General features: G+C 65.6%; 48 protein-coding genes and 1 riboswitch (1 of these 49 running past the window's edge). Of the genes, 16 read left to right on the top strand and 32 right to left on the bottom strand.

Going from position 1 to position 57,671, the window contains the following annotated elements; all coding sequences use genetic code 11:
- Positions 1-142: 142 nt before the first annotated feature.
- On the bottom strand, positions 143-481 hold the full coding sequence (glnK, locus tag AC1Q5W_RS10680) for a P-II family nitrogen regulator (protein WP_492644666.1): 339 nt from the start codon (positions 479-481) through the stop codon (positions 143-145).
- A 251-nt stretch (positions 482-732) separates the two neighbouring features.
- Between glnK and AC1Q5W_RS10685 the strand changes: the two genes are divergently transcribed.
- On the top strand, positions 733-2,280 hold the full coding sequence (locus AC1Q5W_RS10685; protein ID WP_492644665.1) for a YifB family Mg chelatase-like AAA ATPase: 1,548 nt from the start codon (positions 733-735) through the stop codon (positions 2,278-2,280).
- A 51-nt stretch (positions 2,281-2,331) separates the two neighbouring features.
- Here the strand turns inward: AC1Q5W_RS10685 and AC1Q5W_RS10690 are convergent, their stop codons facing one another.
- From AC1Q5W_RS10690 to AC1Q5W_RS10750, 13 genes are all read right to left on the bottom strand, one after another.
- On the bottom strand, positions 2,332-3,483 hold the full coding sequence (locus tag AC1Q5W_RS10690) for a hypothetical protein (RefSeq protein ID WP_492644664.1): 1,152 nt from the start codon (positions 3,481-3,483) through the stop codon (positions 2,332-2,334).
- Positions 3,480-4,385, bottom strand: coding sequence for an ExeA family protein (locus tag AC1Q5W_RS10695; protein ID WP_492644663.1), 906 nt, complete (start codon positions 4,383-4,385; stop codon positions 3,480-3,482). Before AC1Q5W_RS10695 ends, AC1Q5W_RS10690 begins: the two co-directional genes overlap by 4 nt.
- Positions 4,385-6,190: a secretin GspD/PilQ domain-containing protein gene (locus AC1Q5W_RS10700; protein WP_492644662.1), complete on the bottom strand. Its 1,806-nt coding sequence runs from the start codon at positions 6,188-6,190 to the stop codon at positions 4,385-4,387. Before AC1Q5W_RS10700 ends, AC1Q5W_RS10695 begins: the two co-directional genes overlap by 1 nt.
- A gap of 11 nt (positions 6,191-6,201) precedes the next feature.
- Positions 6,202-6,672 carry a hypothetical protein gene (locus AC1Q5W_RS10705; protein WP_492644661.1) on the bottom strand — a complete coding sequence of 157 codons (471 nt, stop codon included), beginning with the start codon at positions 6,670-6,672 and terminating at the stop codon, positions 6,202-6,204.
- Entirely contained in the window at positions 6,669-7,310 is a 642-nt protein-coding gene (locus tag AC1Q5W_RS10710; protein WP_492644660.1) for a type II secretion system protein M, read from the bottom strand. Before AC1Q5W_RS10710 ends, AC1Q5W_RS10705 begins: the two co-directional genes overlap by 4 nt.
- Complete coding sequence (locus AC1Q5W_RS10715; RefSeq protein ID WP_492644659.1) at positions 7,307-7,993, bottom strand: PilN domain-containing protein; 687 nt, start codon at positions 7,991-7,993, stop codon at positions 7,307-7,309. The genes AC1Q5W_RS10710 and AC1Q5W_RS10715 overlap by 4 nt, the downstream gene beginning before the upstream one ends.
- A 6-nt stretch (positions 7,994-7,999) precedes the next feature.
- Entirely contained in the window at positions 8,000-9,085 is a 1,086-nt protein-coding gene (locus AC1Q5W_RS10720) for a hypothetical protein (RefSeq protein ID WP_492644658.1), read from the bottom strand.
- Between the two features lie 2 nt (positions 9,086-9,087).
- Positions 9,088-9,255 carry a hypothetical protein gene (locus AC1Q5W_RS10725; RefSeq protein ID WP_492644657.1) on the bottom strand — a complete coding sequence of 56 codons (168 nt, stop codon included), beginning with the start codon at positions 9,253-9,255 and terminating at the stop codon, positions 9,088-9,090.
- 62 nt (positions 9,256-9,317) lie between these two features.
- Positions 9,318-12,704 carry a hypothetical protein gene (locus AC1Q5W_RS10730; protein WP_492704164.1) on the bottom strand — a complete coding sequence of 1,129 codons (3,387 nt, stop codon included), beginning with the start codon at positions 12,702-12,704 and terminating at the stop codon, positions 9,318-9,320.
- A 75-nt stretch (positions 12,705-12,779) separates the two neighbouring features.
- Positions 12,780-13,289 carry an agglutinin biogenesis protein MshP gene (locus tag AC1Q5W_RS10735; protein WP_492644655.1) on the bottom strand — a complete coding sequence of 170 codons (510 nt, stop codon included), beginning with the start codon at positions 13,287-13,289 and terminating at the stop codon, positions 12,780-12,782.
- Positions 13,286-14,176 (bottom strand): type II secretion system protein, encoded by an 891-nt coding sequence (locus tag AC1Q5W_RS10740; protein WP_492644654.1) that lies wholly within the window; start codon positions 14,174-14,176, stop codon positions 13,286-13,288. The genes AC1Q5W_RS10735 and AC1Q5W_RS10740 overlap by 4 nt, the downstream gene beginning before the upstream one ends.
- 7 nt (positions 14,177-14,183) lie before the next feature.
- Positions 14,184-14,798 (bottom strand): type IV pilus modification PilV family protein, encoded by a 615-nt coding sequence (locus tag AC1Q5W_RS10745; protein ID WP_492644653.1) that lies wholly within the window; start codon positions 14,796-14,798, stop codon positions 14,184-14,186.
- Entirely contained in the window at positions 14,788-15,312 is a 525-nt protein-coding gene (locus AC1Q5W_RS10750; protein WP_492644652.1) for a GspH/FimT family pseudopilin, read from the bottom strand. Before AC1Q5W_RS10750 ends, AC1Q5W_RS10745 begins: the two co-directional genes overlap by 11 nt.
- Positions 15,313-15,643: 331 nt before the next feature.
- Between AC1Q5W_RS10750 and AC1Q5W_RS10755 the strand changes: the two genes are divergently transcribed.
- On the top strand, positions 15,644-17,731 hold the full coding sequence (locus tag AC1Q5W_RS10755; RefSeq protein WP_492644651.1) for an O-antigen ligase family protein: 2,088 nt from the start codon (positions 15,644-15,646) through the stop codon (positions 17,729-17,731).
- Between the two features lie 48 nt (positions 17,732-17,779).
- Here AC1Q5W_RS10755 and AC1Q5W_RS10760 read toward each other — a convergent pair whose 3' ends face one another.
- From AC1Q5W_RS10760 to AC1Q5W_RS10790, 7 genes are all read right to left on the bottom strand, one after another.
- Positions 17,780-18,151: a pilin gene (locus AC1Q5W_RS10760; RefSeq protein WP_492644650.1), complete on the bottom strand. Its 372-nt coding sequence runs from the start codon at positions 18,149-18,151 to the stop codon at positions 17,780-17,782.
- Positions 18,152-18,340: 189 nt separating this feature from the next.
- Positions 18,341-18,856 carry a hypothetical protein gene (locus AC1Q5W_RS10765; RefSeq protein WP_492644649.1) on the bottom strand — a complete coding sequence of 172 codons (516 nt, stop codon included), beginning with the start codon at positions 18,854-18,856 and terminating at the stop codon, positions 18,341-18,343.
- 2 nt (positions 18,857-18,858) lie between these two features.
- Positions 18,859-20,097, bottom strand: a complete 1,239-nt coding sequence (locus AC1Q5W_RS10770) for a type II secretion system F family protein (protein WP_492644648.1) — start codon at positions 20,095-20,097, stop codon at positions 18,859-18,861.
- Positions 20,098-20,103: 6 nt separating this feature from the next.
- A complete protein-coding gene (locus AC1Q5W_RS10775) occupies positions 20,104-21,867 on the bottom strand; it encodes a GspE/PulE family protein (RefSeq protein ID WP_492644647.1) in 1,764 nt (587 codons plus the stop codon).
- A gap of 119 nt (positions 21,868-21,986) precedes the next feature.
- The gene (locus AC1Q5W_RS10780) at positions 21,987-22,703 is read right to left on the bottom strand and encodes an outer membrane lipoprotein (protein WP_492644646.1); all 717 of its coding nucleotides are present in this window, start codon (positions 22,701-22,703) and stop codon (positions 21,987-21,989) included.
- A gap of 105 nt (positions 22,704-22,808) precedes the next feature.
- Positions 22,809-25,544 (bottom strand): methionine synthase, encoded by a 2,736-nt coding sequence (metH, locus tag AC1Q5W_RS10785; protein ID WP_492644645.1) that lies wholly within the window; start codon positions 25,542-25,544, stop codon positions 22,809-22,811.
- 23 nt (positions 25,545-25,567) lie between these two features.
- Complete coding sequence (locus AC1Q5W_RS10790; protein WP_492644644.1) at positions 25,568-26,614, bottom strand: homocysteine S-methyltransferase family protein; 1,047 nt, start codon at positions 26,612-26,614, stop codon at positions 25,568-25,570.
- Positions 26,615-26,639: 25 nt separating this feature from the next.
- Positions 26,640-26,729: riboswitch (S-adenosyl-L-homocysteine riboswitch) on the bottom strand.
- Positions 26,730-26,878: 149 nt separating this feature from the next.
- Between AC1Q5W_RS10790 and recQ the strand changes: the two genes are divergently transcribed.
- A complete protein-coding gene (recQ, locus tag AC1Q5W_RS10795; protein ID WP_492644643.1) occupies positions 26,879-28,753 on the top strand; it encodes a DNA helicase RecQ in 1,875 nt (624 codons plus the stop codon).
- A 12-nt stretch (positions 28,754-28,765) separates the two neighbouring features.
- Here recQ and AC1Q5W_RS10800 read toward each other — a convergent pair whose 3' ends face one another.
- From AC1Q5W_RS10800 to AC1Q5W_RS10820, 5 genes are all read right to left on the bottom strand, one after another.
- Positions 28,766-29,059 (bottom strand): hypothetical protein, encoded by a 294-nt coding sequence (locus AC1Q5W_RS10800; RefSeq protein WP_492644642.1) that lies wholly within the window; start codon positions 29,057-29,059, stop codon positions 28,766-28,768.
- A 222-nt stretch (positions 29,060-29,281) separates the two neighbouring features.
- Complete coding sequence (locus tag AC1Q5W_RS10805) at positions 29,282-29,944, bottom strand: anaerobic ribonucleoside-triphosphate reductase activating protein (RefSeq protein WP_492704191.1); 663 nt, start codon at positions 29,942-29,944, stop codon at positions 29,282-29,284.
- A 52-nt stretch (positions 29,945-29,996) separates the two neighbouring features.
- A complete protein-coding gene (gene nrdD / locus AC1Q5W_RS10810; protein ID WP_492644640.1) occupies positions 29,997-30,191 on the bottom strand; it encodes an anaerobic ribonucleoside-triphosphate reductase in 195 nt (64 codons plus the stop codon).
- Between the two features lie 35 nt (positions 30,192-30,226).
- On the bottom strand, positions 30,227-32,245 hold the full coding sequence (locus AC1Q5W_RS10815; RefSeq protein ID WP_492644639.1) for a ribonucleoside triphosphate reductase: 2,019 nt from the start codon (positions 32,243-32,245) through the stop codon (positions 30,227-30,229).
- A 148-nt stretch (positions 32,246-32,393) separates the two neighbouring features.
- On the bottom strand, positions 32,394-34,724 hold the full coding sequence (locus AC1Q5W_RS10820) for an ATP-binding protein (protein WP_492644638.1): 2,331 nt from the start codon (positions 34,722-34,724) through the stop codon (positions 32,394-32,396).
- On the opposite strand from AC1Q5W_RS10820, the gene AC1Q5W_RS10825 reads away from it, so the two are divergent.
- The 3 genes from AC1Q5W_RS10825 to AC1Q5W_RS10835 all read left to right on the top strand — a co-directional run bounded on the left by AC1Q5W_RS10825 (position 34,629) and on the right by AC1Q5W_RS10835 (position 38,547).
- Positions 34,629-36,029, top strand: a complete 1,401-nt coding sequence (locus AC1Q5W_RS10825) for a threonine ammonia-lyase (protein ID WP_492644637.1) — start codon at positions 34,629-34,631, stop codon at positions 36,027-36,029. The genes AC1Q5W_RS10820 and AC1Q5W_RS10825 overlap by 96 nt on opposite strands.
- A 72-nt stretch (positions 36,030-36,101) precedes the next feature.
- Entirely contained in the window at positions 36,102-36,236 is a 135-nt protein-coding gene (locus AC1Q5W_RS10830) for a hypothetical protein (protein ID WP_492644636.1), read from the top strand.
- Between the two features lie 418 nt (positions 36,237-36,654).
- Complete coding sequence (locus AC1Q5W_RS10835) at positions 36,655-38,547, top strand: phosphoenolpyruvate carboxykinase (GTP) (protein WP_492644635.1); 1,893 nt, start codon at positions 36,655-36,657, stop codon at positions 38,545-38,547.
- Between the two features lie 98 nt (positions 38,548-38,645).
- Here AC1Q5W_RS10835 and AC1Q5W_RS10840 read toward each other — a convergent pair whose 3' ends face one another.
- Positions 38,646-39,062 (bottom strand): hypothetical protein, encoded by a 417-nt coding sequence (locus tag AC1Q5W_RS10840; RefSeq protein WP_492644634.1) that lies wholly within the window; start codon positions 39,060-39,062, stop codon positions 38,646-38,648.
- A 126-nt stretch (positions 39,063-39,188) separates the two neighbouring features.
- On the opposite strand from AC1Q5W_RS10840, the gene AC1Q5W_RS10845 reads away from it, so the two are divergent.
- Genes AC1Q5W_RS10845 through AC1Q5W_RS10855 form a run of 3 tightly spaced genes read left to right on the top strand, consistent with a single transcriptional unit; the run spans position 39,189 to position 41,482 of the window.
- Positions 39,189-40,145, top strand: a complete 957-nt coding sequence (locus tag AC1Q5W_RS10845) for a LysR family transcriptional regulator (protein ID WP_492644633.1) — start codon at positions 39,189-39,191, stop codon at positions 40,143-40,145.
- Positions 40,142-40,999 carry a metallophosphoesterase gene (locus AC1Q5W_RS10850; RefSeq protein ID WP_492644632.1) on the top strand — a complete coding sequence of 286 codons (858 nt, stop codon included), beginning with the start codon at positions 40,142-40,144 and terminating at the stop codon, positions 40,997-40,999. The genes AC1Q5W_RS10845 and AC1Q5W_RS10850 overlap by 4 nt, the downstream gene beginning before the upstream one ends.
- A 60-nt stretch (positions 41,000-41,059) precedes the next feature.
- A complete protein-coding gene (locus AC1Q5W_RS10855) occupies positions 41,060-41,482 on the top strand; it encodes a universal stress protein (protein ID WP_492644631.1) in 423 nt (140 codons plus the stop codon).
- 31 nt (positions 41,483-41,513) lie between these two features.
- Here AC1Q5W_RS10855 and AC1Q5W_RS10860 read toward each other — a convergent pair whose 3' ends face one another.
- Entirely contained in the window at positions 41,514-42,440 is a 927-nt protein-coding gene (locus AC1Q5W_RS10860) for a LysR family transcriptional regulator ArgP (RefSeq protein WP_492644630.1), read from the bottom strand.
- A gap of 85 nt (positions 42,441-42,525) precedes the next feature.
- Here AC1Q5W_RS10860 and AC1Q5W_RS10865 point away from each other — a divergent pair, with 85 nt between their 5' ends.
- Both AC1Q5W_RS10865 and AC1Q5W_RS10870 read left to right on the top strand, forming a co-directional pair.
- Positions 42,526-43,851, top strand: coding sequence for a D-amino acid dehydrogenase (locus AC1Q5W_RS10865; RefSeq protein ID WP_492644629.1), 1,326 nt, complete (start codon positions 42,526-42,528; stop codon positions 43,849-43,851).
- A 130-nt stretch (positions 43,852-43,981) separates the two neighbouring features.
- Complete coding sequence (locus AC1Q5W_RS10870) at positions 43,982-45,289, top strand: hypothetical protein (protein WP_492644628.1); 1,308 nt, start codon at positions 43,982-43,984, stop codon at positions 45,287-45,289.
- Here AC1Q5W_RS10870 and AC1Q5W_RS10875 read toward each other — a convergent pair.
- Positions 45,210-46,139, bottom strand: a complete 930-nt coding sequence (locus AC1Q5W_RS10875; protein WP_492644627.1) for a LysR family transcriptional regulator — start codon at positions 46,137-46,139, stop codon at positions 45,210-45,212. The genes AC1Q5W_RS10870 and AC1Q5W_RS10875 overlap by 80 nt on opposite strands.
- Positions 46,140-46,256: 117 nt before the next feature.
- Here AC1Q5W_RS10875 and aptA point away from each other — a divergent pair, with 117 nt between their 5' ends.
- Together aptA and AC1Q5W_RS10885 are read left to right on the top strand one after the other, a co-directional pair.
- Complete coding sequence (aptA, locus tag AC1Q5W_RS10880; RefSeq protein WP_492644626.1) at positions 46,257-47,636, top strand: omega-aminotransferase AptA; 1,380 nt, start codon at positions 46,257-46,259, stop codon at positions 47,634-47,636.
- Between the two features lie 34 nt (positions 47,637-47,670).
- Positions 47,671-49,176, top strand: coding sequence for a CoA-acylating methylmalonate-semialdehyde dehydrogenase (locus tag AC1Q5W_RS10885; protein WP_492644625.1), 1,506 nt, complete (start codon positions 47,671-47,673; stop codon positions 49,174-49,176).
- A 59-nt stretch (positions 49,177-49,235) separates the two neighbouring features.
- On the opposite strand, the gene AC1Q5W_RS10890 is transcribed toward AC1Q5W_RS10885, so the two are convergent.
- Entirely contained in the window at positions 49,236-50,471 is a 1,236-nt protein-coding gene (locus tag AC1Q5W_RS10890; protein ID WP_492644624.1) for an MFS transporter, read from the bottom strand.
- A gap of 80 nt (positions 50,472-50,551) precedes the next feature.
- Between AC1Q5W_RS10890 and AC1Q5W_RS10895 the strand changes: the two genes are divergently transcribed.
- The gene (locus AC1Q5W_RS10895) at positions 50,552-52,516 is read left to right on the top strand and encodes an ATP-binding cassette domain-containing protein (protein WP_492644623.1); all 1,965 of its coding nucleotides are present in this window, start codon (positions 50,552-50,554) and stop codon (positions 52,514-52,516) included.
- An 11-nt stretch (positions 52,517-52,527) separates the two neighbouring features.
- On the opposite strand, the gene AC1Q5W_RS10900 is transcribed toward AC1Q5W_RS10895, so the two are convergent.
- Both AC1Q5W_RS10900 and AC1Q5W_RS10905 read right to left on the bottom strand, forming a co-directional pair.
- A complete protein-coding gene (locus AC1Q5W_RS10900) occupies positions 52,528-53,778 on the bottom strand; it encodes a CaiB/BaiF CoA transferase family protein (protein WP_492644622.1) in 1,251 nt (416 codons plus the stop codon).
- Positions 53,779-54,028: 250 nt separating this feature from the next.
- Positions 54,029-55,225 carry an acyl-CoA dehydrogenase gene (locus AC1Q5W_RS10905; protein ID WP_492644621.1) on the bottom strand — a complete coding sequence of 399 codons (1,197 nt, stop codon included), beginning with the start codon at positions 55,223-55,225 and terminating at the stop codon, positions 54,029-54,031.
- Between the two features lie 290 nt (positions 55,226-55,515).
- On the opposite strand from AC1Q5W_RS10905, the gene AC1Q5W_RS10910 reads away from it, so the two are divergent.
- Both AC1Q5W_RS10910 and AC1Q5W_RS10915 read left to right on the top strand, forming a co-directional pair.
- The gene (locus tag AC1Q5W_RS10910) at positions 55,516-56,430 is read left to right on the top strand and encodes a LysR substrate-binding domain-containing protein (RefSeq protein WP_492644620.1); all 915 of its coding nucleotides are present in this window, start codon (positions 55,516-55,518) and stop codon (positions 56,428-56,430) included.
- A gap of 117 nt (positions 56,431-56,547) precedes the next feature.
- On the top strand, positions 56,548-57,671 hold the 5' portion of the coding sequence (locus tag AC1Q5W_RS10915; protein WP_492644619.1) for an NAD(P)-dependent oxidoreductase. 238 nt of this gene lie beyond the right edge of the window; 1,124 of the gene's 1,362 nt are visible here — the first part of the coding sequence; its start codon is at positions 56,548-56,550; the stop codon falls past the right edge of the window.

Genomic DNA, 57,671 nt, shown 5'->3' on the forward strand with positions numbered 1-57,671 from the left:
GGCTTCGGCCGCCGCAGCCGCGGCCACGGGGGCCTCGGCGGGCGCGGCCGTTTGCGCCAGTGCCAGGGATCCGGCACTCAGAAGGCCCCAACCCAGGGCGAGGGATACAAGCAGTTTTTTCATGTTGATGCTCTCTTTCGGGTTACAGCGCTTCATTGCCGGTCTCGCCGGTGCGGATGCGCACGACCTGCTCCAGGTCGTAGACAAAAATCTTGCCGTCGCCGATCTTTCCGGTGCGGGCGGCGCCTTCGATGGCTTCGATGACACGGTCCACCAGGCTGTCGTCGACGGCGGCCTCGATCTTGACTTTGGGCAGAAAGTCCACCACGTATTCGGCACCGCGGTAGAGCTCCGTATGGCCCTTTTGCCGCCCGAAGCCCTTGACCTCGGTGACGGTGATGCCCTGCACGCCCATGCCCGACAGGGCTTCTCGCACCTCGTCGAGCTTGAACGGTTTGATGATGGCCGTTACGAGTTTCATGTGTTCACCTCAGCTTGAAAAGAATGGGTTGCAGGCACCGGATCTGGCGGCTCTGCTTCTCCAGGATGTCGGGAGATGCTTCGGTTAAGCACGCTCCGTGCCAACCTGACCACGCCGGGTGCGCCTGCCGCTATGGACCAATGACCGCGGCCTGCGTTAAGATAACTGTACAAAAATACAGTTAGCACCGCTGTGGTGCTTGCGCGTGCCGCGCCGCGGGCGCTGGCGCACTGTTTTGGGAGGACGTTGCCATGGGTTTATCTTTGGTGCAGAGCCGGGCTCTGCTGGGGCTGGAAGCGGCCCAGGTCACCGTCGAGGTGCATCTGGCCAACGGCCTGCCCAGTTTCACCCTGGTGGGGCTGGCGGACGTGGAGGTCAAGGAAGCCCGGGAGCGGGTCCGCTGCGCCATCCAGAACGCGGGTCTGACCTTTCCGCACAACCAGCGCATTACAGTGAACTTGGCGCCGGCCGATCTGCCGAAAGACTCAGGCCGGTTGGACCTGCCCATTGCGCTGGGCATCCTGGCCGCCAGCGGCCAGATCGACAGCGCCCAGCTGGCGGGCTACGAATTTGCCGGCGAGCTGTCGCTGTCGGGCGAACTGCGCCCGGTGCGGGGCGCACTGGCCACGGCGCTGGCCCTGCACACGGGCGGGGTGCTCACCCGCTTGGTGCTGCCCCCCGGCAGCGCCGAAGAGGCGGCCCTGGTCCCCGGTGCGCAGGTCTACCGCGCCCGGCACCTGCTGGACGTGGTGCGCCAGTTCGTCCCCGCCGGCGCAGCCCAGCCAGCCGGGGACGCGCCCCCGGAGGACGACGGCTGGACCCGCGTGGCCGGCCTGGCACCCACGCGCGGGGCGCACTCACCCGATCTGGCCGACGTCAAGGGACAGGCGGGCGCCAAGCGCGCCCTCGAGATCGCTGCGGCTGGCGGGCACAGTCTGCTGATGGTCGGGCCCCCAGGTTCCGGCAAGTCGATGCTGGCCCATCGTTTCGCCGGGCTGCTACCGCCGCTGTCGACCGATGAGGCGCTGCAAAGTGCCGCCATCCGTTCCCTGAGCGGGCGCTTTTCCATGGAGAGCTGGGGGCAGCGCCCCACCTGCAGTCCGCACCATTCCGCCAGTGCCGTGGCACTGGTGGGCGGAGGCTCGCCGCCGCGCCCCGGCGAAATTTCGCTGGCCCACCACGGGGTCCTGTTCCTGGACGAAATGCCCGAATTTCCCCGCGCCGCCCTGGAAGCCCTGCGGGAACCGCTGGAGACCGGTTGCATCACCATTTCCCGCGCAGCGCGGCGCGCCGAGTTCCCGGCGCGCTTCCAGCTCATCGGCGCCATGAACCCCTGCCCCTGCGGCTACCTGGGCTCGGCTACCCACGCCTGCCGCTGCACGCCCGACCAGATCCACCGCTACCAGTCCAAGCTCAGCGGACCGTTGATGGACCGCATCGACCTGCATGTGGAGGTGCCCGCCTTGCCCAGCACCGATTTGCTGCACGCCCCGGCAGGCGAAGCCACCGAGAACATCCGCCTGCGCTGCACCGCCGCCCGCCAACGGGCGCTGGAACGCCAAGGACACGCCAACCAGGCCTTGCAGGGCCAGGCGCTGGACCACCACCTGCTGCTCGACCACGACGCCACCCAGTTCCTGAACGTGGCCGCGACCCGGTTGGGCTGGTCGGCCCGCAGCACCCACCGGGCCCTGAAAGTGGCGCGCACCATCGCCGACCTGGCGGGCTCCTCCCATACCCAGGTCAGCCATGTGGCCGAGGCCATGCAATACCGCCGAACCCTGCACCGGCCGCTCTGATTGCTACAAAATGCATAGCTATTTGCGCAGCAGATACGGGCTCCAACGGCCTTATTGCTCCTTAACCGGGACGCCCATCTGGCGCAGGTAGGCCAGCACATCGCGGCTGATGGGGCCGACAGCACGCGCCCGCTCGGCCATGTCGGCCGCGCTGTTCGTCTGGCCCAGTGCGGCCAGGGACACGGCCGCGCCCAGCATCCAGCGCTGCTCGTTGGGGCGGGACTGCAAGGCCATCATGTAAGCGTGCACGCTATCCTGGTGACGCCCCAGGCGTTGCGCGGCATTGGCGCGAATGGCCCATAAATCAGGCTGATTGCCCAACAGGGGTTCCAGCCGGGTGAGCCCCTCCCACACGGCGCCGAAACGGGCTTCCGCCATCTGCATGCGGGCCATTTCCCGCACCAACAGAAGCAGCAGCGGGGTGCCGCCCGCCGCACTGCCCGGATGGGCACCGGTTTTCGCCGCACGTTCCGCAGCCGCCACCGATTGCTGCATCAGGTCAATGGCGGCATCGCGCGATCCCGTGTTCCACAGGCTTTGCGCCTGGGCGATGGCATCACCGCCCGCCTGCTGCTGGCGCTGCGCCATGGGGACGCTCTCGGGTGCGGTCGCCGCGGGAGCCACGGCTGCCGGCACGGACTGGGCACTGCCGACGCCCTTGCGCGGTGTCAACGCCGATTCCATGCGCAAGGCGATGGGTGCGGCGGGCGTAGCCGGTACAACTTTGGCACGGGCCACGGCAGGCGGGGTGTCCACGGCCGTGGGGGCTAAGGCCGCCAGCGGTCTGGCGGCCGGCGGTGCTTGCACCGCGGGCGCTGGTGCCTGGGTTGGTGCCTGCGACACGGGTGCCACCGCGACCGGCACCACCTCCGGCGCGGCAACAGGTACCGATGCAGCCGGCACCGGAACCGGCGCCACCACGGCCGCCGGCGCAGGCGCAACAGCCACCGCCGGCGCACGGGTCGCAGGCGTGCCGGCGGTCTGCCACCACCACCCGGCAACGGCCAGTGCCGCCACGCTGCCCAGGCCCACCAGCCAGCCAACCCGGCGGGCGCCGGACGCAGCAGGCACGGCGGACGGGGCAACACTGGCCGTCCCCCGGCGCAACGCCGTTTGCGGCTGCGCCACGGGCACGGAGGAGGCCGCCCGGTTGGCCGCCTGCCGCTGGTCCAGATCGCGCAGCATCTTGTTGATCACACTCACAGCTTGCTCCCTGAATCTCGGTCCAACACCGCAGGGCGCGAACGCCCCGCAGGCCACCAGCGACGCCACCACGCAACGGAGGGCTGCACACCGGGCGTGTCCCTGGCTGCCAGCTGCACGTGCGCCAGGGTGACGCGGTGCACGTTCTCGCCAAAGGCCAGCATCAGGCATTTGTGCGCCAGCACATTGACCAGGCGCGGCACCCCGCCGCTGTAGCGGGCAATGGCACGGGCTGCGGCAGGCTCAAAGAGCTGGATATCGGTGTTACCGTCGATGGCCGCCGTGGCCAGGCGGTGCACCAGGTATAGCGGCACGCGGTCGCTGCGCATGGGGCCCAGGTACTCGCTGAAGGTAATGCGCTGCAGCAGCTGGCGGATTTCCGGGCGAGCCAGCTTGGCATCGAGCTCCGGCTGGCCCAGCAACACCAATTGCAGCAGCTTGCGTTTCTCCGTCTCCAGATTGGAGAGCAGGCGCAGGCTCTCCACCGTGCGCAGCGGAATGGCCTGCGCTTCGTCGATGCAGACCACCACGTTGCGGCCGGCCTCGGCGTGGCGCAACAGGCAGTCGCGCAGGGCGTTGTGCACGCTGTGGCGGCTGATGGGCGGCGTCAGCTTGATGTTGAGCTCCAGCGCCAGCGCCATCAGCAGGTCGTCGGGGCCCATATCGGGGTTAGGAATGTAGGCCGTCACACACTCGGCCTGCAGCGTATTGAGCAGCTGGCGACACAGCACCGTCTTGCCGCAGCCCACTTCGCCCACGATCTTCAAAAACCCTTCGCCGCTGCGCAGCGCCACCAGCAGGGTGTTGAGCGCCGCCTGGGCACTCTCGTGGGGGTAGAAGAACGCGGTGTCCGGCGTGATCGAGAACGGGGCCTCGCGCAGCGAAAAATACCCCCGGTACATTACTTCGCCAGACTGTCGGAGGCGGCCCGGTCCCCGCTGCCATCCATGCGGATCACGCGCGCCCGGGTGGCATCCATGTCGTCCAGTGCCGAACGCACGCGCCGGTTCTGTGCCTCCCAGTCGTCCGCCGTGCGGATGATGGTAGGCTTGATCAGCACGATCACTTCTTTCTTGCGCCCCATGACGGCCTTGTTGCCGAACAGCGACGACAGGACCGGAATGCTCGTCGTGCCCGGCAGGCCGGAGGCATTGCGGCTGGAGTCCATCTGCATCAGGCCGCCGATGGCGACGATGCGGCCGTCGGGAATGCGCACCATGGTGTCGGTTTCGTTGACGCTGCTGGACGCCAGGGGCAGGCGGAAGTTGCCCACGCTACCAAGGTCCACCTGCTTGGTTTTTTCCGTCACCGTGGTCACCGACGGATGCACGTGCAGCGTCACATTGACACCGTCGTCCACCTGGGGCGTCACGTCCAGCGAAATGCCCGAGAAGAACTGGGTAAGCGACACGGTAGGCAGAGTGGTCGTGCCCGCCACCGTGCTGGTGCCACTGGTCACGGTGCCGCCGGTCACGCTGGTCACGTAGAAATCGTCGGTCCCCACCTTGAGCACCGCCTTCTGGTTGTTCAGCGTGGCCACGCGCGGGCTCGACAGCGTCTGCACATCGCCCTGCGTTTCCAGGAAGCCCAGGACGGCTCCGAACTGCGTGGTGGCCAAGGCCAGGCCGAACAGGCCACCACCGGTGGCCACGGAGGGCACGGACACCACGCCCGGCAGCACCGTGTTGCCGCCCTGCAGCAGGGCATTGGTGTTGGCTACGCCGCTGCCCAGTACCCCGGCGGCCACGGTAGTGGTGCCATCGTTGTTGAAAGCGCCCCAGTTGACCCCGCTCTGGAAGCCATCACGCAACTCAACCTCGACCACCTTGGCCTCCAGCATGACCTGGCGTTCCACCGCAATTTGCGCCGCCTTCAGGAACTTGTCGACCTGCCGCAGCTCCTCCGGCATGGCGCGCACGGCCATGATGCCAGCCTGCGGGCTGGTGATGACGCTGCGCCCCGGCCCCTCACCCACCAAGCCACGCACGGCACCGGTCAGTTCAGCCCAGAAATCACTCTTGGACGACGTGGCGACCCGGCTGCTTTCCGGCTGCTGGGTGCTGCCACCCGCTGCCGGCGTCGTGCCGGTGGCGGCCGCGCCGCCGCTGGTGGTCTGCTGCCCGGCGCCCGAGGACACCCGCAACTCGCTGTTGCCGGTGCGCTGGGAAGTGGGGTAGTTGATGGTGAACACCCGGGTCTGCAGGGTGGGTGCGTAAATGGTGATACGCCGCCCTTCCATCTTGAAGTCATAGCCATAGACGTCACGAATGGACTCCAGCGCCTCGGTCACCGTCACGCCGCGCAGGGTGACCGACAGCGTGCCACTGACGTCGGGGTGCATCAGCATGCTGTAGCGTGTGTCGGCCACGATGGCCAGGAATACATCGCGGGCCTGTGCATTGTTGACCAGCAAGTCCAGCCGCGGCTCGGCAGGCACCGGCACGGCCGGCAGGGCCGGCTCGGCCAGCGCCTCGCTCACCCGTGCCGGCACCCCAGCAACAAGCTTGGCCTCCGGCGCCGCCAGATCGGCGCGCACGGTGGTGGTGACATCGGAGGTTTTCAAATGCCGTTCGGCCGCACACCCCGTCAGCAAACCAGTTGCCACCAGCAGGCACACGCTGGCGCTGATCGCGGGGGCACGGGCAGTGACGCGGCCCGCCGCATCGGTGCGCAACAGTTCAATCATGGGGACGGCTTTGGAGATCATGGGCATGGGCTTCACGGTTGGGCACTTTCGCACGGCGCGACGGCAGGCGCAATAGGGGATTTGGTGGAGGGCTGGCCAGCTTTCGCCTTGGGTGGCGTCTTGGCCTTCCGGGGCTCCCGCTTTCCGCACAGCGGCGCGCCCTTGGCTACGCTGCGCTGGATGCCGGCAAAGCGCGGTACTTTGCGCAACTCGCCCCCCTCGCGCAACCAGACTTCCGTTTCCGTGATGCGCTCGACGCGCAGCTGTCCGACCTTCTGTCCGGGAGCGTACAGCCGGGTCCCCACCACCAGGAACGGTTTGCCGTTGCGCACCACCACGGCCATACCCTCCCCGCCCAGCGGCGAGGCCGGTGCGGTGCCCCCCGCCGCGGCGCCGGCTTCGGGCGGCGCCAAGGTAGGATCGCGCGCCTCCTGGGCAGCCAGCGGCAGGCACAACAGCAGCGCAAAAACCGCGCCGCCCACTTGCATAGACGTCTTGTTCATTGCGCGGGCACTCCCACCACGTACACCTGCAGAGTCAACTCGGGCGGTTGCTGCTCGCTCTTGAGTTGCAGAGTGCCCCAGCGCAAGGCCGGAAGCGCGTTCTCCAGGGTTCGGACATAGCGGACCAACTCCGGGTAGGGGCCGGCCACCTTCAATTCGATCCCACGCCTGGACAGGCCGACGGGGGCGGCACCGCCTACCGGCGCGCCGGCTGCCTCGGGCTTCAGGGTGCCTGCACTCAGCAGGGTGAGCCCAGGCTGGCGGCGCAGGAACTGCACTAGCACCTGCTCCAGCGCCGGACCGCCCTCCGCCTGGGGGGCTACCTGCTGGATATCGTGGTTGACCGCATCCAGGCGCGTCCGGATGGCCGCCATTTCATCGCGCACGGTCTGACTGGCGTCCACCGGGTGCGCCGTGCCCTTGAGCTCCTCGCGCAGGCGGCTCAATTCGGCACCCTGGGCGGTAAATCGCTGCGTCACCTGCTGGTGGGCCAGCTGCGCGGGCGACAGCCACAGCGTGTCGGCCAACGCCAGGCAACAGACAATCGCCGAGACGAACAGGAAGACGCGCTCGCGCAGACTCAGGGCGTCGATGCGCACCGCCTGGCGCTGCCACCATTGCCGGACCATGGGCATCATGGCTGACTCCCCACTGCAACCGTTCCGCTGGCCAGCGCCGCGGGGGTCGCACTGACCAGATGAAACGACCACACCGGGCGCGATGGCGCCACCGGCGCCGAGGCTGGCGCCCCGGGTGTGCGCACGGGTGCCGCCGTGGCGCTCTCCACCTGCACCGTGGCCAACTTGAGGCCTGCCATCAAGGGACTACCCGCCAGCCCGGCCACCCAGTCGTTGAGCGCGGCGGGCTCCAGCGTGTAACCCGCCACCTCAAACCGGGCCCCCTCCAGGCGCACAGCGGTAATCCATACGGGAGACGGAATACTGCGCGCCACCCACTGCAGGCGGTCAGAGTGCCCCTCGCCCGGACGCAGCAGCCCCTGCTGCAAAGCCTCCAGCAGCTGTTCGCGTTGTGCGAGCACGCCGCGCTGATCCTTCAGCCGGGCCAGCAGCGCCGCGTCAGCTGGGCCGGCGCTGGCCCGGCTGCGCGCAATGGCGGCCTTCAGACTGTCGATTTCACCCGCCTGGGTGTCCATGGTCTGGCGAAAGCCCCCGCTGGCGCGCTCCAGGTTCCAGACCCACACGCCGCACAGCAGACCGCCCAGCACCACGAAAACGCCCAACGCTATCACCATGGTCTGCGCAGAAAAGTAACGCTTCTGCGTCAGCAGGATCGGCGTACAAAGGTTGATTTGCTGGGGCATGGTGAATCAGAGCTCCCGGCTTTCGGTGCGCAGCAGCACACCCAACAAGGGCAAGCAGTACGCCTGGTCGGCGTCCGCCACGGCCGGCAACCCGTGAAAGTGGGCGCCCAGGTCCATGGCCGATACCGGCAGCCCCATTTCGCGCGCCAGCCATGCGGCCAGTTCGACCGAGCGCGCGCCGGCGGAAACCCGCAGGCCCGCCAGCGGCATGTGCGACCAGGAGCGGTCCCACAAATCCAGGGAGCGCTGCACCTCGACCACGAAGCGCTGCGACCGTTCGGCATCGCCCTGGTCCCCTGGCCCCTCCTCGGGCGCGGCCGGGGCAACGGTGTAGTCATTTCCGTACGACACCCCGCCCACGTTGTAGTCGGGCACGTACTCATCGACCGGCGTGAACGCGCTGGACGATGGAGCAAGCCCGCCAGCGCCCTGTCCCCAGGACATGTCCATGAACCCCTGGGGCAGCTCCAACCGGCGGGTGTAGAACAATTCTTCGTTGGCACTGATGGTGAGCACCGCCTGGTGGTCGCCGGCAACCAGCAGGGTCGCGTCGGCACGCTCCAGGCGCCCGTCGCGCCGGGCCAGCAGCGTTTGCAGGTTGCGCTGGGCCGTTTCCTGGATGTCGATCACCGAGACCGCCCAGTGCAGGGCCTCGCCCAAGTCCAGCACCTCGCGCACCCGGGCCGTGGCAGCGGCCACGACAAACAGGTGGGGTGTTCCTTTTTGCTGCCCGTCCCCGACGCGCATCACGTCCAGCGTGATGTCGTCGATATGGGCTTCCACCATGTCGCGGATCTGGAACCGCGCAGCAGAACGCAATTCCTCGGGGGCTACCGGAGGCACATCAATCTGCAGGATCTGGTACTGCTCGGGGCGCAGCATCACCCTGGCTTGCAGGCCCTTGAGCCCCAGCGCCTGCAGCCGGTGCACCAAGGCATCCAGCCCGTCCGCGCCCTGGCGCTCCACCCCCATCTGCAGAACCTCCACCCCACCGCCCGCACCCGCCCGCGCCCGCACATACGCCAGCGTCTTGTCCGACCAGGACACGACCAGCTGGTCTTGCGAAGCGGCGCGTTTCCAGGGCCAACGCATGGTCAGCGTCGCTCCTGCGGGTTCAACGGATGGTCAAAGGTACGTACTTCAATCATGAAAAGGGGGGCGATAGAAACGTCTGCTCTCGTTTTAGTAGCTACCTGTGCAATCATGGCATTGATCAGCAGCGCTACGCGCCATTTTCCAACAAATTCGAACGTTTTCTCCACACCGCGACCGAGAACAGGCCCATTCTGGGCAGAAGCTGCAGAAAGTCACACTGGACGCGGCCTTAATACCGTTCCCGCAGATAAATATAGGGCGCCTTAGACGCGCCAAACCGGATGCGGGCGTTGGGCACGCGGTCGCTCGCGGTACCGCACCAGTTGCCGGACAAATAGCTCAGGTCAGGGCTGGGGGTCGCACCTCCCGAGGGCGCCGCAGCCCAGGTTCCGCACCAGTTGCTGCCTGTCACACCATTGCCCAGATTGAACGCCAAATCTACGCTGCCCGCACCTTTGGCGCTGGGGGTAATGCGCAAACTGGCGACGCCTCCCGTCAACGTAGTCGATGGCACAACAGCAACCCCGGTGGGCGGGGCGGACACGGCAAGGCTGGATCCATAAGCCGGTGTAGCATTCCCCAAGGCAACCGACCCGGCGGAAAGTGCTGTACATGCGTCATTGGAGTTGAGCGTCCAGACACCCGCATTGAAGTACTCGGCACGCACCGGCACCAGAATGGGCAGCAACTCCGAGCCATAGGCATTGAACAGGTGCAGGCGCCCCAGGATCTGTGCCGTAGTGCCAATCTTGCGGGCATCGCAGCCCGAACCACTGCATGCCGTGCTGCTGCTGGCGTTCATGTCGGCCCCATTCGTGCCACTGGTGTTCAAACCAACGCCATCGGCATCCACCAGGCGCACACCCACGTCCAGATTCCAGAAAGGACCGGCCACTTGGGCACTATTGGCGGCGCAGGTGGCGGCGGTGGAAATATCGAGAGCGGCTGGCACACCGGTTGGGCGCGAAAAACTGGTGGCGGTCGATGCCACGGTGTAACTGCCTCCGATCCACTTCACGCTGGGCAGCGCGCTAATGCGAGACCCCAGATCGCAACCCAGATTTGCACCCGCCTGGTCTTCCGCGACCAATGCGGGGGCACCAACCGGGTAGACGGGCGTCATCGCCGCCGAGTTTGAGTAATTGGTAGTTATGGCGTTCGATCCGTTGCGCGCCTCCACTACAAAGGCCACGTTCATGGCCGATTGCCCCATGTAGGTAAAACTATTGGCGCCCGCCGTACAAGAAGATACTACGGAGCCCGACACCACCGTGTAGTGATCGGGCCGAAAGCGCCCAAAATTGCCCGAATTGGATTGCAACCCAAATAGACAGCCGTATTTTCCGGAAGCACTTTTGGTATTGCTGTAACTCCCGGCCACACAGTCCCCCGTGGCACCGCTGTCTACTGCGGTCCAGTCGTTGTCGTAGATGCCGCGCACACTGGTATCGCTGCATCCCGAAGGATTGCCCGCTGTAACGCAAGGGGCCACTCCCCGAAAACTGAAATGACCGACCTCCCCATACACGAAACTGGTACTGGCAGCTCCGGTTGCCGTGTCTGCGCCGGAAAAAGCCGACGGCGTAAAAGCCCCCACGACCCATCCGGTTCCGTCAGCGGACATGCCGGTTGTGTTGATTTTGGGTGTGCCGGTGTAGCCAGCAAGCCCCGTCGCCGCCGTCAACACGAACGCATCGGTTCCTGCGCGAAAGGACGGTGCCCCGGTCAACGCAGTGTTGTTGGCCGTAGTGCCGACTCCTGAGGTACTGACACCCGTAAAACTGAGGGGACGTACAGAGAAGGCATCGGTAGAACAGGCAGTGGTTGTACCGTCACCCACGAGCACCGCCAAATTTTTATAGGGTGCCGTCAGGGTGAACGCCGCAGTCTGCTGCTGCCCTGCGTTGGACGCAGCATAGGTCAAGGTCTGCGTGCCGCCCGCAACCGCAGACTTTGCCTTGCAAGCAGCGCTGCAGTAGTTGGCCTGGGCACTATTGAGCACGCAAGCGCCGTCGCTGTTGTCCACCAGTTTGACCGTAACCGACTTGTTGCTCCCCGCAGCATAAGTGGTCTGGATCTGGTTGTTGTTGAGCGCCGCGATGTTGAGCTTGAAGGCCGTATTGACCAGCTTGGTGTAGATGGTGCCCGTCAGGTAGTTTTGCACAGCCACCGAGGGCGGCGTACCGTAGGCCTCATCAATGGCGCTAAAGCCGGTAGCCACGCCGCCAGAGGTCGGCGCAACCGTCTGCGCACAGATCCGCAAAGAACCCAACTCGTGGATGTTGGTGGATCCACCCGTGGAGCCGGTAAAAGAAATCTGCCAGTTGGCTGGCACGGCAGCCTGGGTGTACCCCAGCGCCGTGGCCCGTGCGAAGGCATCAAACGAAGGAATCACCGAACTGTAGCTGGTGGAGGTGCCCGTCGTATCCCGGTTTACAGCAATCAGGGTTTGCGGGGTGGCGCTGGCTGCATTGCGCGCATCCACGATCACCTGGTAAAGAATGTCAGGGGCAGGCACTGTGGACGCCGGGTTGTCAATAGCCGGCGACAGCGCTGAAGTATTGCCTTGCAGCCAGGGGTAGCCGGTCGTGCCCGAACCGGAGCCGCGCACTGCCACAGTCTCTGGCAGAGAACCAGGCCCACCCACGCGCCCCTCGGTAGGATTCTGGTAATTGCCAAACTCATCCAGGGCGACCCCAATCCACCCACCCGCGAACCCGTTGATGCCCGTTTTCTGCGCATACCCCAGTGAACCACCAAATGCCCCGGGCACCGGAGGGACCGAATAGTCCGACAGCGTCACCGCCATGCCATCTGCACCCGAGCCACTGTAGGCATAGGGTTGAAATTCCACCGAGATGTAATTGGCGGCTGCCGGGAAAATGCCCGGTACCGTGGCGGCCTTGGCGTTGTTTCCAGTGTTCTCGGTCAAACGCAGAAAACCGTTGTCTACGATGGATGGCACAACCCCCGTGCTGTCGGACGTGGAAACCACCCAGTTGGAATTGAAGATAGTGGATGGATTGAGCGTCGCACGGTTGAAGTTGTCACAGACACAGGTCAAGGTCACATCGGCAGGCGTGTTGCTCGGCGGCGTACAGGGCAAGGTGTAGGCAACGGTGATACTGATGGAGTCCACGCTGACGGTCGGGCTACCTGAAGTACGCTGTGCGGCAAAGGCAACACCAAAATCGGCGGCATTGATGTCCGCCACCGTCCAGCTCAAACCCCATAAATCAGCGCTGCCGCCGTGGTCTTCGTTCACATCGCTCGTGGTGTAGGCGGTGGTGGTCGCACGATCCACCGCCGTGCTGACGGTGCCGCCCTTGATGATCAGCACATCCAGATCCCTGGCTCCTCCACTTCCGATCTTGCGCGTTACATTGACCCGAATGCCGGTGATGGTGGCGGTGGCGGGAATAGAGAACCCGTAATTTGTGCACTGGAGATAGTTGCTGTTGTTGCCACTGGACAGCGCCGTCGTGGCATACGAAGCATCGGTCGTCCTCGCTCTGGAGGGGTTGGACCAAGCCCTGGATCCAACACCGGTAACGTTGGTGCAGGCTGACGGGAACGCCGTAAAGGTCACGGCTTGCGCAACGCTGGCGGCGGCCATGACGCCCAGCACCAGCAGTACCCGCAAGGTCAGAATCCATGGGCGCCAGACACAATGCATGGTCAATCTTCCTTTTTAGAAACTCACAGCCAGTCGCCGCTCGACGTAATTGCCGCCGGGATTGGTCGTATTGGGACATGCGCCGGCAAATGGCTGATTGCAGGCGGTGGCTTCCACTACGAAAGACGTGGGGCCACCATTTCCATCCACCGTAGCCACACACGTAACCGTTACGGTAAACCCACTGAGAACAGGCGCTGCCGGAACATAACTGGTAGGTGATGCGGGGCACACCCGCGCGTTGGGGTTTGCGCTGTTGACTGCAACCACCGGCGTGCCGTAACTGAAGTTGTAAGCCGGGGTAGCCTGTACCCGGTACAAGCCCCACTCCACGCCACTGCGCGCGGCCTCGTAGGCGCGTGCACCTTGCACATCCAGCGCGGAGCCCACTTGCTGGTTGGTGGACACGCTCAGAATGAACGCTCCCAGCGCCGCAAGCACTACCACAATGAATAGCGCCGAGACGATGGCAAAACCACGCTCTGCTTTTTGTAGCTGACTGCGCAGGGTGGACGAGAGCTTCATGGCGAATTGTCCACATGAATTTGCTGAAACAGCGTGACGCTTTCAGCATTCGCACCCACGCCGGCACTGAGTGTCAATTGCACATATAGCAGGCCGCTGCGCCCCAATACCCCCGGCGCGTAGTTCACCGTGCAGGTGGCGTTCCCGACCGCCAGCAAAGCGGGGGCGATGGCGGGAGGCGTGGGTTGTGCGGCGACAAAACCGTAGTTGGCATAGCGCGACAGATTCCCGGCACCCGCCGCCGCCGTGGGGCAGGCATAGGTCACCGCCCGAACACCACCGGGAACGACCTGGAAACGCCCATCGGGCGATGGCAGCGGCGGACTCTGACCGGCAAATGGATTGGAGGCCAAGGTAACGACGTTGCCGGCAATAGCGGCCACTTTCGCACGGTTGCACGCCCCGCAGAGGTCTGCGGCCACATAGGCGTTGGCCGGCGCATACCCTGGGCCCAGGTTGTAGACCACGATGTAGTCACCCACCGCAATGGCAGGATTGTTGGGCATGGCGCCCAGCACATCGAACGCAAGCTGGGCGTTATCGGTAAAGCTCAGGAAGTTACCAGCCGTGGAACCATCCGATGGATCGCGGTAACGCCCGCCCGCACTAGTCATGATGAATTCAATGTAGTTCACGCCCCCCCCGTCCGTGGTCACCCGCAAACTGTTGGGCAGCGCCAGGCGCACGTCACGCAACATACGGCGCAGGGCCATGTCAGCCTGGTCGGTGAGTTCAGCGCGGCGCACAGAAGCCAGATAGCCCTCGACCGGAGAGCGGATAAAAACCGCCACGATGGTCGCCAAAATGCCGGTGATGACGATGACAATGACCGACTCCAGCAGCGTGAAACCGCGTTGCCTGAGGGAGGAAAGTAGCGGGCGGCGCATCGCAGGTTCAGGGCAGGTTGTTGGGTGCATAGCGGGCACGGTAGCCACTCAGGACCAGGGCATCGGCACCGTAGCTGACCGTGACATTGATGCGCAAGGCGGCGCCCACTGCAACACTGGCGGCGGCAGGACCCAGCGCTTCTGGAACGATAGCAACCGCTGCCGCATAGCCAGCCGGCAAGGCAGCGCCCGCAATATTGGTGACGATGACCGCGCCGTTGTAGTCCGCCACGTTATCGAATGGCGTGGTGGCGTTGCCACGGGTCTCCGCCGTCGTACCGGGTGCGGTGGCAGCAGTCCCCGGTGCCGTAGCCGACTGGTCATTGACCCCTCCCGCTCCACCGGTACAACCCGCCGCACTGGTCGCGGTGGCGGCGTTGACATCATCCGGATCGCACCAAGTAAAGGGTTGCATGCGCACTTCTTCCAGAACGCCCTCTGCAATGGCCAGCATCTGTTTGCGGATCATCGGGTCGGCGCTGGAACGGGTGGTGACATTCAAAACGGCAAGCACTCCGGCCAAAGCGGCCGCAACGATCACGATGAAAATGACCAACTCGATCAGCGTCAAGCCCTGTTGACTCTGCTGCGGTGCAAGCCGATGTGTGCGGTCAGTGCACATAACCCGTCTCGGCTTCCACGGTAATAGTCCATGCAGCGGTGCCCGTCACGGTGTACACCCCTCCCGCGGAAGGCTGCCCCAAGGGATTGAACGCCAACGTGGCCGGTCCGGCCAATGCAACTCCCGTCGGTGCACACACCTGGTTGGTTGTTCCACCGCAGGTACGGTCTGCAGCTGGCAGTGTCAGATCCCGCGGGTAGGTGCCGGCACCCACGCCGCCCGTTTCAACGTTATCGACCGAAAAAGTCAGGTTGTTGCCAGCCAGAGTCACTTGCACGCTGCGTCGCCCGGACACCGCCGCCTTGCGGGCGAACTCAAGCGCACCGCGAACTTTGTCGCGGTAGCCCACCTCATTGACGCTATTGAAAATATCCATGCGTGGCACCACCACCACCGCCAGCACACCCACCAGCACAATGACCATGACCAGTTCAATCAGCGTGAACCCCTGCTGCCCCACGCCGCGACCCCGCCCGAGGCGGATGAAACGGTGTTGTGGACTGGACAAAGACATGGCGGGGAATCGATTCGCTATTATTTTAATAGCTACTGGCGCAATACGTATGCGGGATAAAGCTGCATTTAATGCCAATTTCCAGAAAAATTTCACGCGCAGCCAATGGTTTCACCGTTGCGGCCTCCTCCCCGGCATAGGGCCCCTCCCTGACAATACCGGACCATGCCCGAATGTACGCTGAGAGATGACCCAAAGTATGCGCCTTCCATCTGAAACACCCGCTGACGCAGGCGCCCCCCCCCCCCCCCGGGATGCCGCTCCGACGGCACCCCCAGAGACGTGTTCCCGACGCAATTCCGCGGACACGCCCGTCACAATCCTTGCCTGGATGATGTTCCTGCTGCCCGCCCTGGGTGTACCCAGCCAGCTCATGCTGCAGGACACCCTGAAGTCGGCCATTGCGGCCTTTGGCGTGCTGGTCGCCGCGCTGGTATTTATCTGGCAACAGCGCAGCCGGACCACGCCATTGCTATGGCACGGACTGGTGTGGTTACCCGTGGCGCTGCTGGTGTATGCGCTGGGCAGCATGGTGTGGTCTCACACGTATCTGGCGGGTGTGGAGGCGATCCGCTGGTTCATTTTGTCTCTGCTGCTGTGGCTGGGTTTAAATACCCTGACCCGCGACAACTTGCCACAACTGGCGTGGGGCATACATGCTGGCGCATTGGTTGCCTCACTATGGGTAGCGTTGCAGTTCTGGCTGAATCTTGACCTCTTCCCGCAAGGTGCTGCCCCGGCATCCACGTTCGTCAACCGCAATTTCTTTGCCGAATACGCCGTATGTGCGTTGCCATTCTCTGTACTGCTGCTGGCCACCATGCGCGCATCCCGCTGGCTGGGCTGGGTGGCGCTATCCACAGCATTCAATATCGTGGCCATCCTGATGACCGGAACCCGCTCTGCGCTAATTGCACTGTTGGTGCTGTGCGCGGTGTTTACGGTCACACTAATCCGGTACCGTCGGCAGTTCGCTTTTATGCACTGGGGCAGCGCCCAACAGACGCTGGTCGGGCTAGCTCTGGTGCTGGGGATCGGCGTGCTGGGATCGGTTCCCAGCAACAACCCGAAAGTTACCCTGGAAAACAACGGCACCACGGCGTTGCAGCGCAGCTTTCTGCGCACGGCTTCCATGGCGGCGCCTCAAGAGTACACCGAAGGCTCGTTCGCAATTCGTTCGGTCATGTGGAAAGCTTCCGCTCGCATGATTCTGGCCAATCCTCTGACGGGAGTTGGGGCTGGCTCCTGGGAGGTACAGATTCCGCTCTACCAGAATGTAGCAACCACGCTAGAAACTGACTACTACGCCCACAATGAGTACTTGCAATTACTCAGTGAATACGGCTTGCTGGTGGGCGGCTTGGTGCTGGCTTTTTTGTTGGCGTATGTACTGCATGCCGCCGGTCGAACCTGGCAGCTAGGCGACGATGATATTCAGGAAGTCCCGTTGCGGGCATTCACGCTGGCAAGCTTGCTCGCGCTGCTAATTGTGAGCAATGCCGGGTTTCCGTGGCATCTCGCGGGCTGCGGGGCCTTATTGGCGCTGGGGTTGGCGACTCTGGCGAATTCCGATGTGCGCCTAGGCCAGCAGGAGCGGTTTTTTGCCACGAGCCTGCGCTGGCGACCTGTCTACGCCCAGACAATGCTTGCCTTGCTGACCGGCTGTACATTGCTTGGGGGATATATCACCTTTCAGGCAGCACATGCGGAGCGCAAGCTGGTGGAGGCTATCCTGCTCGCGAATTCGCTCAGGCAGCTTCCGCACGCGGATACCCCTTCTTGGGCAGATCGCAAATCCCGGTTTCTGCAAGACGTTCGGGAAGGCATTGCCATCAACCCCCACTACCGCAAGCTCACGGCGGAATTGGCGGAGCCCCTGTCGGTTGATGGCGACTGGGGAAATGCAATCTGGATTCTGGAATCGGTGGCCGCCTCACGCCCCCATGTCACAGCCATATGGACCGGCCTGGCCATGGGCTACTCCTACGTGGGCCAACCTGACCGGGCCCGGCAAGCCCTGCTGCAGGTGCAGCGACTCAAACCGGATGCGCTAGCAACGCGAACACTGGAAATTATTTTGCTGAGCCGCGCTGGCGATGAGGATCAAGCTGTACGCATACTGACCGCTCAATACGATCAAGGGCGGTTTGACTACGACATGGTTCAAACCGGCTACGCCATCGGTTACAAAACACATAACTGGCGTCTCGCCATTCGCTCGCTAGAACTGCGTAACGCCAAGTGGCCCGAGCAAGCGGCTGATGGCTATTTCAGAATGGGCAACATCTACGCTGACCCATCTGTGCGAGATGAGGCCAAGGCTTTGACGGCCTTTCAATTGGGGTTGAAGGCAGTGCCGCCCGAGCAGAAAGAAAACTTTCGCCAGCAGGTACCCGAACGGTTCAGGAGCCAGATGTAAAAAAGGCCACCCAGTTTGGGTGGCCTTTTTTGAAAAAGAAACTACTACTTAGTTGATACCGATGGCTGTAAAAGTAGCCGAACTCGCGCTGGGTCCAGTGAGAACGCAGGTCGAATCACTGACACCCGCAGCCACTGCTTTAGCCGTGATGGCGTAACCTGTAGGCAGTGCGCCCCCCTGCATAACGGCGGGAGTATTGCAGTCAGCAACAGCAACGCCCTTGCTGGTCGATATGCTGCGCGCAGCGTAGTTGATGGCCATTCCGGAAGACATGCCGCCTGCAACACCTTGAGTGGCAGCAGTTTGCGCATCACCCTTCAGATCCACAAACTTCGGAATCGCCACTGCCGCCAAAATGCCCAGGATCACGATCACCATGACCAACTCAATCAAAGTAAAACCGCGTTGTACTTGCTTCATGTCATTTGCCTTTTAAGTTAAAAATCCACTACACCCGACCAACATACTCAGTTCCAACGTTGCACCCTGTCGGGGTATTCCGCCCAGATTTTAGTGCCGCAACGTCATATTTCGCATCAAAATGACGCGTTAAGTACCTGCAATAGTTCACAAATTCGGCACAAATCGCACATTTTGCGCCCCCCGAATTCAATCCACCACCACCCCTTGCCACAGGTAGCGCTCCATCGGCGTGACCTGCATGGGGCCGGCCGTGGACTCGATGCGAAACCAAACCCCCTCTGCGTCCACCGGACTTTCCAGCCATTGTGGGTACAGCAAACGGTAGCCGAAGCACACGCAACCCGGATCAAACACCCAGTTACCCGGAGCAACCGTCACCATGTTGGCCCGGGCAACCACCCCGGCGTAGTTGGCTGGAATGCTGCGCAGCAACAAGAAAGGGTTGTTCTGCCGCACCACACCACCCGTGCTCGCCGGCCGCACACTGGCTTGCATGTGGTCGATCACCAGCGCGGTGCGCACCGCGCCCAGGGTGGACTGCACGGCAGCGCGCTCACCCATGCCCTGCACCACGCGCACTTGGCGCCCAAAGGCCCAGACCACCACGCCCAGCACCAGCACCAGCAGGCTCCACTCGGTCAGTCGCCGGCTCCAGAGCGGCGCCGATTCGGATTCAGAGAAACGCACGACGGAACCGGGCACGCCTAGCCGCCGCCCCGACCCATGGCCGCCTGACCCATGTTCCACAGGGGCAGGAACACGCCCAGCGCCAGCAGCAGCACCAGCACCGCAATGACGGCCAGCAAGATGGGCTCGATGGCAGCGGACAGCCCTTTGATGTTGTAGTCGGTCTCGCGTTCGTACATGCCGGCAATTTCAAACAGCAGGGCGTCGAGCTCACCGGTTTCTTCCCCCACCGCAATCATCTGCAGCACCACGGGCGTGAACACCCCGGTGGCCGCCGCGCAGCGCGAAATGCTTTCGCCCCGTTCGATGCCATCGCGCATTTCTTCGATGCAGCCGCCAATGTAGGCGTTGTCCACCGTCTGGGCCACCACGGTGAGCGCCTGCACCAGCGGCACGCCGCTCTGGCTGGACAGCGCAAAACTGCGCGCGAAGCGGGCCAGCGTGGCCTTGAGGATGATCTCGCCCACGATGGGCAGCTTGATCTTGCGGGCGTCCCAGCGGTAGCGTCCCTCGGGCGTGCGCAGGTACCCCCGGACCAACACCACCGAGACAAAAACCAGCGCTAGCAGCAAGGGCCACCAGGCCAGCATCCAGCCCGAAAACGCCAGCAGCCCGCGGGTGATCAGCGGCAACTGGGTGTTGAAACCGGCAAACACCTTGGCAAACACCGGGATGACAAAGATGTTGAGGATGACCACGGCGATTGCCATGGCCACCAGCACAAATATGGGATAGCGCACGGCCTGCTTGATGCGCTCGCGCACGTCGCGCTCAAACTCCATGTGTTCGTTCAGGCGCAAGAACACCTCGGTCAGCCGGCCGGTCATCTCGCCCACCCGGATCATCGCGATGTAGAAGGCGCCAAACAGGTCGGCGTGGCGGGCAATGGCGGCCGACAGCTCGCGCCCCTGGTCCAGGCTGGCCCGCATGTCCTTGAGCATTTCCACCATGGCGGGCTTGGTGGCCGAGGCCTGCAAACCGGCAAACGCCCGCAGGATCGGAACCCCCGCCTTGTTCAGGGTGTACATCTGGCGCGAAAACACCATGATGTCTTCCGGCACCACGGGTTTGCGGGTCAGCCGGTCGAGCCAGCCTTCGGCCTGGCCTTCTTCAGCCACCGGCGCCAGGGCGATGTGCACCGGGGCCACCCCGATGGCGCTGAGCTGATCGGCAACGCCTCCTTCGGTCATGGCCTCCAGTTGCCCCTGGACTGCTTCACCGCGCTTGTTGCGCCCGCGCCATTCGTACAGTGCCATGGCGCGTTAGCCCTGCTTTTCCATGTCGTCAAGGTCAAACCCCACGCGCAACGCCTCGGCCAGCGAGGTGCGTCCCTGGCGCACCAGTTCCAGCGCGTGGTAGGCAATGGTGTGGCCCTGCATGCGCTCGCGGGCGGTGCGCAGGAAGGCGGCCGGGTCGGCGTGCGACGCGGCGTGCGCCAACGCGGCATCCATCTCCAGCAACTCGTAGACGCCCTGACGCCCGGCGTAGCCGGTGCCGTTGCAGGCCGAACAGCCCCGGCCCCGCTGGGACACCAGGGTCTGCCCCGGCGCCAGCATGCCATCGAGCCAGGCCTGTTCCTGCGCCGTGGGCGCGTGGGGCTCGGCACACTCCGGGCAGTTCAGCCGCAGCAGCCGCTGGGCAATAACCGCCTGCAACGAGGTGGCCACCATGAACGCCGGCACCCCCATGTCCAGCAGGCGAAACGGCGTGCTCATGGCGTCGCGCGTGTGCAGGGTGGACAGCACCAGGTGACCCGTGATGGCCGAGCGCATACCGATTTCCGCGGTCTCGGGGTCACGCATTTCCCCCACCAGGATCACGTCGGGGTCCTGGCGCAGCGTGGCGCGCAGCACCCGGGCAAAGGTCAGGTCAATCTTTTCGTTAACCTGCACCTGCGTGATGCCGGGCAGGCGGTATTCCACCGGATCTTCGACCGTGATGACTTTTAGCTCGGCCGCGTTGACCTCGGCCAGCGCGGCATACAGCGTGGTCGTCTTGCCGGAGCCGGTAGGGCCGGTGACCAGCACCATGCCCGCGCTGCGGCCCAGGATTTCGCGAAAGCGCTTGAGCATGTAGGGCGGCATGCCGATGCTGTCCAGGCGGCGCATGCCGCCGCCCTGCACCAGAAGGCGCATCACGGCCGACTCGCCATAGGCGGTGGGCAGGGTGGACAGACGCACGTCAATGGTGTTGTCCTTCAGGCGCACGCTGAAACGACCGTCCTGCGGCAGGCGCTTCTCGGAAATATCCAGCCCGGCCATGAGCTTGAGGCGCTGGGCCAGTGCCGCCCCGATGCGCTTGTCGGCCTGGGTCTGCGTCTGCAGCACGCCGTCCACCCGCACGCGCACCTGCAGCCCCGCTTCCTGCGGTTCGATGTGGATGTCGGACGCCCCCACCTGCATGGCGTCTTCAAACAGCGACTGCAGCAGCCGCACCACCGGTGCGCCTTCGATGCCCACGCTGGCAGACAACTCGCCGAAGTCCACCGCGTCGCCCAGGTCTTTTTCCAGGGCGCGCGCCAGGCCGCTGATTTCCTCCGTGCGCCGGTACAGGCGGTCAAACGCCGGCGCCAGCTGGCTCTCGGGCACCGCGGCGATGCCAATGGGGCGCTTGAGGATGCGGGTCAGCTCGTCATAGGCGAACAGGTCCAGCGGATCACCCAGGGCCACCAGCAGCAGGTCGCCCTTGTCTTCCAGCACCAGCGCCCGAAAGCGCCGCGCCGCCGACTCGGGCAAGAGCTTGACCACATCGGCCCGAAACGGGAAGGTCTTGAGATTGACGAACGGAATGCGCAACTGGCGCGCCAAGCCGTTGGCAAGCAATTCTTCGGTAATGACGCCGGACTCGATGAGCAGGCGGCCCACCTTCTTGCCGGTCTGGCGCTGCAGCTCCAGCGTCTGCTGCAGCTGTTCCTGCGAAATCAGGCGCTGCTGCACCAGCACATCACCCAGACGCTGTTTCTCCGGGCGCCCCGGGGCCGTTCGCGAAGCGTCCGCCGCGTTGGGCGCTACGGCTGCCTTGTTCATGCGCTATTCCTTGTGCTGGTAAGCGAAAATAATAGCACGCGCTAACCAACACAAGGGCCGCCGGGCCGTGACTAAAGTCACCAATCCGGCCCCGGCAGGCCCCATACTAGTCAGGTTCCCTACGGCGTGATGACGCCGCCGTCCACCGTCACGTGGGCACCCACCGCCACCGGGCTGTTTTGCACTACCCGCTGGGTGCTGCCGTCTTCCATGCGCACGTCAACCTGGTACACGGTCTCCTTCTTCATGCGTTTTTCCACCGTGTTGCCCGCCCAGCCGCCGCCCAGGGCACCGGCCATGGTGGCCACGGCCTTGCCATCTCCCCCGCCGAACTGGTTGCCCACCAGTCCGCCCAGCACCGCGCCGGCAATGGCTCCCAGACCACTGGGCGCCGCCTCCTGCTGCAGGGGCGTCACGGCTTTAACCGTGCCGCAGCGCGCGCACACGGCCTTGGGCGCCGGGGCGCTCCATGGCGGTGGCGGTGCGTCGGCCACGGCCGGGCCCGGAGGGAGCGGCACGGGCTGGGCCGCCCTGGTTTTTGCTATCTTTTTGGTAGCTGTTGGCGCAGGTTTCACCTTGGCTACAGCGTCTTTTTGGCTTGAATTTTCAGCAGCCGCCGGATGCGCGGCGTCTACCGCGTTCGCCGGTGCGGCTCGCACCTCGGCCGGCACCGACAGGGTTTCGGCCGCGACCATGGCCCGGGGATGGGTCTGCACCTGCACCAGGGCGGCGCCCAAAGCCAGTACCGCTGCCCCCAGGCCGGCCACGGCCACCCACAGGTAGCGTACCGAAGTGGCCTTCTCCGCCGGGATTTTGTCCAAAGTTGCAGTGTTCATATCGTTCCTTTCGCCTTCAACGCGCAGAAGGCCTCAAGGTAAACACGCAAACGCAGATTTTGATGTCGGAGTTGTAAACGGGCGTAAAGCGCCCGCCAATGTGTTTCAGAGGTTGGGCGCCAGCAGGCGCTGCAATTCGTCCTGGTTCAGGTTGCGCCGGCGGGCCAGGTCCTGCACCTGGTCCTGGCCAATGCGGCCCACGCTGAAGTAGGTGCTGTCCGGGTGGCCGATGTAGAAGCCGCTCACGCTGGCCGCCGGCGTCATGGCCAGGCTGTCGGTCACCGCCATGCCGATTTCTTCGCAGTGCATCAAGGCGAACATGTCCTTCTTGACGCTGTGGTCCGGGCACGCCGGATACCCCGGTGCCGGGCGGATGCCCCGGTACTTCTCGGCAATCAGCTCGTCGGTGCCCAGCGCCTCCTGCGGGGCATAGCCCCACAGGTCGCTGCGCACACGGTGGTGCAGGGCCTCGGCAAAGGCTTCCGCCAGGCGGTCGGCCAGCGACTTGAGCAGGATGGCGGAATAGTCGTCGTGGTCGTCCAGGAAGTATTTTTCCTTCTTGTCGGCGCCAATGCCGGCGGTCACGGCGAACATGCCGGCGTAGTCGGGCGCCACGCCACGGGGCGCCACAAAGTCGGCCAGGCAACGGCTGGGCCGCTGCACGCCGTTCACGATTTCTTTCTCGGTCTGCTGGCGCAGGCCGTACCAGGTCATGGCCCGCTCGGTGCGCGACTCGTCGGTGTAGAAAGCAATGTCGTCATCGTCCACCGCATTGGCCGGGTACAGGGCCACCACGGCATTGGCGGTGAGCCAACGTCCCTCGATCAGCCGCTTGAGCATGCGTTGGCCGTCGGCATACACCCGCACCGCCTCCTCGCCCACCACCGGGTCTTTCAGGATGGCCGGAAACGGCCCGGCCAGGTCCCAGGTCTGGAAGAACGGGCCCCAGTCGATGTACTTGGCCAGCTCCGTCAGGTCGAAATTCCTGAACACGCGCCGGCCGATGAACTTGGGCACCGTCGGCGTGTAGCGACTCCAGTCCACCACCGTCTTGTTGGCGCGCGCCTGGGCCAGCGGCCACAGGGGCACCTGCTTCTTGTTGGCGTGCTGGTGGCGCACTTTCGCGTAGTCGGCGTTGAGCTCGTCGATGTACTGGGCGGCCTGCTCGCTCAGCAGGCTTTGCGCCACGCCCACGCTGCGCGAGGCATCGGGCACGTAGGCCACCGGGCCGTCGTAGTGCGGGGCGATGCGCACGGCGGTGTGCACGCGGCTGGTGGTGGCGCCGCCAATGAGCAGCGGGATCTTCTTGAGGCGGAAGTAGTCGTCCTTCTGCATTTCGCCAGCCACGTACTGCATCTCTTCCAAGCTGGGCGTGATCAGGCCCGACAGGCCGACGATGTCCGCGCCCTCCACCTTGGCCCGCGCCAGGATTTCGTGGCAGGGCACCATGACGCCCATGTTCACCACCTCGAAGTTGTTGCACTGCAGGACCACGGTGACGATGTTCTTGCCGATGTCGTGCACGTCGCCCTTGACGGTGGCGATCACGATCTTGCCCTTGGTGCGCACATCGCGCCCGGCGGCCTCGTCCTGGCGTTTTTCTTCCTCGATATAGGGAATCAGGTGCGCCACGGCGCTCTTCATGACGCGCGCGCTCTTGACCACCTGCGGCAGGAACATCTTGCCCTGGCCGAACAGGTCGCCCACGATGTTCATGCCGTCCATCAGCGGGCCCTCGATCACGTGCAGGGGGCGCCCGCCCTTGGCCAGCACGTCCTGGTAGGCCTCTTCGGTGTCTTCCACAATGAAGTCGGTGATGCCATGCACCATGGCGTGGCTCAGGCGCTGGCCGACCGAGGCGGGGTGCTCCGGCGTGCCGCGCCACTCCAGCTTCTTGCTGTCGTCCTTGGCGCCGCTCTTGGCGGTCTCGGCAATCTCCACCAGGCGCTCGCCGGCGTCGGGGCGGCGGTTGAGCACCACGTCTTCCACGCGCTCGCGTAGGGTGGGCTCCAGGTCGTCGTAGACGCCGACCATGCCGGCGTTGACGATGCCCATGTCCATGCCCGCCTGGATGGCGTGGTACAGGAACACGGTGTGGATGGCCTCGCGCACCGGGTCGTTGCCGCGGAAGGAGAAACTCACGTTGGACACGCCGCCCGACACCTTGGCACCCGGCAGGTTCTGCTTGATCCAGCGCGTGGCCTCTATGAAGTCCACCGCGTAGTTGTTGTGCTCCTCGATGCCGGTGGCGATGGCGAAGATGTTGGGGTCGAAGATGATGTCTTCGGGCGGAAAGCCCACCTTGTCGACCAGGATGCGGTAGGCGCGCTCGCAGATCTCGATCTTGCGCTGGTAGGTGTCGGCCTGGCCCTGCTCGTCGAACGCCATGACCACGGCAGCGGCGCCGTAACGGCGCACCAGCTTGGCCTGCTGCTTGAAGGCGTCCACGCCTTCCTTCATGCTGATGGAGTTGACGATGCCCTTGCCCTGCACGCAGCGCAGGCCGGCCTCAATGACGCTCCATTTGCTGGAGTCGATCATCACCGGCACGCGGGAGATATCGGGTTCGCTGGCAATCAGGTTGAGGAAGCGCACCATGGCCGCGTGGCTGTCGAGCATGGCCTCGTCCATGTTGATGTCGATGATCTGGGCGCCGTTCTCCACCTGCTGGCGCGCCACGGCCAGCGCCTGCTCGTACTCGCCGTTGAGAATCATGCGGGCAAAGGCTTTGGAGCCCGTGACGTTGGTGCGTTCACCGACATTGACAAACAGCGATTGGGCGTCAATGACAACCGGCTCCAGACCGGACAGCAGCATGGGGGAAATGGGCGTTGTGGACATGTGGGTCACCGGTAGAGCCGCCATCAGGCCGCTTCTGTGTAAAAGAAATTGCGCTGCAACGCGCGCGCGGCCAGCGGCGCCACGGCCCGGCCGATGGCACCGATGTGGTCCGGCGTGGTGCCGCAGCAGCCGCCCAGGATGTTGACCAAGCCTTCGGCGGCAAACTCGTGCACCAGGCGCGCGGTCACGTCCGGCGTCTCGTCGAAGCCGGTGTCGCTCATGGGGTTGGGCAGGCCGGCATTGGGGTAGCAGCTGATGAAGGTGTCGGGCGCCACACGGTTGAGCTCCTGGATGTAGGGGCGCATCAGCGCCGCGCCCAGGGCGCAGTTCAGGCCGATGGCCAGCGGCTGGGCGTGGCGCACGCTGTGCCAGAAGGCGGTGACGGTCTGGCCGGAGAGGATGCGCCCGGAGGCATCGGTCACGGTGCCGCTGATGATGAGGGGCAGGCGCTCGCCGCTGGCCTCGAAGTATTCGTCAATGGCGAACAGCGCCGCCTTGGCGTTGAGCGTGTCGAAGATGGTCTCCACCAGCAGCACGTCGGAGCCCCCTTCGACTAGCGCCTGCACCTGCTCGTAATAGGCCTTGCGCAGTTCCTCGAAAGTGACGTTGCGCGCGCCAGGGTCGTTCACGTCGGGGCTGATGCTGGCCGTCTTGGGCGTGGGGCCCACGGCACCGGCCACGAAGCGCGGCTTGTCCGGCGTGCTGTATTTGTCGCAGGCGGCGCGGGCCAGGCGCGCCGAGGCCAGGTTCATCTCCACCGCCAGGTCTTCCATGCCGTAGTCGGCCTGGGCTATGGTTGTTGCGCCAAAGGTGTTGGTCTCGATCAGGTCGGCGCCGGCAGCCAGGTAGCGTTCGTGGATGTCGGTGATCACGTCCGGGCGGGTCAGGCTCAGCAGTTCGTTGTTGCCCTTGACGTCGCGGGGATAGTCCTTGAAGCGCTCACCCCGGTACTGCTCCTCGTTCAGCTTGAAACGCTGGATCATGGTGCCCATGGCGCCGTCCAGGATGGCGATGCGGTTGGCCAGAATGCCGGGCAGCGCCTGGGCGCGGGTGTAAGTTACGGGTTTCATGCGAAGCGGCTCACCTTGTAGTGCAAACAAGTGAGCGCCGTTGACAAACCCAAGCCTGGCAGCCTGTGGTGATCCGGTAGACCGGTACCTGGCCGCTGCAGCGCCCCTTGGGAAGGCCGCATTTTAGTGCACGCAAGAAATCCGCCGCCAGGGTACCAACGGATCACTTGCCCGACAATAGGGTCTTGGCGCCCGGGGCGCCCCCTGAATTCAGCACGATTTTCGGCTTTTACCCGCAAAAACAGTGCGTAACCAGCTCCTGTTTTGATAGCAACCGATTCTTCCCCTACCCGCCAGACCTGCCACGCCATCCTGCAAGAGGTCTTTGGCTACGCCCAGTTCCGCGGCCCGCAGCAGGCCATCGTGGAGCATGTGGCCAACGGCGGCGACGCCCTGGTGCTCATGCCCACCGGCGGCGGCAAGTCGCTGTGCTACCAGATTCCGGCCATTGCCCGCGCCCGTGCGGGGCAGGGTCTGACCATCGTCATCTCGCCCCTGATTGCACTGATGCACGACCAGGTAGGTGCCCTGCACGAGGCCGGCGTGAGCGCCGCCTTTCTCAACTCCACCCTGAGCAGCGACGAGGCCTACCAGGTGGAGCAGCGCATGCTGCGCGGCGACATCACGCTGCTGTACGCCGCCCCCGAGCGCGTCACCACGCCACGGTTCCTGGCGCAGCTCGATTCCCTGCATGAGCGCGGCCAGCTGAGCCTGTTTGCCATTGACGAGGCGCACTGCGTCAGCCAGTGGGGCCACGACTTCCGACCCGAATACCGGGCGCTGACCGTGCTGCACGAACGCTATGCCGGCGTGCCGCGCATGGCGCTCACCGCCACGGCCGACGACCTGACCCGCGCCGACATCCTGGAGCGCCTGCAGCTGCAGGACGCGCGGGCCTTCGTCAGCAGCTTTGACCGCCCCAACATCCGCTACACCATCGTCGAAAAGACCGACGGCACGCAGCAACTACTGCGCTTCATCGCCCGCGAACACGAGGGCGACGCCGGCATCGTGTACTGCCAGTCGCGCAAGAAGGTGGAGTCGATCGCCGAGACGCTGGTGGAAGCGGGCATCAACGCCCTGCCCTACCACGCCGGGCTGGACAGCAAGCTGCGCCAGCAGCACCAGGACCGCTTCCTGCGGGAGGAAGGCGTGGTGATGGTGGCCACCATTGCCTTTGGCATGGGCATCGACAAGCCCGACGTGCGCTTCGTGGCCCACCTGGACATGCCCAAGAACATCGAAGGCTACTACCAGGAGACCGGACGGGCCGGGCGCGACGGCCTTCCCGCCGACGCCTGGATGGCCTACGGCCTGCAGGACGTGGTCAACCAACGCCGCATGATCGACGAAAGCCCGGCGGCCGATGCCTTCAAGCAGGCCCTGCGCGGCAAGCTCGACGCGCTGCTAGCCCTGGCCGAGGCTACCGACTGCCGCCGGGTGCGCCTGCTCAGTTACTTCGGCGAGGCCAGCCAACCCTGCGGGAATTGCGACAACTGCCTGCACCCGCCGGCGGTGTGGGACGGCACAGACGCCGCGCGCAAGCTGCTCAGCACCATCTACCGCATCCAACAGTCCAGCGGCATGGCGTTTGGCGCCGGCCACGTAATGGACATTGTGCGCGGCAAGACCACCGAAAAAGTCACCCAGTACGGCCATGAGGCCTTGAGCACCTTTGGCATCGGTGCCGGTTTTAGCGAATTGCAGCTGCGCGGCGTGCTGCGCCAGCTCATTGCTATGGGCGCCGTGGCGGTGGACGCCCAGGCGTTCAATACGCTGCAGCTCACGGAGCAGTCACGGGCGGTGCTGAAGGGGGAGGTGTCGGTGCAGTTGCGCGAATCGGTCTCGGCGCCGGCGGACCGCAAGCGGCGCTCCGGCGCGGGTTCCGCGGCGATCAAGGCGCCGATTGCGCTGGACGGTGCGGGGCTGGAGCGCTATGCCGCCTTAAAAGCCTGGCGCGCCGAGGTGGCCCGGGAGCACAACCTGCCCGCCTACGTGATTTTTCACGACGCCACGCTGGCAGCGATTGCCAAGCGGGCCCCACAAACCCTGGACGACCTGCAGGGAATCAGCGGCATTGGCGCCAAAAAGCTGGAAGCCTACGCGCAGGCGGTGCTGCGCGTGGTGTCGATCGACTGATGTGCCGGCGGCTCAATGCCGCTGAAAGCAGCTCTCGTACGACATGGCCGCACCGCTCATGGTGTTCTGCAGGCGGGCGATGGCCCGGCTGTGGCGGTCAGCGCCGTTCTTGTCGGCCAGATGCTGGCGGTGGTACTGCATCAGCGCGTAGAGCTTGGAGCGGCACGCGTCCAGGACGCCCGCGAAATTGAGCGCAATGTAGGCAGAGTGGTCGGCATTGGTATGGCGGTACTCGTCCGCCCAATAGTCGAACAACTGTCCTTGGTAAGTGCCTTTTTCAGGTACCTTGATCATCTCTTTGTGCATATCAACTGGTCAAAATGAAAGAAATAGATACTTTCAAAGCCGGTCAGCCTCTGTTCCAACGTGCTGGCGCTTTCTGGCATCCGCTGGGCAATATGACGCGCGGCGCCCCAAAACGGTTGACACGAACCTGAAATATGCCGGCCAGCGGCCCCGGCAGGCGCCCGATCGGCCGGACGGCAGGTATCCGCGCCAGGGCGAGCGCAGCGGGATCAGTGGGGGCCTTCAGGCCCGCCGCACGGCAAAATGTGCAAATTGCGCGGATAAATGCGCCATCTGCTCCGAAGAGATGGCAAATGGCATACCCTCCGGCACCCGGCACTCCTGCAGCGCCCAATGGGTGACGCCCAGGGCGGCCAGCTCATCCGCCAGCGCCTGCAAGGCGTCAGCGCCAAACAGGCCGGGGTGCCAGGTGGTGCGGCATTCATAGGCAACACCACTGGCCAGGAGGGCACGTAGCGCGTCGCGAGTACGCGGACCGCTGCCCGGGGTGCCGGTCAGGGCGTCGTGGCGGTCCAGGGGAGCCTTGATGTCCAGCCCCACCCAGTCCAGCAGCGGCAGGACCGCCGCCAGCCGCTCGGGGTACATGCCGCCGGTATGCAGGGCGGTCTGGAACTCCAGCCGCCGCACGGCGGCCAGTGCCGACGGCAAGGCGGCCTGCAGGGTCGGCTCGCCACCGGAAAACACCACGCCGTCCAGCAGCCCCTGGCGCGTCTGCAGAAAGGCCAGCACCTGGTCCCAACTCCAACCGGTGGCGGCGCCGGCGTCCAGCAGGTCGGGATTGTGGCAGTAGCCGCAGCGCCAAGGGCAGCCCTGGCAAAACACCACCGCCGCCAGCCGGCCAGGGAAATCGATGCTGGTCAGCCGGGTGAGGCCGCCCACGCGCAGGCCGGCAGCATCGGCCTGCGCATGCCGCGCGGCGGAAGAAGCCGGCGCGCTCTCAGTCCGCACAGCGCTGTTCGGCAAAGAACTGGCGCTCCTGGTGCTCACCCTGCTTGCCGATGTTGAAGCTGGCTACCGGACGGTGGTAGCCCATGACGCGGGTCCAGACCTCGCAGGGCTGGCGCTCGGCGTCGGTCAGTTGCACGGCAGCGCGGTTCACGGCGGTCATCTCGGTGGTGGAAATAGCGGTCATGGAAGGTCTCCTTTGGGGGGTTGAAAAAGCAAGGCTCAGGCCGCCAGCGCCAGGCGTTTGGCGGCCAGGCGTTCCTCGTCGCACACCGGGCAGAACGGGTGCTCGCCGGCCAGGTAGCCGTGGGTGGGACAGATCGAGAAGGTGGGCGTAACCGTGATGTAGGGCAGGCGAAAGCGGGTCAGCGCGCGCTTGACCAGGTCGCGGCAGGCCGCGCCGCTGGAGAGGCGCTCGCCCATGTACAGGTGCAGCACGGTGCCCCCGGTGTACTTGGACTGCAGCTCTTCCTGCCGCTCCAGTGCCTCGTAGGGGTCGTCGGTAAACCCCACCGGCAACTGCGAGGAGTTGGTGTAGTAGGGCCGTTCGGTCGTACCGGCCTGCAGGATGGCGCTCCAGCGCTTCTTGTCTTCCTTGGCGAAGCGGTAGGTGGTGCCTTCGGCCGGCGTGGCCTCCAGGTTGTAGAGGTGGCCGGTTTCCTCCTGGAAGGCGACGATGCGTGCGCGCACATGGTCCAGGAACCGCACGGCCAGGGCCTTGCCTTCGGAGCTGGTGATGTCGTGGCGGTCGGCGCTGAAGTTGCGCACCATCTCGTTGATGCCGTTCACGCCCAGGGTGGAGAAGTGGTTGCGCAGCGTGCCCAGGTAGCGCTTGGTATAGGGAAACAGGCCCTGGTCCATCAGGCGCTGGATCAGCTTGCGCTTGGTTTCCAGACTCTGCTTGCCCAGCTCCAGCAGACGGTCCAGCGCGGCCAGCAGCGCCGGTTCGTCCCCCGCGTGCAGGTAGCCCAGGCGGGCGCAGTTGACGGTTACCACGCCCAGACTGCCGGTCTGCTCGGCGCTGCCAAACAGGCCATTGCCGCGTTTGAGCAGCTCACGCAGGTCCAGCTGCAGGCGGCAGCACATGGAGCGCACCATGTTGGGCTCCAGCTCGGAATTGATGAAGTTCTGGAAATAGGGCAGGCCGTACTTGGCCGTCATCTCGAACAACGCGGCGGCGTTCTCGCTCTCCCAGGGGAAATCGGACGTAATGTTGTAGGTGGGGATGGGAAAGGTGAAGACCCGGCCCTTGGCGTCGCCCGTGGTCATGACGTCGATGTAGGCGCGGTTGATCAGGTCCATCTCAGCCTGCAGCTCGCCGTAGCAGAACGGCATCTCCACGCCGGCGATCACCGGCACCTGTTCGCGCAGGTCCTCGGGGCAATTCCAGTCGAAGGTGAGGTTGGTAAACGGCGTCTGCGTACCCCAGCGCGAGGGGACGTTCAGGTTGTAGACCAGCTCCTGGATGCACTGGCGCACGGCGGCGTAGTCCATGCGGTCCTGGCGCACAAAGGGGGCCATGTAGGTGTCAAACGACGAGAACGCCTGCGCGCCGGCCCATTCGTTTTGCAGCGTACCCAGGAAGTTGACGATCTGGCCCACCGCCGAGGACATGTGCTTGGGCGGACCCGCCTCCACCTTGCCGGGCACTCCGTTCAGGCCCTCGTGCAGGAGCGTGCGCAGCGACCAGCCGGCGCAGTAGCCACTGAGCATGTCCAGGTCGTGGATGTGCAGGTCGCCGCTGCGGTGGGCCTCGCCGATCTCGGGCGTGTAGACGTGCGAGAGCCAGTAGTTGGCCGTGACCTTGCCCGACACGTTCAGGATCAGCCCGCCCAGCGAATAGCCCTGGTTGGCATTGGCGTTGACCCGCCAGTCGGCGCGCGACAGGTATTCGTTGACGGACGACTCCACATTCACCAGGGTCTGGCGATCCGAACGCAGGGCGGCGTGGCGTTCGCGGTAGACGATGTAGGCGCGCGCCGTCTGGAAGTGGTTGGCGGCGATCAGGGTCTGCTCCACCACGTCCTGGATCTGCTCGATGGCGGGGGCCTGGCCGTGGAAGCGGTGGATCAGCACCTTCACCACCTGGGCGCACAGCAGGGCGGCTTCGTCGGCGCCGAATTCGCCACTGGCGGCGCCGGCCCGCACCAGCGCGGAGAGGATTTTGTCGGCGTCGAAGGGCGCGCGTTGGCCGCCGCGCTTGAGGACCTCGCGCGGCAGGGTGATCAGGGTATTTTGCATGGGCGTCTCCCGGGTTTTTGGATCGTAAACACTACCTATGGTGTGCACGATACCCTTCAGACACTACCTGTAGTTTGATTTGAAACAACAAAGGGGCGTGACTGTTTGTAACAAACAGCCTGTTTTCAACCAGTTTGGATGGAAAAGATCAGCCCAGAAAGCCCATGCCGCGCACCTCCCGCACCTCGGGCTTGATGCGGTGTTCCGCCTCCAGCTGTTCCAGAAACTCGCCCGGCTCCAGCGGCGTGTCCAGAATCACGGCCTGGCGCCGCACGGCCGCAAAGTCGCCCAGGCACAGCTGGTCCAGGGCAGCCAGCCGGGTTTGCAGCGCGGGCTGCAGCCGGCCGGCATCGCCCGCGCAGGCTTCCGCCACGAACACGGCTTCGCGCTGTGTCCGGGTCAGCGGCTTGAACTGGATCTTGAATGTGAAGCGGCGCAGCGCCGCCTGGTCCAGGCGGTCCATCAGGTTGGTGGTGCAGATGAAGATGCCGCGAAAACGCTCCATGCCTTGCAGCATCTCGTTGACCTCGGATACCTCGTAGCTGCGCTGCGCGCCACGGCGGTCCTGCAGGAAACTGTCGGCTTCGTCCAGCAGCAGCACGGCGTTCTCGGCCTCCGCGTCCCGGAACATGGCGGCCATGTTCTGCTCGGTTTCCCCAACATACTTGCTCATCAGGTCGCTGGCCTGGCGCACCATCAGGGTCTGGCCCAGCGCCGTGGCAATGTGCTCGGCCAGTGCGGTTTTCCCGGTTCCTGGCGGACCGTAGAAGCACAGGGTACCGTGACCGCGCGCCTGCAGCGCCTGCACCATGCGACCAATCTCGAAACGGCTTTCCACATGGAGCAGCCCCAGGTCGTACCGGGTGACGGCAGGCGGACGCCCGGCATCCAGTGCCCGGTTGCCCAGGGCCAGGTCTGCATTGCGGAGTTGCCGCTCGATCAAGGCCTCCAGACCCGGCTCCTCCCCGCCCTCCGGTGCACCGGGAGCGGCCAGTCCGGCAAAACGCGCCGCCGTCTGGATTTGCGCCGGCGTCAGGCCCTTGCGGCGGGTCAGGCGGGCCACAAACGCATCGGACACCGCCACTCCGGCCAGGGTCTTGCGCACCAAGGCCTCGCGCGCACCCGGTGGCGGCGACTTGAGTTCGAGGTGGTAGGCAAAGCGGCGGCGAAAGGCCGGGTCGATCTGCTCGATCTGGTTGGTGACCCAGATGGTGGGCACGGCGTTCGATTCCAGCACCTGGTTGACCCAGGCCTTGCCGCTGACACTGCTGTTGGGCGGCGCGGCCGTGGCATCGGCGCGGGCCATGCGGTGCGCCGCCTCACTGGTCAGGGGCGGGAACACGTCCTCCACCTCGTCAAACAGCAGGGCCGCCTGAGCACTCCCCTTGAGGAACACCTGGGCGATCTGCAGCGAACGGTAGCGGTCGCGGCCGCTCAGGGAGTTGCCGTCGCGGTCGGCGTACTCGACCTCGAACAACTCCAGCCCGGCCGCCTGCGCCACCACCTTGGCCAGTTCGGTCTTGCCAGTGCCGGGCGGGCCATACAGCAGCACATTGATCCCCACCTCCTGGCGCGCCACGGCGTTGGCCAGCAGGGCGCACAGCACCCGGGCATCTTCGGCCACAAAGGCGAAATCGTCCAGCCCCAGCGGACTCTTGCTGGACAGGCGGGTGAACACCGCCATCAACTCGGCCTGGTCGCGGTAGGCGCGCATCAGCACCGGTGGCAGTTTCTCGCTGACCTTCATCAGGTCGGCCAAGTCGGTGATGTTGTGCTCGGAAATCAGGTTTTCCACCAGCCCGATGCGCTCCAGCCGGGAGCCGGCGCGCAGGGCCTCGGCCACCTGCTCGGGGTTGACACCGGCGACCTCGGCAATCGCGGCATAGGCCTCCGGTGCATTGTTCACCTTGAACTCGACCAGGATTGAGCGCATGTCACGCTGGTAGCGGGCCAGCGTGCCGTACAGCAGCAAGGCACGCTCGGCCTTGTTGAGCTGCAGCAGCCCCGCCAGAGCGTTGATGTTTTTCTCCACCAGCGTGGACTGGCGCTTGAGCGCATGGCGCAGCCACTCGCCGGTTACCGTCAGCACCGCAATCAGATCCTTGGGCTGGTCTTTGGCGTATTCATCCAGGAAAAAATACAGCGTGGCCTCGTCGTACGGGCCATGCCAGACGCCGTAACGGCCCAGGAATTCCGCCGCGTCCAACGCGTCGTGCCCGCGCCAGAGTTCATTGCCGGCGCAACGCCGCCCCAGGAATTCACGCAGGCGGGCCAGTACCGACACCGGCCACACCAGGTGCCGGCCGGCCAGGCCCACGATGCCATTGAAGTCCCGGCGCACGTTCAGGCCGGCGCCCTGGCGCGCCGCCAGGGTAAGAATGAAATGCGAACACATCAGGTCCAGCACCGGCGCCTCCAGCAGGCCCGGCGAGGGAATCAGGTGCCCGTTCAGGGGCTGGGACAGCGAACGCTTGGCCATCAAACGCCTCCGGCACAGGGGTGTGCAGGGTTCACCATACTGCAGACCGGCGCAAGATGGAAGCCTCGCCGGGAAAATTCGTGCAAAACGGATGACAATGCGCCCATGGTTGAATACCCCGACATCACCGCTGCGGCCCAGCGCCTGCACGGCCACCTGCTGCAAACGCCCTGCGTGGCCTCGCAGACCCTGTCCGACATCACCGGAGCCCAGGTCTTCCTGAAGTTCGAGAACCTGCAGTTCACCGCCTCCTTCAAGGAACGGGGTGCCTGCAACAAGCTGGCCCAGCTCACGCCGGAGCAGTCTGCACGCGGCGTCATCGCCATGAGCGCTGGCAACCATGCACAAGGGGTGGCTTACCATGCCCAGCGGCTGGGGCTGCGCGCGGTCATCGTCATGCCGCGCTTCACACCGGGTGTCAAGGTGGAACGCACACGCGGCTTTGGCGCCGAGGTCATCCTGCACGGCGACACACTGGACGAAGCCCGCAACCACGCCTTGGCGCTGGCCGAGCAGCAGCAGCTCACTTTCATCCACCCCTACGACGACGCGGCCATCGTGGCTGGCCAGGGCACGGTGGCGCTGGAAATGCTGCAGCAGGTGCCCGACCTGGACACCCTGATCGTGGCCGTGGGCGGTGGCGGCCTGATTGCCGGCATGGCCACAGTGGCCAAGGCCTTGCGCCCGGCGATGGAAGTGGTGGGTGTGCAGACGGTGCGTTTTCCCGCCATGTTCAACGCCGTCAAAGGCACCCACCACCCGCAGGGCCACAGCACCATCGCCGAGGGCATTGCGGTGGGCACCCCCGGACGCATTCCGCTGGACATCGTGACCCGCCGGGTGGATGACATGCTACTGGTGGACGAGGGTGACATCGAGCAGGCGCTGGTCATGCTGCTGGAAGTGGAGAAAACCGTGGTCGAAGGTGCCGGCGCCGTCGGCCTGGCGGCCCTGCTGAAACACCCGGATCGCTTTCGGGGCAAGCGCGTCGGTCTGGTGCTGTGTGGCGGCAACATCGACCCCATGCTGCTGGCGGCCATCATCGGACGCGGCATGGTGCGTGCCGGCCGGCTGGCCCGCATCCGCGTGGGCGCCCGCGATGTGCCGGGCTCGCTGGCGCGCATCACGGCCATGGTGGCCGAAGCGGGTGCCAACATCGACGAAGTCCACCACCAGCGGGCCTTTACCGCGCTGTCGGCCCAGAACGTGGAAATTGAACTGGTGGTGCAGGCCCGGGGCCACGCCCATGTGGAGGACCTTCTGGCCGTGCTGCGGCAGGCCGGGTTTGATGCCCAGCGGGTTTGACCCACCCCGCGCAGCCTTTTTGCCTTCTGGGTAGAATCAGCCGCAAAACCACTGATACCAGAAGGAAACACCATGTCCGCTCCCGCCACCCACGCTGACCAAGCCGATGCCGTTGAAGCCATTGTGCCGTTGATGCCGCTGGTGTTGCCCGTTGTGGGCGGCGTGCTGATCTTCCTGTTGGCGTTTATCGCCGTCTCCATGGCCTAAAACCGGCCCGGCGCCCACCGCCCCTGGCGGTGACCTAAGGCGCCCCTCCTGTATTTCCCCTTGGTTGCCGCCCGTCACTGGCGGGTTGCTGCGCGACCAGGCAAATCCCCTAGCCCCGTAGACCCGCCCACGCCCGGCCCCGGGGTGTCCACGGCTGTCCGCCGCGGGTGGCGCGCCGTCACAACGCGCCACGCCCTAGCGGCACTCGCCTAATCCGCCCTTTGACCGCCACGCATAACCTCATGCGGGTTTTGCATAACTTTTCGGGGTAATGGGCATGTAACTGCGGTACCTGTTCTTAAAATGGCCATCCCGGTTGGCGTAACGGCGCCCGGCATGGTTTGACGGCAAGCCGTTTTCTCAAAATCAAAGTTCCGCTTTCATTTTGAAAAGACGATTTTCAAACTAGGAGCTTTCTATGAACTCACCCGTGATGCAGGGCCTGAACCTGAATACGCCCAGCTATATCAAGAATCCCAAGGTCATTGCCTGGGTCGCCGACATGGTGGCCCTGTGCAAGCCCGCCGCCATCCACTGGTGCGACGGCTCCGAGGAAGAGTACCAGCGCCTGTGCCAGCAACTGGTGGATGCCGGCACCTTCAAGAAACTCAACCCGGCCAAGCGCCCCAACAGTTTCTTGGCCTGCTCCGACCCATCGGACGTGGCCCGCGTGGAAGACCGCACCTACATCTGCAGCGAGCAGAAGGAAAATGCCGGCCCCACCAACAACTGGATGGCCCCGGCTGACATGCGCAAGATCCTGCAAACCGGCAAGGATGGCGAAAAAGCCCTGTTTGACGGCTGCATGGCCGGACGCACCATGTATGTGGTGCCCTTCTCCATGGGCCCCCTGGGTTCGCACATTGCCCACATCGGCATTGAGTTGACCGACAGCGCCTACGTGGCGACCAACCAGAAGATCATGACCCGCATGGGCAAGGCCGTGTACGACGTGCTGGGCGTGGACGGCGAGTTCGTGCCCTGCATGCACACCGTGGGCGCGCCCCTGGCCGCCGGCGAGAAGGACACCACCAGCTGGCCCTGCAACCCCAAGGTCAAGTACATCGTCCACTACCCCGAAACCCGCGAAATCTGGTCCTACGGCTCCGGCTACGGCGGCAACGCCCTGCTGGGCAAGAAGTGCCTGGCCCTGCGCATCGCCTCCAACATGGGCCGCGACCAGGGCTGGCTGGCCGAGCACATGCTCATCCTGGGCGTGACCAACCCCCAAGGCAAGAAGTACCACGTGGCAGCCGCCTTCCCCAGCGCCTGTGGCAAGACCAATTTCTCCATGCTGGTGCCGCCGGAAGCCGCGTTCAAGGGCTGGAAGGTCACCACCATCGGTGACGACATCGCCTGGATCAAGCCCCATGCTGACGGCAAGATGTACGCCATCAACCCCGAAGCCGGCTACTTCGGCGTGGCCCCCGGCACCAACATGCACACCAACCCCAACTGCATGCGCAGCCTGGACAAGGACGTGATCTTCACCAACGTGGCCTTGACCGATGACGGCGACGTGTGGTGGGAAGGCATGGAAAAGGACACTGGCGTCATCCCCGACCACCTGATCGACTGGCAGGGCAAGGACTGGACGCCGGCCATTGCCAAGGAAACCGGCGCCAAGGCCGCCCACCCCAACTCGCGCTTCACCGTGGCCGCCACCAACAACCCCGCGCTCGACCCCCAGTGGGACGATGCCGGCGGCGTGGCCATTGATGCCTTCATCTTCGGCGGCCGCCGCTCCACCACCGTGCCGCTGGTGACCGAGGCCCGCACTTGGATGGAGGGCGTTTACATGGCCGCCACCATGGGTTCCGAAACCACCGCCGCCGCCTTTGGCGCCCAGGGCGTGGTGCGCCGCGACCCCTTCGCCATGCTGCCGTTCTGCGGCTACAACATGAGCGACTACTTCCAGCACTGGCTGGACATGGAGCACAAGCTCGAAAGCATGGGCCACACCCTGCCCAAGATCTTCTGCGTGAACTGGTTCCGCAAGGGCGCCGACGGCAAGTTCGTCTGGCCCGGCTACGGCGACAACATGCGCGTGCTGAAGTGGATGATCGACCGCATCGAAGGCTCCGCCAAAGGCGCCGAAAACGGTTTCGGCATCAGCCCCACCTACGGCGAAATCAACTGGACCGGCCTGGACTTCAGCGAAGCCCAGTTCGCCAGCGTGACCAGCCTGGACAAGGACGCCTGGAAGGCCGAATTCGCCCTGCACACCGAGCACTTCGCCCAACTGGCCTACCACCTGCCCCAGGAACTGGTAACCACCAAGGCCCAGCTGGAACAGCGCCTGACCGCCTGATCCGCCCCGCGGACCAGACAACAAAAAAGCCACCGGACCGGTGGCTTTTTTTTGTGCCGCTTACCGGCACACAGGATGCCCGGGCTGGCGGGTGCGACTCAGCGTTCGTTGCGCAGCCGGGCCATCTGGATCTCGGCCAGCACGCGGTAGTCGCCCTGGGCATGCTGCCACATGGCGGCCTCGGCGCGACGCTGCAGGCGGGCACGGTTCCACTGGGACAGCATCATCGCCCCGGTGTTGGCCAGCCGCCGCAGGGACGACGCCAGCACGGCCAGAGCCGCAAAAACCACCGTCCACGAAGCCACCCAGACCACCAGCACATTGCCGGAGGACCAGGTATCGATCAAACGGTCCGCCACCACCAGCAAGGCCGCGACCACCGCGGCCAGCAGCATTCCGGCCAGCGGACGGGAGGCATCCAGCCCCGACTCCACACGGCGCCGGGACACAACGGCCTCGGGACGCGGTGCGGCAACGGCCGGCGAAGCGTAATAGGAAGGAACAAAACGGGTCATGACAAGCTCCCTGAACAACCCCCGTGAAGAGGTTACGGACAAACGTGCTCCCATACTAGGGTTAACACTCATACGGTTCAACTTTATGTTGGTGATGTTTGGTATTCACAGGATTTATGATGCGCCATGCCCCTGACCTCCCTGCGCACCCTCGATCTGAACCTGCTCAAGGTCTTTGACGTGGTCATGTCCGAGCGCAGCCTGACCCGGGCCGCCCAGCAGCTGGCGCTGACCCAGCCGGCCGTCAGCAACGCGCTGCGCCGCCTGCGCGAGGCGCTGGACGACGAACTGCTGGTGCGCAAGGGGCGCAAACTGGAACCCACCCCCCGAGGTCAGGCGCTGTGGCCGGCCGTGCGCGACACACTGCAACGCCTGCAGGCCGCCCTGGCGCCCGACACCTTCACCCCCGCCAGCGCCAACACCACCTTCGTGCTGACCATGGCCGACGCCACTGCCGCCGAACTGATGCCCGCACTGGTGCAGCTCATTGCCATGCAGGCGCCGGACATCTCCCTGCGCGTGGTGCCATTGACCACCCGCGACCCGCGCCACCTGCTGGACGAAGGCCTTGCCGACCTCGCCATCGGCAACTTCCCGGCTGCCATGGCCGACCTGACCGCCCGGGCCCAGTCCGGCGAAACGGTGGCGTTCCTGCACCACCGCCTGTTTACCGGCGACTACGTGTGCGTCATGCGCCGCGGGCACCCGCTGGCCCAGGGCCCGCTCACGCTGGACCGCTACTGCGCCGCCCGCCACATGCTGGTGAGTTTCTCGGGCCGGGCCTTCGGCTTCATCGATGAGGCGGTGGCCGCCCTGGGGCGCACCCGGCGCGTGGTGCTGACGGTCAACCAGTTTTTCACCGCCGGCAAGGTGGTGGCCAGTTCCGACCTGCTCACCGTGCTGCCGCGGCACTTCGTCAACGTCACCGGCTTTGCCGACCAGCTCGTCCTGCGCGAACTGCCCTTTACCGCGCCGCCCATCCACGTGGACGCGCTGTGGCATCTGCGCCACGACAACTCCAGCTCCCACGCCTGGCTGCGCGCGCAGGTGGCGGCACTGGCCACCCAGGCATTCCCCCCATGAAAATCCAGCTTCTGTCCGACCTACACCTGGAAGCCCACCCGCACTGGGTACCCCAACCCGCACCCGACGCCGACGTGCTGGTGCTGGCCGGCGACATTGGCTCGTACCAGCAGGGCTCCCAGCTGGCCGATGCCGACTTTGGCCTGGGCCTATTTTCCCCGCGCGCGGGGTGGCCGACCCCGGTGATTTTTGTGCCCGGCAACCACGAGTACGACGCGTTGGATTTCGACGAGGCGCACGTCCGCCTGCGGGCCACCTGCGAGCGCCTGGGCATTCTGTGGCTGGAGCGCGAGACCCTGGTGCTGGCCGGCGTGCGGTTCATCGGCACCACCCTGTGGACCGACTTCGACGCGCTGGGCCCCACCGCAGCCAGCATTGCAGTGCAGCCCGGCGTCAACCATGCCATCAACGTGCTGGCACAGCAGCTCAAGGCCCGCGAGCGGGCCTACCGCGCCGCCAACTACTACCTGCGCAAGACCCTGGCCACCCGCCACGCCGAGCCCCTGCTGGCCGAAGGCGTACGGGAGCAAGCGCTGGTGTGCCAGGCGTGGCTGCGCAACGCCCTGGCTGAGCCATTCGCCGGCACCACCGTGGTGGTGACCCACTTCGCACCCAGTCTGCACAGCGCCGATCCGCGCTACGGCCTCACGCCCGGCACGGCCGGTTTCTGCAATGCGCTGGACGTCCTGCTGCCCCAGGCACAGCTCTGGCTGCACGGCCATCTGCATGCTCCCAGCGACTACACCCGCAACGGCTGCCGCGTGGTGGCCAACCCGCTGGGGTACGCACGCAAGAACGAGCAGACCGCGTTTCAGCCCGAGATGGTGATCGAGCTGGCGCCCCGCGGCGCATAGGCCAGCCCCGCAGTCCGGCGCTTCGTTACACTGGTGGCTCCACATGGAGAGGAGTGCAGCATGAAGATTCTTCTGGCCGTTGACGGCAGCGCCTACAGCAAAAAAATGCTGGCTTACCTGAGCACGCACGAGACCCTGCTCAACCCGGACAACACCTACACCGTGTTCACCGCCCAGCCCGCCCTGCCGCCGCGCGCCCGCGCCGCCGTGGGCAAGGAAATCGTGGACCAGTACTACGTCGATGAGTGCGAGAAGGTGCTCGCTCCGGTGACCAAGTTCCTGCTGCGCCATGGCATCGACGCCAAGAGCAGCTGGAAGGTCGGCCCGGCCGGAACCTCCATTGCCAAGGCGGCAACCGACGGCAAATTCGACCTGGTGGTGATGGGCTCCCACGGCCACGGTGCCATGGTCAACCTGGTCATGGGCTCGGTGGCCACACAGGTGCTGGCCCACTGCAAGGTACCGGTGCTGCTGGTGCGCTGACGCACAGCCAGGGCCCTGCCGACCCGCTGCCTCACCGGCCGGCCGCTGCCGGGGGGGCCAGCGCCTGCGCGGCAGCGGTGGCCAGCGCCGCGGTGAGCCGGTCGATCACCACCGAATCCAGATTCCAGCAGTGCCAGTACAGGGCCACGGGCAGGGTCGTCTGCGGCGCCAGGTTGACCAGCTCGCCGCGCTCCAGCAGCCCGCGCACCTGCAAGAGCGGCACCACGGTGGCGCCCCAGCCCGCCAGCGCAGCACGCACCTGGCCTTCGGAACTGGGGACAAAGCGCTGGCTCAGGGCCACGCGGCGCAAGCCACAGGCACGGCCGACAAACTCGGTCTGCAGATCGTCCTTGCGGTTGAAGGCAATGAACGGCACTTGGCGGAAGTTGTGCTGCGTCAGCCCCTGGGGGCAGTGGGCGGCGGCGTAGGCGGCGCTGGCCACGGCCACGTAGGGCATGGCGCCCAGCGGCAACACCTTGCAACCGCGCAGGGCCTGCCTGAGCGTGGTAACGCAACCCAGCACCTGGCCCTCGCGCAGCCACTCGTGGGTGAAGTCCTGGTCGTCGGCAATGATTTCCAGCGGCAGCCCCTCTGCCACCAGCGGCCCCAGGGCCGGCAAGGCCCAGGTGGCAATGCTGTCGGCATTGATGGCGATGGAGATGCGGTCTTCCTCGTGCGTGGCGCCGGCACCGGGGGCCAGGTCCTGCAGGTCGGTTTCCAGGTCGGCGCGCAACAGGCGCATCTGCATGGCGTGCTTGATGAGCAGCCGGCCGGCCGCCGTGGGCCGCACCGGGCGGCTGCGCACCAGCAGCACGGTGCCCACCTGGGCTTCCAGCGCGCGCAGGCGCTGCGACACGGCCGACTGGGTGACCGACAGGCGCACGGCCGCGCGCTCGAAACCGCCCTCTTCCACGATGGCGGCCAGGCATTCCAGGGCATCGGCGTCAAATGTTCGCATGGCCAGATTATTAGCAAAACTAATGTTTTAGCAAACTCTGTAATTCAGCTTTTACTGCAACGCCAATTCCACGACACTCTGCCCCATGAAAATCTTAGTTTTGGGCGCAGGCATCATTGGCATCAGCACGGCATGGCATCTGGCCGAACACGGACATGAGGTCACGGTCGTGGACCGCCAGGCCGACGCCGCACTGGAAACCAGCTTTGCCAATGCGGCCCAGATTTCGGTGAGCTACTGCGAACCCTGGGCCAATCGCGACGCGCCGCTCAAGGCGCTGAAGTGGATGTTCAGCAAGGAAGCGCCCCTGCTGTTTCGCCCCCAGCTGCCGCTGGGCGAGGGCTGGCAGCAATGGCGCTGGGGCCTGCAATTTTTGGCCAACTGCAACGACGGCGCGTTCGAGCGCAACGTGCAGCAGCTGGTGGCCCTGGGCGCCTACAGCCACACCGCGCTGAAGGACATCGTGGCCAACACCGGCATCACCTACCAGCGCCTGGAGCGTGGCATTGCCCACTACTACACGGACCAGAAATCCTTCGATACCGCCGGCGACGCCGCCGCGCTGATGCGCAAGTACGGCGTGAACCGCCAGGTGGTGAGCCGCGACGCGCTGCTGCGCATCGAACCCGCCTTCCGCCCGTTTGCGGACCACATCGTCGGCGGCACCTTCACTCCCAGCGACGAGTCCGGCGACGCCCGCGTGTTCACCCAGGAGTTGGCCCGGCGCTGCGCCGCGCGCGGCGTGCAGTTCCGCTACAACCACGGCATCGAGGGGCTGGAAGTGGTCGGTGGCGCTATCAAATCCGTAGCTGTCCGCGCAATCGGTACGGAGGCTGCAGGCCCAAAAGGCACCCAAAAAGCAGAGCGGCTTCAGGCCGACCAGGTGGTGGTGGCCTGCGGCTCCTACACGGCGCCGCTGCTGCGCATCGTGGGCGTGGACCTGCCCATCTACCCCGGCAAAGGCTACAGCGCCACCTTCCGGATCCTCAAGCCGGAACAGGCGCCGCAGGTCAGCCTGCTCGATGACTCGGTCAAATGTGCCATGAGCCGTCTGGGCGACACGCTGCGCATTGCCGGCACCATCGAGGTCGGAGGCTACGATCTGTCGCTGGACACGCCACTGGCCCAGGCGCGCTGCGCCATGCTGGCCCGTCGGGTGGAAGAGGTGTTTCCGGGCGTGTGCGACACCCGCAGTGCCGAGCAGGGCGGTGCCCCCAACTTCTGGACCGGTCTGCGCCCGGCCACGCCCACCAACATCCCCTACATCGGCAAGACCCGGGTGGCCGGGCTGTGGGTCAACGCCGGCCACGGCACGCTGGGCTGGACGCACGGCGCCGGCTCCGGCAAGGCCTTGGCCGAGCTGGTCAGCGGACGCCGACCCGAGATGGCGTTCAGCTTCTACGGGGTGTAAGCGCCCGCACCCGCCTCGCCGGGGTCCGACCCCGGTGCCGAGCAGGTATGCTCGGCGGAAACCATCGCACGGATGGTTTCTTTTTTTTGAGCCACCGCGGATCGGTCCGCGTGGCGGGCGGAGTATCGATTTGACCGGATTTTCTGCGGCGCACCCGCACACCTTGTTCACCGCCCTGTGGGTGTCCCTGTTAACCCTGGTCGGCGCCGCCGGTGCGCAGGCACAGGAGGCCCCCGGCACGCCGGCCTACGGCGTGCGCTACACCTGCGCCCCGGACCGGCTGGAGCCGCTGCGCGCGGCCATGGCGCACTACCTCCTGGAACTCGGCATTCCCGCGCACCTGGTCCAGGTGCACGTGGACCGGCCCCGCGGGCAGGTCACCTACGCGCTGGCCGGCACGGGCGAGAACACCCGCACCCTGTACCTGGCCTGGCGCCCGGAGCTGGCCATCCAGGACGAAGAGGTGCAGGTTCCCGTCAGCGACCAGGAAACGCGCCCGCTGAAAACCGTGTCGCGCAAGGAAATCGTGCTGGCCCTGCTGCACCCCGGCCGCCTGACCGAGTTCCGGGAGCAGGCCTGTGACGTGCAGGCCCTGATCGACCATGTGGGCGTGCGCCAGACGACCGTAATGTGGGCCGAAGTCCTGCACTGGGGCTGGCCCGACGGCGACGCCGCCGAATGGAACACCCGCTACTGGCACCAGGGAACCCCCCTGCCCGACGTGGCGTTGCACGAGGCCCTGAACGACCTGTTTTTCCAGCAGGACAAGTACAGCATCGGCTGCTACACCGCCACCAAGATCGTGTTCGCCCAGGGCACGCTGGACTACTACCGCCGCATCAAGAACGACCCCCAGACGGCACAACGCGTGGCGCAGCGCCTGCTGGCCGACCAGGAGCCCCTGGTGGACGTGGAGCCTGGGCGCATGTGGAGCTTCGAGCCCGACTTCGAGGCCGAGGAACTGCAACGCCCCGGCAAGCTGCTGCGCATGGTGGAGGGCGTGGCCTCCGACAACTTCGTCCCCGGCGACTGGATCTACCTGCTCAACACCGACGCCCAGACCTACCAGCGCACCGGCTATGAAGGCTCCAACGCCATCTACCTGGGGCGCAACCGGTTTGACGACTACTACAACGACAACAACCACTACTACAGCTACCAGGAAAAACTCAGTGAGGTATTCCAGTGGCGCCACGGCGTGTTCAACCGCCGCCGCGACTTTGCCAAGCACAAGCCGCTGAGCCCGCAGGACTACGAGCGCCTGAGCGCCACCCCAGACAAGGGTGGCATGCTGCTGGGCTACCGCGTGGTGCCCTACCTGTTCGGCTACGAGCCGCTGCCGGACCTCCCCGGCGCCGCTATGCCGCCGGGTGGGCCTGCGCCAGGCACGCCTGAAACGCCCGCGTCGCCCGCGCCGGTTGCGGCGAGCGGCGGGTGATGGCGAAGAACTGGCAGTCGTAGCGCAGGACCTCGGGCTGGATGGCCCGCATCTGGCCGGCCCGCACAAAGCTCTCGGCGTAGTGGTCCGGCAGGAAGCCCAGGAACTGGCCCGACAGGATCAGGGTGGCGATGGACTCCTGGTCAAAACCCGTGGCGCTGCGCGGCAGGCGCGCGCGCTGCGTCACGTCCATGTTGGGGGAGTGGTAGCCCAGACCGGCAAAACGCTGCTCGCGCAGGCTGTCCCAGTTCAGGGGCACCGGCTCCTCCCGGTACAAGGGGTGGCTCTGGCCGCAGTACAGCGACATGGCTTCGTCGAACAGGGGCGTGTACTCCAGCAGGTCGGAGCTGCGGTGGCCGGGGATGATGCCAATCTGGTACTGACCGTCGAGCACCCCGCGCTCGATGGCCGTCAGGGTGGCCACGTGCAGGTTCAGCGCCACATCGGGCGCCTGCTGCGTGAACAGGGCAATGGCCTGGGCGATGTGGGCGTGCGGGTTGCTGGCCGTCTTGTCAAACACGGCGATGTGCAGCTGCCCCCCCATGCGGCGGTGGATTTCGTCCACGCTGGCGCGAAAGGCGTCGGTGGAGGCCAGCAGGCGCGCCGATTCGGCGTAAATCTTCTCGCCTTCCGGGGTCAGGGCAAAGCCAGCCCGCCCGCGCCGGCACAGCGTCAGGCCCAGACGGGTTTCCAGGTCCTTGATGTGGCGGCTCACGGTGGAGGTGCCGATGTTGAGCTCCAGCTCCGCCGCCGCCATGCCGCCGCAGTCCACCACGGCGCGAAACACCCGCAGCAGGCGCAGGTCCATGTCGCTGATCTGGCCCAGCACGGCGCGGTTCTTTGTTTGCATAAACTGGCAACTAAATAGCGATATTTGTGACTTTATAAGAGTAACAGAGCGGCTGACAATCCGCTTTCCTGTTTGTCCATTTGCCCCACCCGCCCAGCGGGCCCACCTGGAGTTGCCATGAAGCTCAACGACACCGCCGCGTCACCCGCCGTCACCAGCACCAGCGCCTACCCCCGCGACGCCGCTTGGCTGGACGCGCACTGGATGCCCTTTACCGGCAACCGCAACTTCAAGGCGCAGGCCGCCCAGGGTTCGCGCATGCTGGTCAGCGCCGAAGGCGCCTACTACACCGACAGCAACGGCCGCAAGGTGCTCGACGGCCTCTCGGGCCTGTGGTGCTGCGGCCTGGGCCACGCCCGCCCCGAAATCACCGAAGCGGTGAGCCGCCAGATTGCCACGCTGGACTACGCCCCCGCCTTCCAGTTCGGCCACCCGCTGTCGTTTGCGCTGGCCAACAAGATCCGCGACCTCACCCCGGCGGGGCTGGACCACGTGTTCTTCACCGGCTCCGGCTCCGAGTCGGCCGACACCTCGCTCAAGATGGCCCGCGCCTACTGGCGCGCCAAGGGCATGGGCACCAAGACCCGGCTGATCGGCCGAGAGAAGGGCTACCACGGCGTGAACTTCGGCGGCATCTCGGTCGGCGGCATTGGCGGCAACCGCAAGACCTTTGGCCAGGGCATTGAGGCCGACCACCTGCCCCACACCCAGCCGGCAGCCGGCGCCTTCCACAAGGGCATGCCACCCACCGGGGCCGATCTGGCCGACGAGCTGACCCGCCTGATTGCGCTGCACGACGCCTCCAACATCGCCGCCGTCATCGTCGAGCCGTTCTCGGGCTCGGCCGGCGTCGTCATCCCGCCGGTGGGCTACCTGCAGCGCCTGCGCGAGATCTGCACGGCCAACAACATCCTGCTGATTTTTGACGAAGTCATCACCGGTTTTGGCCGCTGCGGCGCCTACACCGGCGCAGCCGCCTTTGGCGTGACGCCCGACATCATGAACCTGGCCAAGCAGATCACCAACGGCGCGCAGCCCCTGGGCGCCGTGGTGGCCAAGAAGGAAATCTACGACACCTTCATGGAGCAGGGCGGCCCCGAGTACCTGGTCGAATTCCCCCACGGCTACACCTACTCGGCCCACCCCATGGCCTGCGCCGCCGGCATTGCCGCGCTGGACGTGCTGGTGAAGGAAAACATGGTGGAGCGCGCCGCCAGCCTGGCGCCCTATTTCGAGCAGGCCGTGCACAGCCTGCGCGGCGCCAAGCATGTGGTGGACATCCGCAACTACGGCCTGGCCGCCGGCTTCACCATTGCCGCCGTGCCCGGCGAGCCCGCCAAGCGGCCATATGAAATCGCCATGAAATGCCTGGATAAGGGCTTTTATGTACGCTACGGTGGCGATACCATCCAACTGGCCCCACCCTTCATCATCGAAAAATCGGAAATCGACAGCCTGATCAACGCCCTGGGCGAAGCCCTGAACGCCACGGCCTGACCGCCCGGCACCCCTTCCTGAAAGACCGACACCCATGTCCCAGCTCCCCGCCATTGGCCACCTGATCGACGGCAAGATCGTCACCCCGGACAGCCGCGCCCAAGACGTTTTCAACCCCGCCACCGGCCAGGCCGAAAAGCGCGTGCTGCTGGCCGAGAAAGCCACGGTCGAGCAGGCCATTGCCTCGGCCCAGGCGGCCTACCCGGCGTGGCGCAACACCCCGCCGCTCAAGCGCGCGCGGGTCATGAGCAAGCTCAAGAACCTGCTGGAAGAGCACGCCGACGAGTTGGCCGCCCTGATCACCGCCGAACACGGCAAGGTGCTGTCCGACGCCATGGGCGAGCTGCAGCGCGGCATCGAGAACGTGGAATACGCCAGCTACGCCCCCGAGCTGCTCAAGGGCGAACACAGCAAGAATGCCGGCCCGGCCATCGACAGCTGGAGCGAATTCCAGGCGCTGGGCGTGACCGCCGGCATCACCCCCTTCAACTTCCCGGCCATGGTGCCGCTGTGGATGTGGCCCATGGCCGTGGCCTGCGGCAACACCTTTGTCCTGAAGCCCTCTGAGCGCGACCCCAGCAGCACGCTGCGCATCGCCCAGCTGGCGCTGGAAGCCGGCCTGCCCGCTGGCGTGCTCAACGTGGTCAACGGCGACAAGGTGGCCGTGGACACCCTGCTGACCGATCCGCGCGTCAAGGCCGTGAGCTTTGTCGGCTCCACCCCCATTGCCGAATACATCTACGCCACCGGCTGCGCCCACGGCAAGCGGGTGCAGGCCCTGGGCGGCGCCAAGAACCACGCCGTGGTCATGCCCGACGCCGACGTGCCCAACGCCGTCAACGCGCTGATGGGCGCGGCCTACGGCTCCTGCGGCGAGCGCTGCATGGCCATTCCGCTGGTGGTGGCCGTGGGCGACGCCGTGGCCGACGCCGTGATTGCCGGCCTGAAGACCGAAATTGCCAAGATGCAGGTCGGCCCCGGCACTGCGCCCGGCATGGACATGGGCCCGCTGGTCACCAAGGCCCACTTCGAGAAGGTGCGCGGCTACGTGGACCGGGGCGTGAAGGAAGGCGCCACCCTGGTGGTGGATGGCCGCGGCCTCAAGGTGGCCGGCCACGCGGACGGCTACTTCCTGGGCCCCTGCCTGTTCGACAACGTCAAGCCAGGCATGGTGATCTACCAGGAAGAAATCTTCGGCCCGGTGCTGGGCGTGGTGCGCGTGAAGACGCTGCAGGAAGGCATGGACCTGATCGACGCCCACGAGTACGGCAACGGCACCTGCATCTTCACCCGCGACGGCGAGGCTGCCCGCTACTTCACCGACAACATCCAGGTCGGCATGGTGGGCGTGAACGTGCCCCTGCCCGTGCCCGTGGCCTACCACTCGTTTGGCGGCTGGAAGCGCAGCCTGTTTGGCGATCTCTCGGCCTACGGCCCCGACGCGGTGCGCTTCTACACCAAGCGCAAGACCATCACCCAGCGCTGGCCGTCCGCCGGCGTGCGCGAAGGCTCGGTGTTCGCGTTCCCGAGCAGCCGGTAACCACCGCTGGCGCTACCGACGGCCTTGCCAACCTACGCGTTGCAAGGCCGTCAGGCACTTCACGCTGCCGGTTTCGGCAGTGGCGCACGCAACCATGCGGAGCGGGCCGACAGGTGCACCAGTACCGCCAACACGCCGTTGATCACCAGCGCCTCGCGCACTCCCAGAAAATTGACGGACACCCCGGTCACCAAGGCGCCCAGCGCAAGGCCACCGCGCATGGCCAGCATGAACAGGCTCACGGTTTGCCCGCGGATGCGCTCGGGTGCCGCCGACTGCAGCAGGGCATTGGCCGACGCGTTGCTGGCAGTCATGGACACACCGGCCAGCGCAAGAAGAACCGGCAGGCCCCATGACCAGCGGTTGAGTGCCGCGAGCACCACCACCACGCCGAAGACCAGTGCGAATGCCGAGCTCAAGGACCGACGGTCCTTGTCCGGGTCGACGGCCAGCAACCCAATCGCACCGAGCAGCCCCCCAACGCCAAAGGCCCCCATCGTGAGACTGAACTGCCCCACATCGCCCTGCAGAACCTCTTTCACCAGAACCGGGCAAAACGTGATCAGCGGAGCACACAAAAAAGCGCTGGTCAGGACCGTCTGCAAGGCGCCACGCAGCATGGGCTCGTGCACGATTTCCTTCACGCTGGCCACGAGCCTGCGGTGGTCCAGCCCCTGGCGCAGGGAAGCCGTAGTGACCACCCGCGGCAGCACCCACATGGCAACCACAATGAACGGCACATACGACGCCGCGCTGACGGCAAAGGCGCCCACCGCGCCCACACTGGCCATCAGCACCCCGGCAATGGCCGGCCCCAGAATGCGCGACAGGTTGAACTGCGTGGAGTTCAGGGCAATGGCCGAAGGAATCTGTTCACGCCTGACGATGGACGGAACAATCGACTGGAACGACGGCATGGACAGCGCGTCCGTAACGCCCACCACCAGCGACAGCAGGATCACGATCCAGGGCTGCACCCTGCCCGCCAGCAACAAGCCCACCAGCACAATCGGGCACAGCATCTGGACCGACTGGAACATCACGATGATGCGCCGGCGGTCCCCGCCATCTGCCATCGCCCCGCCAACCAGGGTCAGCAGCAGCACCGGGGCGCCCATGGCGAAGTTGTCCAGCCCCAGCAGAAAAGGCGACGCCCCCAGACTGAGCAGCAACCAGGGCTGGGCCACCTGCTGCGCCCAGGTGCCGATGTTGGACAGCAGACTGGCGAACCAGAAGGTGCCAAAGCGCCGGGTGAACAGCAGCCTGAGCGAATGGTTGAATGCGTGATTGAACATGCCCGAAGTAAAAGCGACCGCAATGGGTTGATCCTACAAGGCCGCCGCGGATCAGGGCGACAAGGGATAATCGGTGCCACATGGCACTGATTACCTTACTTGACGCCCAGCTGGCGTTTGGGCACGTCCCCCTGCTCGACCACGCTGGTTTTTCCCTCGAACCCGGAGAGCGCGTCGGCCTGATTGGCCGCAACGGCGCCGGAAAATCCTCGCTCCTGAAAATCCTGGCGGGTATGGAAAAGCCCGACGACGGCACCCTGCAGGTGCAGAGCAACACCCGCGTGGCCTACGTGGCGCAGGAGCCCCAGCTGGACGCCAATGCGACGGTTTTCATGGCTGTCCGGGCAGGCCTGGAGCGGGTCATCGGCCTGATTGAAGAGTATTGCCTGGGTCACGGCGACCTGGACGCCATGCAAAGCGAGATTGAGACCCTGGACGGCTGGAACTGGGAGCAACGGGTGAGCGAGACCCTGCAACGCCTGCACCTGAACCCCGACGCCATCGTCAGCACCCTCTCCGGCGGCACCAAGAAGCGTGTGGCGCTGGCTCAGGCACTGGTGGCGCAGCCCGATGTGCTGCTGCTGGACGAGCCCACCAACCACCTGGATCTGGACTCCATCGAATGGCTCGAAGGCCTGCTGGTGGACTTCAAGGGATCGATCATCACCATCACCCACGACCGCTCCTTCCTGGACAACGTGGCCACCCGCATCGTGGAGCTGGACCGCGGCAAGCTCATGAGCTACCCCGGCAACTTTGCCGCCTACCTGGTGCAGAAGGAAGAGCAGCTGGCGCAGGAAGCCATCATCAACGCCAAGGCCGACAAGCTGCTGGCGCAGGAAGAGGTGTGGATCCGCAAGGGCGTGGAAGCCCGCCGCACCCGCGCGACCGCCCGCATCAACCGCCTCAACGAGCTGCGCGCCAACCGCGAAGCCCGCCGCGACGTGGTCGGCAGCGTCAACATGGACGTGAACAGCGGCGACAAGAGCGGCAAGCTGGTCTCCGAGATGGTCCACGTCAGCAAGACCTTTGGCGAGCGCAAGATCGTCGACAACTTCAGCGCTACCATCCTGCGCGGTGACAAGATCGGCCTCCTGGGGCCCAACGGCGCCGGCAAGACCACCCTGCTCAAGCTCATTTTGGGCGAGCTCAAACCCGACCCGGCCCCCGCCAACGCCCCCAAGCCCGAACCCGGCCACAGCCCGTGGGGCACGGTGCGCCTGGGCGCGAATGTGACGGTGGCCTACTTCGACCAGATGCGCAACGCGCTGGACCTGGACGCCACGCTGGAAGACTTCATCAGCCCCGGCTCCGAGTGGATCGAGATCGGCAACCAGAAGAAGCACCGCAAGAGCTACCTGGCCGACTTCCTGTTCTCGCCGGCCCGCGCCAACTCGCCCGTGCGGTCACTCTCCGGTGGCGAGCGCAACCGCCTGCTGCTGGCGCGCCTGTTTGCCCGCCCGGCCAACGTGCTGGTGCTGGACGAACCCACCAACGACCTGGACATTGACACCCTGGAGCTGCTGGAAGATCTGCTGCAAAGCTACGACGGCACGGTGTTCCTGGTCAGCCACGACCGGACCTTCCTGGACAACGTGGTCACCAGCACGATTGCCTACGAGGGCGACGCCAAATGGCGCGAATACGAAGGCGGCGTGAGCGACTGGCTGATCCAGACCAAGCGCGCCAACGCCATCAACGCGGCCGCCGGCAAGGCTACGGCCAAGCCCTTCAACTACGAGCGCGAGCAGCTGCAGAAGCAGGAGCAGGCCACCGCCCAGGTGAGCGCCAGCACGCCCGTGGCAGCGCCTGCGGCCAAGACCAAAAAGCTCAGCTTCAAGGAACAGCGTGAGCTCGACGGCCTGCCGGAGCGCATTGCCGCGCTGGAAGCGGAACAACAATCCATTGCCGAGGCCCTGGCCGACGGCAGCCTGTTTGCCAGCGACAACGCGCGGGCGCTGGAGCTGTCCAGCCGCACCGCGCAGATCGACGACGAACTGATGGCCGCGCTGGAGCGCTGGGAAGAGCTGGGCCGCCCGGCCTGAGCCGTGCAGCCCTAGACCACGCCGGCCTGGCGCAGCGCGGCAATGCCGTCGGCGTCCAGTCCCAGCTCCCCCAGCACCTCGGCCGTGTGCTCGCCCAGCATGGGCGGGGCGTTGCGCAGCACCGGCGGCGCATCGCCCAGGCGCAGCGGGCTGGCCACCGTTGCTATGGATTCAATAGCTGTCTGCGCAACAGCTGCGGGCGCCAGCGACTGATTTACCACTAAATTGCGGGCCTGTACCTGGGCATCGGCAAAAGCCTGGCCCATGTCGTTGATGGGGCCGCAGGGCACGGCCTTGTCTTCCAGCAGCGCAATCCACTGCGCCGTGGTGCGCGTGCGCGTCACCTCCAGCATGGCCGGAATCAGCGTTTCGCGGTGGCGCACGCGGTCGGTGTTGGTGGCGTAGCGGGCGTCCGCCGCCCACTCGGGGTGGCCGGCCACCTGGCAGAAGCGCGCAAACTGGCCGTCGTTGCCAATGGCCAGCAGCATGGCGCCGTCGAGCGTGTCAAAGTCCTGGTACGGCGCCAGGCTGGGGTGGCTGTTGCCCTGGCGCTGCGGCACCTTGCCGGTGTTGAGGAACCCCCCTGCCTGATTGGCCAGGATGGCCATGCCCACGTCCAGCAGCGCCATGTCGATGTGCTGGCCCAGGCCGGTGCGGTGGCGCGCCTCGATGGCGGCCAGGATGGCGGTGGAGGCATACACGCCGGTGAACAGGTCGGTCAGCGCCACACCCACGCGCTGCGGGCCGCCACCGGGCACGTCGTCCGGGCGGCCGGTGATGCTCATCATGCCGGTCATGGCCTGGATCATCAGGTCGTAGCCGGCGCGCGGCGCGTAGGGGCCGGTCTGGCCGAAGCCGGTGATGGAGCAGTAGATCAGGCGCGGGTTGATGGCCTGCAGGCTGGCGTAGTCCAACCCGTAGTGTTTCAGCCCGCCGACCTTGAAGTTCTCCACCAACACGTCGCTGTGCGCTGCCATCTGGCGGACCAGCGCCTGGCCTTCGGGCTTGGCGATGTCGATGGTGATGGAGCGCTTGTTGCGGTTGCAGGCGGTGAAGTAGGTGGCGTGCGCGGTGTCGTTGCCCTGCGCGTCCTTCAGAAACGGAGGCCCCCAGTGGCGCGTGTCGTCGCCCTCGCCGGGGCGCTCGACCTTGACCACGTCGGCGCCCAGGTCGGCCAGGATCTGGGTGCACCAGGGACCGGCGAGCACGCGCGACAGGTCCAGGACTTTGAGGTGCGCAAGGGCAGCGGGTTTTTCACTCATATACGGCTCACTTGTTTCCGATGTTGTGCCTGCCGGGGTGGAGCAGTCCGGGGGCCTCATGGTGCCAAATGCGCACAAATCGGCCCCCGGACTACCCCACCCCGGCGAAAAGGGAAGTTACGGACGGCGGCGTTCCAAATACATACCCGGCGTCGGTTGGGGGTGGGGTGGCGGCCGATTTGTGCGCATTTGGCACCGTGAGGCCGCCGCCACACCCCCAGCCGACGTTACCCACCCATTTAACAGCAATTCAATTACCGAACGCCGCAATCCCCGTCTGCGCCCGACCCAAGATGAGGGCGTGGATGTCATGCGTGCCTTCGTAGGTGTTCACCACTTCCAAGTTCACCAGGTGGCGGGCCACGCCGAACTCGTCGCTGATGCCGTTGCCGCCCATCATGTCGCGCGCCAGGCGGGCAATGTCCAGCGACTTGCCGCAGCTGTTGCGCTTGAGGATGGAGGTGATCTCGACGGAGGCCGTGCCCTCGTCCTTCATGCGGCCCAGGCGCAGGCAGCCCTGCAGGCCCAGCGCAATTTCGGTCTGCATGTCGGCCAGCTTCTTCTGGATCAGCTGGTTGGCGGCCAGGGGGCGGCCGAACTGCTTGCGGTCCAGCACGTACTGGCGCGCGCGCGTCCAGCAGTCCTCGGCGGCACCCAGCGCGCCCCAGGCAATGCCGTAGCGGGCGCTGTTGAGGCAGGTGAACGGGCCTTTCAGGCCCTGCACCTCGGGGAAGGCGTTTTCTTCGGAGCAGAACACGCCGTCCATGACGATCTCACCGGTGATGGAGGCACGCAGGCCCACCTTGCCGTGGATGGCGGGAGCCGACAGACCCTTCATGCCCTTTTCCAGCACGAAGCCGCGAATGGGGCCGACCTGGCCGCTCTCGGACACTTCCTTGGCCCAGACGACGAACACGTCGGCGATGGGGCTGTTGGAGATCCACATCTTGGAGCCCTTGAGCTGGTAGCCGCCGGCCACCTTGTGGGCGCGGGTGGCCATGGAGCCGGGGTCGGAACCGTGGTCGGGCTCGGTCAGGCCGAAGCACCCGATGTATTCGCCAGTGGCCAGCTTGGGCAGGTACTTCTGTTTCTGCGCCTCGGTGCCGAACTCGAAAATCGGCACCATCACCAGCGAGCTCTGCACGCTCATCATGGAGCGGTAGCCGCTGTCCACGCGCTCGACTTCGCGGGCGATCAGGCCGTAGGCCACGTAGTTCAGGCCGGGGCCGCCGTACTGCTCGGGGATCGTGGGGCCCAGCAGGCCGAGTTCACCCATCTCGCGGAAGATGGCCGGGTCGGTCGTGCCGTCGCGGAACGCCTGGGTCACGCGGGGCAGCAGCTTGTCCTGGCTGTAGGCCGCGGCGGCCTCCTTGATCATGCGCTCGTCGTCGGTGAGTTGGCTGTCGAGCAAAAACGGGTCTTGCCAGTTGAACGATGCGTGGGCCATGGGAAATCTCCAGGTAAAGGGGTAAACAAGCCGAACGAGCGGACTGCGCGGTGCACAGGCAACGCCTTTCCAACCCGACTGGAAGCCATGGTAGTCCCAGGCACCCCGCCTTGGCAAACGACTTATTGGCAACCAGATATGCGTTTACTGCATGTATAAAACCCAACAACACACTCTATTTTTAGTACAAATAGTGAGTTTATTGGCTGTATTCATTGCGTAGATAGCTATCAATTCAGGAGCACACAAACCGCCCAACAAACCCGGGATTTGTGTATATTGGGCACACCATGCGCAGAAAAATCCCTTCCCTGCAGGCGCTGGCCTGCTTTGACAGCGCCGCCCGCCACCAGAGCTACACCCGCGCCGCCCAGGAGCTGGCACTGACGCAAAGCGCCATTTCACGGCAGATTGCTGCGCTGGAAGGCTACCTGGGCGTGCCCCTGTTTCGCCGCACCCGCCACGGCGTGGCGCTGACCGAGGCCGGCAGCCAGTACGCCCGCCAGATTGCGCCGCGCCTGCAGGCGCTGGAGCGCGACACGCTGGACGCCATGTCGGGCCAGGGGGCCGGCGGCGCCATCACCCTGGCGGCGGTGCCCACGCTGGCGGCGCGCTGGCTGATTCCCCGGCTGGGCGACTTCAACCGCGCCCACCCCGACGTGCTCATCCACATCGAAACCCGCACCCGCCCCTTCCTGTTTGCCGACACCGAGGTGGACGCCGCCCTGCACGCCGGCACCGCGCAGCAGATGGCCCACTGGGCCGGCACCCGGCTGCTGCAGCTCATGCCCGAAGTGGTGCTGCCGGTGTGCGCCCCCGCCCTGCTGGGCGGGCGCAGCCACTGGAGCCCGGCCGAACTGGCGCAGCAGACCCTGCTGCAGCAGAGCACCCGGGCCGACGCCTGGCGCCAGTGGTTCGAGGCCGCCGGGCTGGAGGGCGACATGGCCACCCCCGCCGCCCTGGCGGGGCCGCGCTACGAACAGTTTTCCATGACGGCCGCCGCCGCGGCCCAGGGCCTGGGCGTGGCGCTAATTCCTCCGCTGCTGATCGAGGCTGAACTGGCGCGCGGCGAACTCGTCATTGCCAACCCGCTGCCCCAGCCCGGCGAACGCCACTACTACCTGGTGCAACCCGAAGGCGTGCAGCCCAAGCCGGCGCTGCAGCAGTTTGCCCAGTGGCTGGTGCAGGCCGCCCGCCCCCAGTGAGCGCCGCCGCCGGGCCGGACCCTGCGGACAAACCCCTAGATACAGACTGGCATCACACTTGCTAGCATTCTTTTCAGAAGTTGACTAAACGGTCAGTTTTTGAACAGGAGTGCACCCGTGTCCACCTCGCCCCTACCCGACGTCCGCCCCGCGCGCCTGCCCGCCGACGCCTACGCCACCGCCTTTGCCGACGCCACGCCCCGCCTGACCCACACGCAGGCCCTGCTGGAAGCCGAGCGCTGCCTCTACTGCTTTGACGCCCCCTGCGCCACGGCCTGCCCCACCGGCATCGATGTGCCCAGCTTCATCCGGCGCATTGCCGACGAGAACCTGCGTGGTGCAGCCCGCACCATTCTGGAGAGCAACCCCCTGGGCGGCATGTGCGCCCGGGTCTGCCCGACCGAGAACCTGTGCGAGGCCGTCTGCGTGCGCAACACGCAGCAGGGCCAGCCCGTGGCCATTGGCCGGCTGCAGCGCCACGCCGTGGACGCCCTGATGGAAAGCGACCGGCCCCAGCTCTTCACCCGCGCCCCGGACACCGGCAAGACCGTGGCAGTGGTGGGCGCCGGCCCCGCCGGCCTGGCCTGCGCCCACACGCTGGCGCGCCTGGGCCACACGGTGACGGTGTTCGACGCCCGCGCCAAGGCCGGCGGTCTGAACGAATACGGCCTGGCGGCCTACAAGACGCCCGACAACTTCGCCCAGCGCGAAGTGCAGTGGCTGCTGGACGTGGGCGGCATCAGCGTGCGCACCGACTGGAAGCTGCAGACCACCGAGCAGCTCGAAACCCTGCGCAAGAACTACGACGCCGTGTTCCTGGGTCTGGGCCTGGCCAGCACGCAGCGCTTGAGCATTCCCGGTGAAGACCTGGCCGGTGTGCAGGACGCGGTGGACTTCATTGCCACGCTGCGCCAGACGCCCGACAAGTCCACCCTGCCCATGGGCCGGCGCGTGATCGTCATCGGCGGGGGCATGACCGCCGTGGACGCCGCCGTGCAGAGCAAGCTGCTCGGCGCGCACGTGGTGCACATGGTGTACCGGCGCGGGCCGGAGCAGATGTCGGCCTCGCGCGCCGAGCAGGAATGGGCACAGACCCACGGCGTGGTGCTGCACCACTGGCTCTCGCCGCTGGAGATCGAAGGCCAGGACGGCCACGAAGGTCGTCACGTTCGGGCCGTGCGCTTTGCCGAGCAGGAATTGGTGGACGGCCGGCTGCAGCCCACCGGGCGCGAGCTGCGCTG

Source organism: Rhodoferax sp. MLSD5-FHT05B10 (assembly GCF_058793415.1).

Bases quoted from the DNA above. Each gene is read 5' to 3' on its own strand.
- nrdD (WP_492644640.1), bottom strand. From the start codon at position 30,191: ATGACCGCTATTTCCACCACCGAGATGACCGCCGTGAACCGCGCTGCC.
- AC1Q5W_RS10815 (WP_492644639.1), bottom strand. From the start codon at position 32,245: ATGCAAAATACCCTGATCACCCTGCCGCGCGAGGTCCTCAAGCGCGGC.
- AC1Q5W_RS10685 (WP_492644665.1), top strand. From the start codon at position 733: ATGGGTTTATCTTTGGTGCAGAGCCGGGCTCTGCTGGGGCTGGAAGCG.
- AC1Q5W_RS10780 (WP_492644646.1), bottom strand. From the start codon at position 22,703: ATGAACACTGCAACTTTGGACAAAATCCCGGCGGAGAAGGCCACTTCG.
- AC1Q5W_RS10885 (WP_492644625.1), top strand. From the start codon at position 47,671: ATGTCCCAGCTCCCCGCCATTGGCCACCTGATCGACGGCAAGATCGTC.
- AC1Q5W_RS10720 (WP_492644658.1), bottom strand. From the start codon at position 9,085: ATGCGTTGGCCCTGGAAACGCGCCGCTTCGCAAGACCAGCTGGTCGTG.
- AC1Q5W_RS10865 (WP_492644629.1), top strand. From the start codon at position 42,526: ATGAAAATCTTAGTTTTGGGCGCAGGCATCATTGGCATCAGCACGGCA.
- AC1Q5W_RS10855 (WP_492644631.1), top strand. From the start codon at position 41,060: ATGAAGATTCTTCTGGCCGTTGACGGCAGCGCCTACAGCAAAAAAATG.
- AC1Q5W_RS10750 (WP_492644652.1), bottom strand. From the start codon at position 15,312: ATGTCTTTGTCCAGTCCACAACACCGTTTCATCCGCCTCGGGCGGGGT.
- AC1Q5W_RS10730 (WP_492704164.1), bottom strand. From the start codon at position 12,704: ATGGCCGCCGCCAGCGTTGCGCAAGCCGTGACCTTTACGGCGTTCCCG.
- AC1Q5W_RS10700 (WP_492644662.1), bottom strand. From the start codon at position 6,190: ATGATCTCCAAAGCCGTCCCCATGATTGAACTGTTGCGCACCGATGCG.
- AC1Q5W_RS10745 (WP_492644653.1), bottom strand. From the start codon at position 14,798: ATGTGCACTGACCGCACACATCGGCTTGCACCGCAGCAGAGTCAACAG.
- AC1Q5W_RS10800 (WP_492644642.1), bottom strand. From the start codon at position 29,059: ATGCACAAAGAGATGATCAAGGTACCTGAAAAAGGCACTTACCAAGGA.
- AC1Q5W_RS10770 (WP_492644648.1), bottom strand. From the start codon at position 20,097: ATGGCACTGTACGAATGGCGCGGGCGCAACAAGCGCGGTGAAGCAGTC.
- AC1Q5W_RS10850 (WP_492644632.1), top strand. From the start codon at position 40,142: ATGAAAATCCAGCTTCTGTCCGACCTACACCTGGAAGCCCACCCGCAC.
- metH (WP_492644645.1), bottom strand. From the start codon at position 25,544: ATGTCCACAACGCCCATTTCCCCCATGCTGCTGTCCGGTCTGGAGCCG.
- AC1Q5W_RS10760 (WP_492644650.1), bottom strand. From the start codon at position 18,151: ATGAAGCAAGTACAACGCGGTTTTACTTTGATTGAGTTGGTCATGGTG.
- AC1Q5W_RS10900 (WP_492644622.1), bottom strand. From the start codon at position 53,778: ATGAGTGAAAAACCCGCTGCCCTTGCGCACCTCAAAGTCCTGGACCTG.
- AC1Q5W_RS10820 (WP_492644638.1), bottom strand. From the start codon at position 34,724: ATGGCCAAGCGTTCGCTGTCCCAGCCCCTGAACGGGCACCTGATTCCC.
- AC1Q5W_RS10710 (WP_492644660.1), bottom strand. From the start codon at position 7,310: ATGATGCCCATGGTCCGGCAATGGTGGCAGCGCCAGGCGGTGCGCATC.
- aptA (WP_492644626.1), top strand. From the start codon at position 46,257: ATGAAGCTCAACGACACCGCCGCGTCACCCGCCGTCACCAGCACCAGC.
- AC1Q5W_RS10895 (WP_492644623.1), top strand. From the start codon at position 50,552: ATGGCACTGATTACCTTACTTGACGCCCAGCTGGCGTTTGGGCACGTC.
- AC1Q5W_RS10735 (WP_492644655.1), bottom strand. From the start codon at position 13,289: ATGAAGCTCTCGTCCACCCTGCGCAGTCAGCTACAAAAAGCAGAGCGT.
- glnK (WP_492644666.1), bottom strand. From the start codon at position 481: ATGAAACTCGTAACGGCCATCATCAAACCGTTCAAGCTCGACGAGGTG.
- AC1Q5W_RS10910 (WP_492644620.1), top strand. From the start codon at position 55,516: ATGCGCAGAAAAATCCCTTCCCTGCAGGCGCTGGCCTGCTTTGACAGC.
- AC1Q5W_RS10835 (WP_492644635.1), top strand. From the start codon at position 36,655: ATGAACTCACCCGTGATGCAGGGCCTGAACCTGAATACGCCCAGCTAT.
- AC1Q5W_RS10875 (WP_492644627.1), bottom strand. From the start codon at position 46,139: ATGCAAACAAAGAACCGCGCCGTGCTGGGCCAGATCAGCGACATGGAC.
- AC1Q5W_RS10740 (WP_492644654.1), bottom strand. From the start codon at position 14,176: ATGCGCCGCCCGCTACTTTCCTCCCTCAGGCAACGCGGTTTCACGCTG.
- AC1Q5W_RS10695 (WP_492644663.1), bottom strand. From the start codon at position 4,385: ATGTACCGGGGGTATTTTTCGCTGCGCGAGGCCCCGTTCTCGATCACG.
- AC1Q5W_RS10755 (WP_492644651.1), top strand. From the start codon at position 15,644: ATGATGTTCCTGCTGCCCGCCCTGGGTGTACCCAGCCAGCTCATGCTG.
- AC1Q5W_RS10845 (WP_492644633.1), top strand. From the start codon at position 39,189: ATGCCCCTGACCTCCCTGCGCACCCTCGATCTGAACCTGCTCAAGGTC.
- AC1Q5W_RS10790 (WP_492644644.1), bottom strand. From the start codon at position 26,614: ATGAAACCCGTAACTTACACCCGCGCCCAGGCGCTGCCCGGCATTCTG.
- AC1Q5W_RS10775 (WP_492644647.1), bottom strand. From the start codon at position 21,867: ATGAACAAGGCAGCCGTAGCGCCCAACGCGGCGGACGCTTCGCGAACG.
- AC1Q5W_RS10860 (WP_492644630.1), bottom strand. From the start codon at position 42,440: ATGCGAACATTTGACGCCGATGCCCTGGAATGCCTGGCCGCCATCGTG.
- AC1Q5W_RS10905 (WP_492644621.1), bottom strand. From the start codon at position 55,225: ATGGCCCACGCATCGTTCAACTGGCAAGACCCGTTTTTGCTCGACAGC.
- AC1Q5W_RS10830 (WP_492644636.1), top strand. From the start codon at position 36,102: ATGTCCGCTCCCGCCACCCACGCTGACCAAGCCGATGCCGTTGAAGCC.
- AC1Q5W_RS10840 (WP_492644634.1), bottom strand. From the start codon at position 39,062: ATGACCCGTTTTGTTCCTTCCTATTACGCTTCGCCGGCCGTTGCCGCA.
- AC1Q5W_RS10825 (WP_492644637.1), top strand. From the start codon at position 34,629: ATGCGAACACATCAGGTCCAGCACCGGCGCCTCCAGCAGGCCCGGCGA.
- AC1Q5W_RS10705 (WP_492644661.1), bottom strand. From the start codon at position 6,672: ATGAACAAGACGTCTATGCAAGTGGGCGGCGCGGTTTTTGCGCTGCTG.
- AC1Q5W_RS10890 (WP_492644624.1), bottom strand. From the start codon at position 50,471: ATGTTCAATCACGCATTCAACCATTCGCTCAGGCTGCTGTTCACCCGG.
- AC1Q5W_RS10715 (WP_492644659.1), bottom strand. From the start codon at position 7,993: ATGCCCCAGCAAATCAACCTTTGTACGCCGATCCTGCTGACGCAGAAG.